This window comes from Aeromonas sobria, assembly GCF_006243315.1.
Classification (GTDB): Bacteria; Pseudomonadota; Gammaproteobacteria; order Enterobacterales; family Aeromonadaceae; genus Aeromonas; species Aeromonas sobria_A.
In genome coordinates, this window is record NZ_NKWE01000021.1 from 57,672 (window position 1) to 115,342 (window position 57,671).

Annotated in this window: 51 protein-coding genes (2 of these 51 cut by a window edge); 36 read left to right on the forward strand and 15 right to left on the reverse strand. The window is 57.1% G+C overall.

Going from position 1 to position 57,671, the window contains the following annotated elements:
* The 10 genes from zorD to arsC (CF137_RS06350) all read left to right on the forward strand — a co-directional run.
* On the forward strand, positions 1 to 2,055 hold the 3' portion of the coding sequence (gene zorD / locus CF137_RS06305) for a type I Zorya anti-phage system protein ZorD (protein WP_204787361.1). 1,185 nt of this gene lie to the left of the window's left edge; only the last 2,055 of its 3,240 coding nucleotides appear in the window; its start codon lies beyond the left edge, outside the window; the stop codon is at positions 2,053 to 2,055.
* A gap of 660 nt (positions 2,056 to 2,715) precedes the next feature.
* Complete coding sequence (gene hxsD, locus CF137_RS06310; protein WP_124929157.1) at positions 2,716 to 3,003, forward strand: His-Xaa-Ser system protein HxsD; 288 nt, start codon at positions 2,716 to 2,718, stop codon at positions 3,001 to 3,003.
* Positions 2,996 to 4,441 carry a His-Xaa-Ser system radical SAM maturase HxsB gene (hxsB, locus tag CF137_RS06315; RefSeq protein ID WP_139718410.1) on the forward strand — a complete coding sequence of 482 codons (1,446 nt, stop codon included), beginning with the start codon at positions 2,996 to 2,998 and terminating at the stop codon, positions 4,439 to 4,441. The genes hxsD and hxsB overlap by 8 nt, the downstream gene beginning before the upstream one ends.
* Before the next feature lie 5 nt (positions 4,442 to 4,446).
* Complete coding sequence (hxsC, locus tag CF137_RS06320) at positions 4,447 to 5,652, forward strand: His-Xaa-Ser system radical SAM maturase HxsC (protein WP_139718411.1); 1,206 nt, start codon at positions 4,447 to 4,449, stop codon at positions 5,650 to 5,652.
* Positions 5,649 to 6,236, forward strand: a complete 588-nt coding sequence (gene hxsA, locus CF137_RS06325) for a His-Xaa-Ser repeat protein HxsA (protein ID WP_139718412.1) — start codon at positions 5,649 to 5,651, stop codon at positions 6,234 to 6,236. Before hxsC ends, hxsA begins: the two co-directional genes overlap by 4 nt.
* Positions 6,237 to 6,535: 299 nt before the next feature.
* A complete protein-coding gene (locus CF137_RS06330; RefSeq protein WP_101317545.1) occupies positions 6,536 to 6,904 on the forward strand; it encodes an ArsR/SmtB family transcription factor in 369 nt (122 codons plus the stop codon).
* A gap of 4 nt (positions 6,905 to 6,908) precedes the next feature.
* Positions 6,909 to 7,280, forward strand: a complete 372-nt coding sequence (gene arsD, locus CF137_RS06335) for an arsenite efflux transporter metallochaperone ArsD (protein ID WP_139718413.1) — start codon at positions 6,909 to 6,911, stop codon at positions 7,278 to 7,280.
* 74 nt (positions 7,281 to 7,354) lie between these two features.
* Positions 7,355 to 9,175 (forward strand): arsenical pump-driving ATPase, encoded by a 1,821-nt coding sequence (gene arsA, locus CF137_RS06340; protein ID WP_139718414.1) that lies wholly within the window; start codon positions 7,355 to 7,357, stop codon positions 9,173 to 9,175.
* A gap of 96 nt (positions 9,176 to 9,271) precedes the next feature.
* Positions 9,272 to 10,342: an ACR3 family arsenite efflux transporter gene (arsB, locus tag CF137_RS06345; RefSeq protein WP_162515870.1), complete on the forward strand. Its 1,071-nt coding sequence runs from the start codon at positions 9,272 to 9,274 to the stop codon at positions 10,340 to 10,342.
* A gap of 2 nt (positions 10,343 to 10,344) precedes the next feature.
* Complete coding sequence (gene arsC / locus CF137_RS06350; protein ID WP_139718415.1) at positions 10,345 to 10,776, forward strand: glutaredoxin-dependent arsenate reductase; 432 nt, start codon at positions 10,345 to 10,347, stop codon at positions 10,774 to 10,776.
* Positions 10,777 to 10,886: 110 nt separating this feature from the next.
* Here the strand turns inward: arsC (CF137_RS06350) and CF137_RS06355 are convergent, their stop codons facing one another.
* Positions 10,887 to 12,269, reverse strand: coding sequence for an amino acid permease (locus CF137_RS06355; protein WP_101317537.1), 1,383 nt, complete (start codon positions 12,267 to 12,269; stop codon positions 10,887 to 10,889).
* A 434-nt stretch (positions 12,270 to 12,703) separates the two neighbouring features.
* Between CF137_RS06355 and CF137_RS06360 the strand changes: the two genes are divergently transcribed.
* Positions 12,704 to 12,976, forward strand: coding sequence for a hypothetical protein (locus CF137_RS06360; protein WP_240038520.1), 273 nt, complete (start codon positions 12,704 to 12,706; stop codon positions 12,974 to 12,976).
* Positions 12,977 to 13,212: 236 nt separating this feature from the next.
* Here CF137_RS06360 and ppsR read toward each other — a convergent pair whose 3' ends face one another.
* Positions 13,213 to 14,025, reverse strand: coding sequence for a posphoenolpyruvate synthetase regulatory kinase/phosphorylase PpsR (ppsR, locus tag CF137_RS06365; protein ID WP_139718416.1), 813 nt, complete (start codon positions 14,023 to 14,025; stop codon positions 13,213 to 13,215).
* A gap of 347 nt (positions 14,026 to 14,372) precedes the next feature.
* Between ppsR and ppsA the strand changes: the two genes are divergently transcribed.
* Both ppsA and CF137_RS06375 read left to right on the forward strand, forming a co-directional pair.
* Complete coding sequence (ppsA, locus tag CF137_RS06370) at positions 14,373 to 16,757, forward strand: phosphoenolpyruvate synthase (protein WP_139718417.1); 2,385 nt, start codon at positions 14,373 to 14,375, stop codon at positions 16,755 to 16,757.
* Positions 16,758 to 17,059: 302 nt separating this feature from the next.
* Positions 17,060 to 18,037, forward strand: a complete 978-nt coding sequence (locus tag CF137_RS06375; protein ID WP_139718490.1) for an AraC family transcriptional regulator — start codon at positions 17,060 to 17,062, stop codon at positions 18,035 to 18,037.
* 88 nt (positions 18,038 to 18,125) lie between these two features.
* On the opposite strand, the gene CF137_RS06380 is transcribed toward CF137_RS06375, so the two are convergent.
* The 3 genes from CF137_RS06380 to asp all read right to left on the reverse strand — a co-directional run bounded on the left by CF137_RS06380 (position 18,126) and on the right by asp (position 23,270).
* On the reverse strand, positions 18,126 to 20,498 hold the full coding sequence (locus CF137_RS06380) for a beta-glucosidase (RefSeq protein ID WP_139718418.1): 2,373 nt from the start codon (positions 20,496 to 20,498) through the stop codon (positions 18,126 to 18,128).
* 420 nt (positions 20,499 to 20,918) lie between these two features.
* Positions 20,919 to 21,377, reverse strand: coding sequence for a serine protease chaperone (locus tag CF137_RS06385; protein ID WP_139718419.1), 459 nt, complete (start codon positions 21,375 to 21,377; stop codon positions 20,919 to 20,921).
* An 18-nt stretch (positions 21,378 to 21,395) separates the two neighbouring features.
* Positions 21,396 to 23,270, reverse strand: coding sequence for a serine protease Asp (gene asp, locus CF137_RS06390; RefSeq protein ID WP_139718420.1), 1,875 nt, complete (start codon positions 23,268 to 23,270; stop codon positions 21,396 to 21,398).
* Positions 23,271 to 23,874: 604 nt separating this feature from the next.
* Between asp and CF137_RS06395 the strand changes: the two genes are divergently transcribed.
* Entirely contained in the window at positions 23,875 to 24,660 is a 786-nt protein-coding gene (locus CF137_RS06395) for a MetQ/NlpA family ABC transporter substrate-binding protein (protein ID WP_139718491.1), read from the forward strand.
* 84 nt (positions 24,661 to 24,744) lie between these two features.
* On the opposite strand, the gene CF137_RS06400 is transcribed toward CF137_RS06395, so the two are convergent.
* Together CF137_RS06400 and CF137_RS06405 are read right to left on the reverse strand one after the other, a co-directional pair.
* A complete protein-coding gene (locus tag CF137_RS06400) occupies positions 24,745 to 26,595 on the reverse strand; it encodes a DUF3413 domain-containing protein (RefSeq protein WP_139718421.1) in 1,851 nt (616 codons plus the stop codon).
* Between the two features lie 47 nt (positions 26,596 to 26,642).
* The gene (locus CF137_RS06405) at positions 26,643 to 26,870 is read right to left on the reverse strand and encodes a YejL family protein (RefSeq protein WP_101325071.1); all 228 of its coding nucleotides are present in this window, start codon (positions 26,868 to 26,870) and stop codon (positions 26,643 to 26,645) included.
* A gap of 73 nt (positions 26,871 to 26,943) precedes the next feature.
* On the opposite strand from CF137_RS06405, the gene yejK reads away from it, so the two are divergent.
* From yejK to CF137_RS06430, 5 genes are all read left to right on the forward strand, one after another.
* On the forward strand, positions 26,944 to 27,993 hold the full coding sequence (gene yejK, locus CF137_RS06410; RefSeq protein WP_162515871.1) for a nucleoid-associated protein YejK: 1,050 nt from the start codon (positions 26,944 to 26,946) through the stop codon (positions 27,991 to 27,993).
* A gap of 407 nt (positions 27,994 to 28,400) precedes the next feature.
* Positions 28,401 to 29,582, forward strand: coding sequence for a maltose/maltodextrin ABC transporter substrate-binding protein MalE (gene malE / locus CF137_RS06415; protein WP_042022285.1), 1,182 nt, complete (start codon positions 28,401 to 28,403; stop codon positions 29,580 to 29,582).
* A 75-nt stretch (positions 29,583 to 29,657) separates the two neighbouring features.
* Positions 29,658 to 31,310: a maltose ABC transporter permease MalF gene (malF, locus tag CF137_RS06420; protein WP_101325069.1), complete on the forward strand. Its 1,653-nt coding sequence runs from the start codon at positions 29,658 to 29,660 to the stop codon at positions 31,308 to 31,310.
* 12 nt (positions 31,311 to 31,322) lie between these two features.
* Positions 31,323 to 32,213, forward strand: coding sequence for a maltose ABC transporter permease MalG (gene malG / locus CF137_RS06425; RefSeq protein WP_101325068.1), 891 nt, complete (start codon positions 31,323 to 31,325; stop codon positions 32,211 to 32,213).
* Positions 32,214 to 32,433: 220 nt separating this feature from the next.
* The gene (locus tag CF137_RS06430) at positions 32,434 to 33,570 is read left to right on the forward strand and encodes an ABC transporter ATP-binding protein (RefSeq protein WP_101325067.1); all 1,137 of its coding nucleotides are present in this window, start codon (positions 32,434 to 32,436) and stop codon (positions 33,568 to 33,570) included.
* Between the two features lie 110 nt (positions 33,571 to 33,680).
* On the opposite strand, the gene ppk2 is transcribed toward CF137_RS06430, so the two are convergent.
* On the reverse strand, positions 33,681 to 34,496 hold the full coding sequence (gene ppk2 / locus CF137_RS06435) for a polyphosphate kinase 2 (RefSeq protein ID WP_101325066.1): 816 nt from the start codon (positions 34,494 to 34,496) through the stop codon (positions 33,681 to 33,683).
* Between the two features lie 259 nt (positions 34,497 to 34,755).
* On the opposite strand from ppk2, the gene CF137_RS06440 reads away from it, so the two are divergent.
* Complete coding sequence (locus CF137_RS06440; protein WP_139718423.1) at positions 34,756 to 35,556, forward strand: alpha/beta fold hydrolase; 801 nt, start codon at positions 34,756 to 34,758, stop codon at positions 35,554 to 35,556.
* 106 nt (positions 35,557 to 35,662) lie between these two features.
* Here the strand turns inward: CF137_RS06440 and CF137_RS06445 are convergent, their stop codons facing one another.
* From CF137_RS06445 to CF137_RS06455, 3 genes are read right to left on the reverse strand one after another with little or no spacing between them, the layout of a single operon-like run.
* Positions 35,663 to 36,469 (reverse strand): MipA/OmpV family protein, encoded by an 807-nt coding sequence (locus CF137_RS06445; RefSeq protein WP_139718424.1) that lies wholly within the window; start codon positions 36,467 to 36,469, stop codon positions 35,663 to 35,665.
* A 44-nt stretch (positions 36,470 to 36,513) separates the two neighbouring features.
* On the reverse strand, positions 36,514 to 37,584 hold the full coding sequence (locus CF137_RS06450; RefSeq protein ID WP_139692894.1) for an AI-2E family transporter: 1,071 nt from the start codon (positions 37,582 to 37,584) through the stop codon (positions 36,514 to 36,516).
* A gap of 25 nt (positions 37,585 to 37,609) precedes the next feature.
* Positions 37,610 to 37,843: a sulfurtransferase TusA family protein gene (locus CF137_RS06455; RefSeq protein ID WP_101346956.1), complete on the reverse strand. Its 234-nt coding sequence runs from the start codon at positions 37,841 to 37,843 to the stop codon at positions 37,610 to 37,612.
* Between the two features lie 121 nt (positions 37,844 to 37,964).
* On the opposite strand from CF137_RS06455, the gene bepA reads away from it, so the two are divergent.
* The gene (bepA, locus tag CF137_RS06460) at positions 37,965 to 39,419 is read left to right on the forward strand and encodes a beta-barrel assembly-enhancing protease (RefSeq protein WP_366622647.1); all 1,455 of its coding nucleotides are present in this window, start codon (positions 37,965 to 37,967) and stop codon (positions 39,417 to 39,419) included.
* Between the two features lie 110 nt (positions 39,420 to 39,529).
* Here the strand turns inward: bepA and CF137_RS06465 are convergent, their stop codons facing one another.
* Positions 39,530 to 40,012, reverse strand: coding sequence for a TlpA family protein disulfide reductase (locus CF137_RS06465; protein ID WP_139718425.1), 483 nt, complete (start codon positions 40,010 to 40,012; stop codon positions 39,530 to 39,532).
* Between the two features lie 60 nt (positions 40,013 to 40,072).
* Between CF137_RS06465 and arsC (CF137_RS06470) the strand changes: the two genes are divergently transcribed.
* Positions 40,073 to 40,423, forward strand: coding sequence for an arsenate reductase (glutaredoxin) (arsC, locus tag CF137_RS06470; RefSeq protein WP_139718426.1), 351 nt, complete (start codon positions 40,073 to 40,075; stop codon positions 40,421 to 40,423).
* Positions 40,420 to 40,803, forward strand: coding sequence for a DUF2069 domain-containing protein (locus CF137_RS06475; protein ID WP_139692888.1), 384 nt, complete (start codon positions 40,420 to 40,422; stop codon positions 40,801 to 40,803). The genes arsC (CF137_RS06470) and CF137_RS06475 overlap by 4 nt, the downstream gene beginning before the upstream one ends.
* A gap of 56 nt (positions 40,804 to 40,859) precedes the next feature.
* Here the strand turns inward: CF137_RS06475 and CF137_RS06480 are convergent, their stop codons facing one another.
* Positions 40,860 to 41,468: an acyl carrier protein phosphodiesterase gene (locus CF137_RS06480; protein WP_139692886.1), complete on the reverse strand. Its 609-nt coding sequence runs from the start codon at positions 41,466 to 41,468 to the stop codon at positions 40,860 to 40,862.
* Positions 41,469 to 41,523: 55 nt separating this feature from the next.
* Complete coding sequence (locus CF137_RS06485) at positions 41,524 to 42,426, reverse strand: LysO family transporter (protein WP_139718427.1); 903 nt, start codon at positions 42,424 to 42,426, stop codon at positions 41,524 to 41,526.
* Positions 42,427 to 42,958: 532 nt separating this feature from the next.
* Here CF137_RS06485 and CF137_RS06490 point away from each other — a divergent pair.
* The 13 genes from CF137_RS06490 (at position 42,959) to dcuC (ending at position 57,213) form a co-directional block, all read left to right on the forward strand.
* Positions 42,959 to 43,729, forward strand: a complete 771-nt coding sequence (locus CF137_RS06490) for an ABC transporter ATP-binding protein (protein WP_139718428.1) — start codon at positions 42,959 to 42,961, stop codon at positions 43,727 to 43,729.
* Positions 43,730 to 43,778: 49 nt separating this feature from the next.
* Positions 43,779 to 44,552, forward strand: a complete 774-nt coding sequence (locus CF137_RS06495) for an ABC transporter substrate-binding protein (protein WP_042022320.1) — start codon at positions 43,779 to 43,781, stop codon at positions 44,550 to 44,552.
* 186 nt (positions 44,553 to 44,738) lie between these two features.
* Entirely contained in the window at positions 44,739 to 45,479 is a 741-nt protein-coding gene (locus CF137_RS06500) for an ABC transporter permease (RefSeq protein WP_042022322.1), read from the forward strand.
* Between the two features lie 93 nt (positions 45,480 to 45,572).
* Entirely contained in the window at positions 45,573 to 46,265 is a 693-nt protein-coding gene (locus CF137_RS06505) for an ABC transporter permease (protein ID WP_042022324.1), read from the forward strand.
* Positions 46,266 to 46,440: 175 nt separating this feature from the next.
* Positions 46,441 to 47,100 (forward strand): TIGR01621 family pseudouridine synthase, encoded by a 660-nt coding sequence (locus CF137_RS06510; protein WP_139718429.1) that lies wholly within the window; start codon positions 46,441 to 46,443, stop codon positions 47,098 to 47,100.
* A 26-nt stretch (positions 47,101 to 47,126) separates the two neighbouring features.
* Positions 47,127 to 47,795, forward strand: coding sequence for an HAD family hydrolase (locus CF137_RS06515; protein ID WP_139718430.1), 669 nt, complete (start codon positions 47,127 to 47,129; stop codon positions 47,793 to 47,795).
* A gap of 223 nt (positions 47,796 to 48,018) precedes the next feature.
* Complete coding sequence (gene hppD, locus CF137_RS06520) at positions 48,019 to 49,170, forward strand: 4-hydroxyphenylpyruvate dioxygenase (RefSeq protein ID WP_139718431.1); 1,152 nt, start codon at positions 48,019 to 48,021, stop codon at positions 49,168 to 49,170.
* Complete coding sequence (locus tag CF137_RS06525; RefSeq protein WP_139718432.1) at positions 49,163 to 50,314, forward strand: homogentisate 1,2-dioxygenase; 1,152 nt, start codon at positions 49,163 to 49,165, stop codon at positions 50,312 to 50,314. The genes hppD and CF137_RS06525 overlap by 8 nt, the downstream gene beginning before the upstream one ends.
* Positions 50,315 to 50,324: 10 nt before the next feature.
* Positions 50,325 to 51,320, forward strand: coding sequence for a fumarylacetoacetate hydrolase family protein (locus CF137_RS06530; protein ID WP_139718433.1), 996 nt, complete (start codon positions 50,325 to 50,327; stop codon positions 51,318 to 51,320).
* Positions 51,321 to 51,458: 138 nt separating this feature from the next.
* A complete protein-coding gene (gene maiA / locus CF137_RS06535; protein ID WP_162515872.1) occupies positions 51,459 to 52,094 on the forward strand; it encodes a maleylacetoacetate isomerase in 636 nt (211 codons plus the stop codon).
* A 562-nt stretch (positions 52,095 to 52,656) separates the two neighbouring features.
* A complete protein-coding gene (locus CF137_RS06540) occupies positions 52,657 to 54,153 on the forward strand; it encodes a C69 family dipeptidase (RefSeq protein ID WP_139718435.1) in 1,497 nt (498 codons plus the stop codon).
* Between the two features lie 438 nt (positions 54,154 to 54,591).
* Entirely contained in the window at positions 54,592 to 55,830 is a 1,239-nt protein-coding gene (gene pepT / locus CF137_RS06545; RefSeq protein ID WP_139718436.1) for a peptidase T, read from the forward strand.
* Between the two features lie 9 nt (positions 55,831 to 55,839).
* Positions 55,840 to 57,213, forward strand: coding sequence for a C4-dicarboxylate transporter DcuC (gene dcuC, locus CF137_RS06550; protein ID WP_139718437.1), 1,374 nt, complete (start codon positions 55,840 to 55,842; stop codon positions 57,211 to 57,213).
* A 90-nt stretch (positions 57,214 to 57,303) separates the two neighbouring features.
* Here the strand turns inward: dcuC and CF137_RS06555 are convergent, their stop codons facing one another.
* Positions 57,304 to 57,671 carry the 3' portion of an acyloxyacyl hydrolase gene (locus tag CF137_RS06555; RefSeq protein ID WP_139718438.1) on the reverse strand. It continues 157 nt past the right edge of the window, so the window shows 368 of its 525 coding nt (coding positions 158-525); the start codon falls outside the window, past its right edge; the stop codon is at positions 57,304 to 57,306.

Sequence of the window (57,671 nt, forward strand, 5' to 3'; positions counted from 1 at the left end):
GACGAGCAGCAATTGTTGGAAATCGAAAAGTTGCTAGATCGCTGGCAACGAGAGGTGTCCGGAGAGTTGTTCGATTCTTTGTTTGAACTCTCTCGCTATGGTGATCGCATTATCGGTCTCGGCGAGGTAGTGCCAGTATCATCTCCTTTCCTGACCCGAACAACCGGTCAGGATTGGCTTTCGAGCGAATCGAATGGAATTGAGGAGTCAGTGGGTGACGTTGTCGCACAGATCAATTTTGACGATGCAGCGGCGCTGGATGAGTTATCAAAGCGTATTGACGAAGCGTTTGCAGAGGGAGCAGGGCATCTTTGTTTGCCAGGATCTGAGCAACCCGTGCCATTGCGCTTGGCTGAGCAGATACAAAAGGAATGGCGAAAGCAGGTCCGGAGCGAAGAGCCAACAGTTCAAGAATCCATGAGGAAAAACAGCATTGGTTTGCTGGTGGAAGAAAATATCGACGAGGTGGGTTATGCCAAGTGGCGACAAGATGCGATTCAACAGGCGCATCTTTCCTCCCCGTTCTTACCGGAGAGGCTTAAGCCAGAAATCTCGCTGCGTGAGCACCAATTACACGGTGTGGCATGGTTACAGCATCTGTTCGAGCTGTCACCAGAACATGTATCTGGTTGCCTCTTAGCTGATGACATGGGTTTAGGAAAAACGATCCAATTGCTTACCTTTGTGGTTGATTATCTGGAACGTCAACCAAGTGGTGATCCTGTACTTATCGTAGCCCCGGTTTCGTTATTGGATAACTGGGAAGCAGAATTGCGAAAATTCTTCTATGCCGATGACATTGCAGTCATGCGGCTCTACGGTGATGCTCTATCTGAGGCAAAGTTTCGCAGCTATGAAATCCCAGAATCATTGCGTCAGCAGGGTGTAACAAATCTGCTGCGTCCCGGTTGGTTACAGGAGGCTCGTATCGTGTTAACAACATACGAGACGCTGCGTTCCCAAGAGATCTCCTTGGGTCGTCAGTCATGGGCCATGGTGATCTGTGATGAAGCCCAAAAAATCAAAAATCCGGCCGCTATGGTGACTAGGGCTATTAAAGCCATGAAGTCCAGGTTTCGCATTGCTTGTACTGGTACTCCAGTAGAAAACACCTTGATCGATCTCTGGAGCCTGTTTGATTTTGTCCAGCCAGGTTTGCTTGGGGCCTTAAACCAGTTTGGTCGTGAATACCAAAAACCAATTGAAGAGGGGGAGTGCAAGGATCTAGAAGCTCTGGCTCGATTACGTTCCTTGATTGAACCCCAGACCTTGCGGCGGACCAAGCAGGATGTGGCTAAGGATTTGCCTTCCAAGATAGAAGATCGCACTTGCCGCAATCTGACCATGGTTAGTCGGCAGCGTTCTCTCTATAACCAGCAGATTGGTGAATATCGACAGCGACAATTGGTGCAGGAGGCCGCAGGGAGTAAAGAGAGTTTCATCCTTCCTGTGTTGCATAAACTCAAGCTGGTCTGTGCCCACCCCTATTGTGTGGAGCCTGACCTTTGGTTACGTGAACATTCCCCTAAGATGAGGTGGCTGCTAGAACAACTAGATAACATCCGTCGCAGCGGGGATAAGGTTATCATCTTCACCGAACTACGGGATGTTCAGCGTGAAGTACAGCACGCGGTTAAGGTCCGTTTCGATATATCCCCAACAATCATTAATGGGGACACCAGTACAAGTAGCGATAGCCTGAATAGTCGCCAACGTCTGATTGATCGTTTCCAGGCAGTGTCAGGCTTTAATGTGATTATTCTTTCCACCGTGGCGGTGGGGTTTGGTGTCAATGTGCAGGGAGCAAACCATGTGATCCATTTTACCCGGTGCTGGAATCCGGCCAAAGAAGATCAGGCGACCGACCGAGCATACCGTATAGGTCAGACCAAGGATGTATTTGTCTATTATCCAACCATTCGTGATGCTGACATTCAGACCTTTGAGGCAACGCTCGATGATTTACTGGACCAGCGTAGATCGTTAGCGAGCGATATGTTGCAGGGGAAAAATGACTTACAACTGTCGGAGTTTGATGATGTGCTTAACAAATGATGTCATTACAAGGGGATCAGCTAGGCTGACTTCCCGTGGCGTCATATACCTACAGCCACACCTTTCAACACCAGCATGTAGCCTCTCTGCTAACTGCGGACAAATGACAAGCGTCTGCCTGCCACTACTCATAAGAGGTAATTAGCTGTTTTGTAATTTAGTTACATGGTCACTATCATGGCAAACAGAGCTTGGTTTCCAACTTAAATGTCCTGCTTGTTCGTTGAGCAGGCGGAGGATCGCTATTGAGTTTCCAACTTAAATGTCATTTGTGGTGTCGCTAAGTTACTGAATCGCTTGATCTGCTAGTTTCCAACTTAAATGGTCATGATCATGCGCTGATCACGGCCATTCAAGTTGGAAACTTAAAATGCCCTGCAATCGCAGGGTATTTTTCTTTTGTATTGCTGAGCGATGTTGTGAGTGATTTGGCATATCTGCGTATTTGTCTAGATAGAAAATAAACTTGGGAGGGATAACGACTCAATATGCAATGCTTTATGTGTGATGCTGGGCCATAGGAAAAACATCTAAATATTGAGCTATCGCAAGTAATGGTCAGATATTTCCAAGTGAACCCCAAGTTTTCAGTTAACTCTCCTCTAGCTGTGGTATAAAAATATAGCATTTGCCCTCATCGTATATTTCTTGAGCGTTATCATGAATCTAGTTATTGATCCCATTTTTAGTAAAGATGCATTGTTGCGGACTTGTTATGGTTTTGCGGGTGATTTTCACTTCGATATTAAAATGAATGATGGAATGTATTCTATTACTATTTCTAAATTAGATGCCACACCGGTATCACGCAGTTTTGAGGCTGAATTTAAAAATGCGCTAGTTGATCATGAGCTACGGGTGGTGATTGAGGAAAAAACAAAAGTAGTGAAAGATGCTTTAGTTTGTGCTGCGCTGCGCGAGGCATGGAGTGTGCAGTCCGATGAATAATAAAATTAAAAATAAAGAGGACTTCACGGACAATAATTATTCACTACTGCCGTTCAATTTTGAGCGGCTGAATAATGATGATACATTAATCGTCAATATGGTGGGCGAATATTCCTTTGTTAAATATTCCGAGTTACAAGATTTAGTTGCAGGTAAGTTACCAACTGATACTGCGCTTTATAATGAGTTAAAAAGAAAAAGCTTCTTATCAGGCTCAGAAGACTCTTATGCGCTACGATGCTTATCCGCTAAATACAGGCAGCGCAAATCCTTTTTGAGCGGTGGGCCTGGTCTGCATATATTTGTGGTGACGCTGAGATGTGCGAATTCCTGCGAGTATTGTCAAGCGAGCAGGAAATCGATTATCTCATCACAATATGATATGTCACAAGAGACGGCTAGACATGCGGTAGATCGGGTGTTTGAATCACCTAACCAACATATCACCATTGAATTTCAGGGTGGTGAGCCTCTGCTGGCTTTCGATTTAATTAAAAGTGTTGTTGATTACACTCACGAGAAAAACCATTTTCATGGCAAGAGCATTGTATTTGTGATTGCGACTAGCCTTCAATGTATCACAGACGAGATGCTTGATTTCATCAAGATTAATGAAATACAGATATCTACATCATTAGATGGTCCAGAATGGCTGCACAATAAAAATCGGCCATCTACTTGTGGTAATAGTTATCAAAGTACCCTTGCGGGTATTCGGAAAGTGAGAGACGCCATTGGTGATGATGCTATTGCTGCTATGACTACAATCACCAAAGATAGCCTGCCATTTCACGAAGAAATTGTTGATGAGTATGTGAAGCATGGCTTTCATTCCATCTTCTTGCGCCCACTTAATATGTATGGCTTTGCCGTCAAAAAGGAAAGTAAAGTCAGCTATACATCAATTGAGTATTTTGAATTTTATAAAAACAGTCTGAAATATATCATCGATATCAATAAATCTGGCTACTATCTCGATGAAGTCACCGCTTCTTTGGCATTGAATAATATGCTAACTGGGCGTGCGGTAGGTTATGTTGATCTGCGCTCTCCCTGTGGAGATGGTACTGGGGTGCTGGTCTATCACTACAACGGCTACGTTTACCCCTCAGATGAAGCCAGAATGCTCTATGACATGGGTGACAATAAGTTCTGTCTGGGCTCGGTAGATACCCCCTATGTTGAGCTGATTTCATCTGATGTGATGGCTGGGATTTTGCTGAGCGGGGTTGCTGAATCTCTGCCAGCCTGTGCCTATTGCGCCTACCTTCCCTACTGCGGATCCAACCCCATTCAAAACTATTCCCGTACAGGGGATATGTGTGGGCACAGGGCCAAGAATGACTTTTGCAATAAGCAAAAGCCATTGTATCGCCATCTGTTCAGCCTCCTTGAGGAAAACAAGGGCGTATTCACCTCATGGATCACAAAAGGGTAAGTACGATGAGCTTCAAGCTGAAATTAAAAGCTGAAATTCACAATCCCTCTATCATTCGTCGCCCATTGCGGGTGACGACGATTGAGAGTTACGTTGCTAATGGGCGATCACCGGAGGATCTTTGTCTGATCTACCCAGACAGGCAAGATCGAGCAGAGGCCCTGCTCTCTATTAATTGGGGGGCGGTTGTCATTTATGATCAAGCAACACCGCCCTTTGAAGGTCAAATTATCCAGGTCACCGAGACAGCCGATCCCCTTGAGGATGGTGATATTATTGTGACCTTAAATAATGCTGTTTACATTGTCTACAAACAGTGCAGTGACTCCAACACTTTATTTCTGACCGAGCGGTGCGATAACTTCTGCATAATGTGCTCACAACCGCCAAAAGACATCGATGACTCTTGGCGGATAAATGATGCTCTGGGCATCATTAATTTGCTTGATGATGATCCGCGCACATTGGGGGTAAGTGGTGGTGAGCCAACCATCCTTAGCGCTGATTTTTTAAACATTCTTAGCCATTGTCACGAGAAACTGCCTCAAACCCAGCTCCATATTTTGACCAATGGCAAAAAACTGAGTGACAGAAATTTCATCAATAACATTCAGCAGATTGGGCACCAGCGAGTACTGTGGGGTATCCCATTGTATGGTTCGACAGCTCTCGAGCACGATTATCATGTGCAGTCTCGTGGTGCATTCAACCAGACCATCAATGGTCTCTATCACCTTGAAACAATCGGGCAACATATTGAACTGCGCATTGTTTTAACCATGGATGTGCTCAATAATATTGAAGCATTATGTGAATTTATTTCCAGGAACTTATCATTCGTCTCATTTGTTGCGTTTATGGGAGTTGAATTAACAGGTTTTGCCAAGCGAAATTATGCACAAGTTTATTCTTCAATTACTGAGCATATACCTGCATTGGTATCGGGAGTTAATATCCTGAAATTAAATAGAATACAGGCATTGATTTATAATATTCCACAATGTCATCTTCCGCTGAGCTTGCGAGATATTGCAGTACAAAGCATTTCTGACTGGAAAAATGAGTTTCCTAATGGTTGTGATAGTTGCGCGTCAAAAGCTATCTGCTGTGGCTTTTTTGAGTCGAACCTTTATCATAAATCCGGTGTTTTAATTAAAGCGTTAAATAGCATTAATGATGAATCTTATATTGAGGTAAAAGAGCAACTATGAAAAAACTCATGTCCACTTTGCAACGATGGGGAGTATTTGGTCTGAGTGTTTTGGGTGGACATGGCGCTACAGCCAGCCCTGCACACCTTTCCGATGAAGCATTGAGTCAATTGAATTTGGACAACTTGCCAAATATGGAATCGTCGCTGAACTTGAATGTGAACAACCTCTATGCAGCGCATAGATCACATCGCTCACACAGTTCACATCGCTCGCATTCAAGTCATCGTTCTCACTATTCTGGCTATGGTACTTCGACCTATAGCGCCCCTGTGACTACGCCCTCAATCTCTACGGGCAGTAGCACCAGTAGCCTCAATAGCACCACTAAAGAAAGTCTGTACCCCACCACAGGTTCTTCTACGGTAAAACGTCCTACTGCAAATGACAGTGCAATGATGGAGTTGATCATGCGAGTACAAGTCGCGCTGTTCGCCAAAGGCTATGATGTGGGCATTATTGATGGCAAGTTGGGCCCCAAAACCCGTACTCAGATTAAACGTTATCAGCGTGACCATGGGTTAAGTCCCACAGGTACAATGACAACTGAGTTGCTTGGAAGTTTGGGTATTCAAATTCAGTAAATGGTTGGGGAAGTTTTTCTTCCAATGGCCGGGTCACGCTCAATCCCCACTTGGTCAAAGCAACCATAGTGAACATCTTATCGGCTGGTACTATGTCCTGCTTGCTGGTGGTGTATTGCTTTGTGTTTCAAATTTAAATGGTCGTGATCACGCGGGTCGTACTGACCCACATAGAGACAAAGGGCCTTGCATTCGCAAGGCCCTTTGTCTTGTCTGCGGCAGGAGGAGGGTGGCGGTGGTTTGATCATTTCAATAGTTCTTGTATAGTTGTAGCCATGAAGTGAGATGAAGAGGTCCCCATGAATAAAGATACAGCCACTAAAGTGTTCGAGTCTCTTGCATCCGGTATCCGTCTCGACGTCTGGCGGCTGCTGGTCAAGGCCGGGTTGGAAGGCAGGGTTGCGGGCCAGCTGGCCAGTGAACTGGATATCGCCCCGAACACACTGTCATTTCATCTGAAAGCCATGCTGCATGCTGATCTGTTGTCGGTGGCGCAAGAAGGTCGTTTTTTACGTTACCGGGCCAACATTCCCCTGATGCTGGATCTTATCGGCTACCTCACGGAAGAGTGCTGCGCCGGGCATCCCGAAGCGTGCGGGATGATGCGTGCCGCGTCGAGCTGTTCGCCCCATGTATTGCCCGAGCAATCTTGCTGCAATAAGGAGTAATGCCATGTCTGTTATCCAGATTTTTGATCCGGCACTGTGCTGTGCCAGCGGTGTCTGCGGTACCGAGGTAGAGCAGCGGTTGGTGAACTTTGCGGCCGATGTGGCATGGGCCAAGGGGCAGGGGGTGGCCATCGAGCGCTTCAATCTGGCGCAGCAGCCGATGGTGTTTGCCGAGACCCCAGCTGTCAGCGCCTTCTTGATGCATGCAGGGGAGGCGGGGTTGCCGCTGGTGCTGGTGGATGGTCAGGTGGTGCTCACCGGCCGTTATCCCGGCCGCAGTGAGCTGGCCCGTTATGCTGGTTTGCCCGCGCCGCAAGTGGCCATCAAAGGGATCGCCAAGAGCGGCGGCTGTTGCGGCAGCAGTGGTTGCTGCTAACCCCTGAGTGTTGCTGACCACATCCCTGCCGCCTGCGCGGTGAATTGCCTTGTTTTGCCTGATTGGAGTCGCTTATGTCCTCGTCTTTGAGTAACGCGTTGCTGAGCTATTCGTTTGTGACTGATGCACCGCCGTTTCTCTTTTTCACCGGCAAGGGGGGCGTGGGTAAAACCTCGCTGGCCTGCGCCTGTGCGGTCGCCTTGTGTGACAGTGGCAAACGGGTGCTGCTGGTCAGCACGGATCCGGCTTCAAACGTCGGTCAGGTATTTGACACAACCATCGGCAACACGATCACCGCCATCGCGGCCGTCAGCGGATTGTCTGCACTGGAGATAGATCCGCAAGCGGCGGCGCAAGCCTATCGGGAACGGATCGTCGGCCCGGTGCGTGGCAAGTTGCCCGAGAGTGTGGTGCGCAGCATTGAAGAGCAGCTCTCCGGCGCCTGCACCACAGAGATTGCCGCCTTTGACGAGTTCACCGCCTTGCTGACTGACCGCCTGCTGGTGGATCAGTATGACCATATCGTATTTGACACGGCCCCCACCGGTCACACCATCCGTCTGCTGCAACTACCGGGGGCATGGAGTGAGTTCCTGGAGCAAGGCAAGGGTGATGCCTCTTGTCTGGGGCCATTGGCCGGGCTGGAAAAACAGCGTAGTCAATACGCCGAGGCGGTCGCAGCCTTGTCGGATGGGTTGAAAACCCGGCTTATTCTGGTGGCCCGGGCACAAGCCTCCACCTTGCGGGAAGTGGCGCGCACCCATGATGAATTGGCGACCATTGGTCTTGCCAATCAGCAGTTGGTGATCAATGGCATCTTCCCCCAAAGCGAGCTGTCGGATGACCCCCTAGCGACTGCCGTCTGGCAACGGGAGCAGCAGGCGCTGGCACAGATGCCCGCGCTGCTGGCACGCTTGCCACAAGAGAGAATACCGCTGCTGGCGACCAATCTGGTGGGCGTAGAGAGCCTGCGTCAGTTACTGGGCGCAGTGTCTGCCGCTGGCGTTGATGGTGCTGATGCGGTCGAACGCACCACCGCCGAGCAGTCCCCGCAGCACCCCGGGTTGCAGCAACTGGTCGACGAACTGGCCAGCGATGGCCACGGCCTCATCATGCTGATGGGCAAGGGCGGGGTGGGGAAAACGACTATGGCGGCGGCCGTGGCGGTGGAGCTCGCCAGTCGCGGGCTGCCAGTGCATCTCACTACCTCAGATCCCGCTGCCCATCTGGGGGAGACCCTGGCCGGGGCCTTGCCCAGTCTGGAGGTCAGCCGCATCGATCCCCACGCCGAGACCGAGCGGTACCGTGCCCAGGTGCTGGCCACCAAGGGGGCGAGTCTCGATGCCCAGGGCCGCGCCCTGTTGGAAGAGGACCTGCGTTCCCCCTGCACCGAAGAGATCGCCGTGTTTCAGGCTTTCTCGCGGATCATTCGCGAGGCTGGCAAGCGCTTCGTGGTGATGGACACGGCGCCGACCGGCCATACCCTGCTGTTGCTTGATGCGACCGGCGCCTATCACCGGGAGATTGCTCGCCAGATGGGCAACAAAGGCCTGCACTTCACTACCCCCATGATGCAGTTGCAAGACCCGAAGCAGACCAAGGTGATGATCGTCACCCTGCCAGAGCCGACTCCGGTACAGGAGGCGGCCAACTTGCAAGCGGAACTGCGCCGTGCCGGTATCGAGCCCTGGGCCTGGGTGGTGAATCACCTGCTTTCCCCTGCCAGCGTCACCTCGCCACTGTTGGCCCAGCGCGCCTGTTGCCAGCAGCCCCATATCGCCGCGGTCAAAGAGTGCCATGCGAAACGTTATGCGGTGGTGCCCTTGCAGGCCGACGAGCCGGTGGGAGTGGCAGCATTGCAAGGGTTATGTCACCCGATCCATCAGGAGGCATGAGATAGCGCCCCACCATATTCCATGGAAGGCACCATCAAGCGCGGCCTCTGTTCGCGTTGAGCCTTTCATCCCACTCAATACTTTTGGAGTCTTTTGATGAGTACCAACGATTGCTGCGATCTGCCCGTCAGCAAAAAAATGAGTTTTCTCGACCGTAATCTCACCCTCTGGATCTTTGTCGCCATGGCCATCGGGGTGGGGATTGGCTATCTGTTCCCGCAAGTGGCCCAGTGGAACGAGGCGATGTCGGTCGGCAGCACCAATGTGCCGCTGGCCATCGGTCTGATCCTGATGATGTATCCGCCGCTGGCCAAAGTGAATTACGCCACCATGGGCACAATGACCCGCGACCGGCAGGCGATTACTCTCTCCTTGGTGATGAACTGGCTGGTCGGCCCCATCCTGATGTTTGTGATTGCCCTGCTGTTTTTGCATGACCACCCGGACTACATGGTGGGCCTGATCCTGATAGGTTTAGCGCGCTGCATCGCCATGGTGCTGGTGTGGAACGACCTTGGCGGTGGCAACAAGGAGTACGGTGCCGGTCTGGTGGCGCTCAATAGCGGATTTCAGATCCTCACCTACAGCTTTATGGCCTGGTTGTTTATTACCGTCCTGCCGCCCCTGTTCGGTTTGCAGGGGTTTGCAGTGGATATCACCATGCTGGATATCGCCCAAAGCGTGCTGATCTATCTGGGGATTCCCTTCTTGGCTGGCTTTTTGAGCCGTCACTATCTGGTCAAGGCCAAGGGGGAGCAGTGGTACACCGAGCGCTTTATTCCGGCGATTTCCCCCATCACGCTGATCGCCCTGCTGGCCACTATCGTGCTGATGTTCAGCCTCAAGGGGGAGATGATCGTCGAACTGCCGATGGATGTGGTGCGGGTCGCCATTCCGCTGGTGGTCTATTTTGTGCTGATGTTTTTCACCAGCTTTCTGGTCGGCAAGAAGCTCGGGATCCCCTATGACAAGAATGCGTCTATCGCGTTTACTGCCACCGGTAATAATTTCGAGCTGGCCATTGCGGTCTCTATCGCGGTATTTGGCCTGAACTCGGATCAAGCATTCGCCGGGGTGATAGGCCCGCTGGTGGAGGTACCGGTGCTGATCGCCCTGGTCAACGTAGCCCTTAGAATGAAACGCAACTATCTCAACGCAGAGGCTTAATCATGAATGACACCCGGATCACCATTTACCACAACCCGGGGTGCGGCACCTCGCGCAATACTCTGGCGCTCATCCGCAACGCCGGTGTTGAGCCGACCGTCATCCACTATCTGGAGACGCCGCCAAGCCGCGCGACACTGATCGCGCTGATTGCGGCCATGGGAATGCCGGTACGGGATCTGCTGCGCAAGAATGTGCCGCCTTTTGAGGAACTTGGGCTGGCTGAGGAGCGCTTCAGCGACGATGAACTTGTCGATGCCATGCTGGCGCATCCCATTTTGATCAACCGCCCCATAGTGGTGACGCCCCTTGGCACCAAACTGTGTCGTCCATCCGAAGTGGTGCTGGATATTCTGCCAAGCCCTCAGCAAGGTGCCTTCAGCAAGGAGGATGGGGAGCCGGTAGTGGATGCACAAGGAAAACGGATCAAGTGATCTGCACAACCGTGTGATTTATGAGTGATGGCAAGAGCAGCTGAAGTTGCCAGATAAAAAACGCCGATCATCAGATCGGCGTTTTGCATTAGTGTCGTCAGCTGCGGGCATTAACCCAGATTGGCGGCGACCTTGCTTTGGGCTTGTCCTTTGCGCTTGATGACAAAGCCAATACCCAGTACCACCAGCCAGGCGGGGATCAGCTCGACCGAGATCCGAAAATCGGGGGTCATATACATGATCACCAGGATGCCAGCCATGAAGGCGAGGCAGAGGTAGTTGCCGAAGGGATACCAGAACGCCTTGAACTTGGGCTGAACGCCCTCTGCGATCTTGGCCTTGCGGAACTTCAGGTGCGCGAGGCTGATCATCGCCCAGTTGATCACCAGTGCGGAGACCACCAGCGCCATCAGCAGGCCGAACGCCTTGCCCGGCATCAGGTAGTTGATCAGCACGCAGAGCAGGGTAGCGATGGCCGAGACCGAGAGGGCGACCAGCGGCACGCCGCTCTTGTTGGTCTTGAGCAGGGCTTTCGGGCCGTTGCCTTGCTTGGCCAGCCCGAACAGCATCCGGCTGTTGCAGTAGACGCAGCTGTTGTAGACCGACAGTGCAGCCGTCAGCACCACAATGTTGAGCACGGTGGCGACCAGATTGCTGTCCAGTGCGTGGAAGATCATCACGAACGGGCTGCCGCCTTCCACCACTTTACCCCAGGGGTAGAGGGACATCAGGATCGCCAGGGCGCCGATGTAGAAGATGAGGATGCGGTAGATCACCTGATTGGTGGCCTTGGGAATGCTCTTCTCGGGGTTGTCCGCTTCCGCGGCGGTAATGCCCACCAGCTCCAGACCGCCGAAGGAGAACATGATCACCGCCATCGCCATCACCAGACCGCTGATGCCGTTGGGGAAGAAGCCCCCTTGTGCCCACAGGTTGGTGACGCTCGCCTCGGGGCCGCCGGTGCCAGAGATGAGCAGATAGCCGCCAAAGCCAATCATGCCGATGATGGCGACCACCTTGATGATGGCGAACCAGAACTCCATCTCGCCAAACGCTTTGACGTTGGAGAGGTTGATGGCGTTGATCAGCACGAAGAAGACCGCAGCCGACATCCAGGTCGGGATCTCGGGCCACCAGTACTGGACATAGATGCCCACCGCGGTCAGCTCGGCCATGCTCACCAGCACGTAGAGCACCCAGTAGTTCCAGCCGGACGCAAAACCGGCAAACTCGCCCCAGTATTTGTAGGCAAAGTGGCTGAATGAACCGGCTACCGGCTCTTCCACCACCATTTCACCGAGCTGGCGCATGATCAGGAAGGCGATAAAGCCGCCGATGGCGTAACCCAGCAATACCGAGGGGCCTGCCATCTTGATGGTTTGGGCAATGCCCAGAAAGAGGCCGGTGCCGATGGCGCCGCCCAAAGCAATCAACTGAATGTGGCGGTTTTTAAGGCCGCGCTTCAGCTCCTCACCGTCTTGTTTCAAATCCATGGGTCTGTCCTTACGTCTCTGTTGTCGCTTGCCGGTATTGGGCTCATCCTGAGCAGGCCGCAGTGCGTAGCCAAAACCTGACAAAATCTGTATTTATTTCGTTACGCTATGCCGTTTTCAATTTTTAGTATTGGCTGGCAACCGAAGCAGAATAGTGATAATCCGCCATGAATGCACCTGTTTTCCATGTTGAATGGTCGTATTTTGTACCAATGGCAGCGTTTTTATGATCTGGAGAGTCTTGTTGGTAGTTTTTGGTTGATGTTTGTGCAATCGAATTCGATTTTATTGACATATCACCAGATGGGTGGGCTTTTGTGGTGCTGAGCCATAAATGGATGCAAATGATGCCAGGCAAGCGAGAGTGCAGGAAAGAGTGCAGGAAAGAGTGCAGGGAAGAGTGCGGGGAGTTGGAGTACCGAGAGAGTGAAAGCGTGCTGCAACAAGGGGTGGCCCGGGGAGTGCTGGTGGCGCTCTGGCTAGGGATTGCCGCCAGTCCGCTGTTGTTGCTGGTGGCCGCGACCATGCTGCTGGGCTGGCTGTTGCTCGGTGATCAGGGGTTGCTGCACTACTGGCCGCCGCTGTTGCTGGTTGGCGGGGTGACGGGGGCTGTTGCTGGCAGCTGGCTGGCGGAGCGGGTTCGTCTGCGCCACGGCTTGCTGGCCTTCTATGCCAGATTGATGAACAACCCTGAGCTCAATCGTTAGTTAACTCTGGCTGTGCGCAGAGCAGAGCGGAACAGAACGGCGGTTAATGGGCGGCAGGCGCGCAACGGCAGGTTGGAACAGGTTGGCAAGCAGAGGGATAAGCATTTGTGGTGCTTATCCCTTTTTCATCCACGCTTTTCACTGTCATCTATCCAAACCACAGCTCACAGTGCCTGACTTTTACAGTGTACGTGTGATTTTTATCTGCTGTGGATGCCGGTAGCTGTCAAGCTGGCTTAACAGAGCTGGCGGCGCAGACCGGTCGCCTCGAGGACTTTGGCGCTGATCTCCTCCACCGAGTGGGAGCTGGTATCGAGGAAGCGGATCGCCTCCTGGCGAAACAGCCGCTCCACGCAGGCCAGCTCCTGCTCGCACTGCTCGATGGAGGAGTAGCGGCTGTTGGCGCGGCGCTGGTTGCGGATCTCGTGCAGCCGCTGCGGCGCTATGGTGAGGCCAAACAGCTTGTGACGGTTGGCCTTGAGCGGGGCGGGCAGCTCCAGCATGCCCATATCCTGTTCGATAAAGGGGTAGTTGGCGGCGCGAATGCCGAACTGCAGCGCCAGATAGAGGCTGGTGGGGGTCTTGCCGCAGCGGGAGACTCCGATCAGGATGATGTCCGCCTCATCGTACTCCCTGGTGGTGATGCCATCGTCGTTGGCCAGTGCGAAGTTGACTGCTTCGATGCGATCGTCATAGAGCTTGCGGTTCTCCATACCGTGGGTGCGGTGGAGGCGGGGCTCGGCTTTTACCCCCAACTCCTGCTCCAGCGGGCTGACGAAGGTGTTGAGAAAGTCGTGGCCGCCCGCTTCCGATTTGAGCACCTCTTCCCGTACCAGCGGGTCGACGATGGTGTGAAACAGGATGGGGCGCACCCCGGTCTGGCGGAACTGCTCGTCGATCCGCATCCGTACCTGACGGGCCTTCTCCAGTGTCTCCACAAAGGGGATAGTGATCTGCTCGAAGGCCAGCGGAAACTGGCTCAGTACCGCGTGGCCGAACACTTCGGCGGTGATGGCGGTGCCGTCTGAAACATAAAATACGGTGTGCACGTAGGGCTCCTGTGATACCGCGGGTGGGGTCGCATGGGGTAAAGGGTGAGAAGTATCTCCCGAAACCATACCAGTTTTGTCAACCGGTCTGCTGTGCCCAAGTTGTGAAGTGGCTTGCAAACCTGAATCGTTATCTTTTTGTGTCGCCATTGTAGAATGTTCCGGTCATTCGACCATCCCCAACGCTTGCTCGGGGATTTTTTTGAAAACCAGTAGAAAACGTTTTCATGGTCGTTGGCAACAAAAGAAACAGACAATAACGCACCTGACTTACCCATAACCTCATCGATTAAATCGGGCGCACGAGGTGCTATGGCATCGGTGCCCACCAACCTGGAGACATCCAAGTGCAACAGTACGTGCTCTGGTACGAACAACTCGGAATGCAGGACGTAGAACGAGTTGGCGGCAAGAACGCATCCCTTGGCGAGATGATCAGCAACCTCTCTGGCGCCGGCGTATCCGTGCCGGGGGGCTTTGCTACCACCGCCTTTGCGTTTAACGAGTTTCTGGAGTCAAGCGGCCTCAACGGCAAGGTCCACCATCTGCTCGACAATCTGGACGTGGACGATATCGCCGCCCTCAACCGGGCCGGTCAGCAGATCCGCGACTGGGTGGTGGACGCCCCGTTCCAGTCGGCGCTGGAGCAGGCCATTCAGGTGGCCTATGACAAGCTGAGTGGGGGCTTGGGTGATGGCATGAGTGCGTCTTTTGCGGTGCGATCCTCCGCCACCGCCGAGGATATGCCGGACGCCTCCTTTGCCGGTCAGCAGGAGACCTTCCTCAACGTACGTGGCATCGATGCCGTCATGACGGCGGTCAAGCATGTGTTTGCTTCTCTGTTCAACGATCGCGCCATCTCCTATCGGGTGCATCAGGGCTATGACCACAAGGGCGTGGCGCTCTCGGCCGGGGTGCAGCGGATGGTGCGCTCGGATCTTGCCGCCTCCGGCGTGATGTTTACCCTGGATACCGAGTCCGGCTTCAACGACGTGGTCTTTATCACTGGCAGTCAGGGGCTGGGGGAGATGGTGGTGCAGGGGGCCGTCAACCCGGACGAGTTCTATGTGCACAAGCCGACCCTCAAGGGCGGCCGCCCGGCGGTGGTGCGCAAGACCCTCGGCTCCAAGTTAATCAAGATGACCTACTCGGACGATGCCGGTCATGGCCGTCAGGTGAAGATTGTCGATACCGATGAGGCCGAGCGCAGCCGCTTCTGCATCAGCGATGAGGAGGTGATGGCGCTGGCGAAACAGGCCCTCATCATCGAGCAACACTACGGCCGCCCGATGGATATCGAATGGGCCAAAGATGGTCAGGATGGCCAGCTCTATATCGTGCAAGCGCGCCCGGAAACGGTGCGCAGCCGGCAGGAGGCCAACACCCTCGAACGTTTTGCACTCAAACAAGCGGGCAAGGTGCTGATCGAGGGGCGGGCCATCGGCCACAAGATTGGCGCCGGTCCGGCGCGGGTTATCTCCTCCATCAGCCAGATGGACGAGGTGCAGCCCGGCGATGTGCTGGTGACCGACATGACGGATCCGGATTGGGAGCCCATCATGAAGCGGGCCTCCGCCATCGTCACCAACCGTGGCGGCCGCACCTGTCACGCCGCCATCATCGCCCGCGAGCTGGGCATTCCGGCGGTGGTGGGCTGTGGCAACGCCACCGACCATATCCAGCCGGGCCAGCGGATCACCGCTTCCTGTGCAGAAGGGGATACCGGTTTTATCTATGACGGCGAGCTGGACTTTGACGTGGCGGTGACCGAGGTGGGCAACATGCCGCGCCTGCCCATCAAGATCATGATGAACGTCGGCAACCCGGACCGGGCCTTCGACTTTGCCCAGTTGCCCAATGCCGGGGTGGGGTTGGCACGCCTCGAATTCATCATCAACCGGATGATCGGGGTGCACCCCAAGGCGCTGCTGGAGTTTGACCAGCAGACGCCAGAGCTGCAGGCCACCATCGCTAAGATGATCGCCGGTTACGACAGCCCGCGGGAGTTCTACGTGGCCAAGCTGACCGAGGGGATCGCCACCCTAGGGGCGGCGTTCTGGCCGGAGCGGGTGATCGTGCGGATGTCGGACTTCAAGTCCAACGAGTACGCCAATTTGGTGGGCGGTCGTGGCTACGAGCCTCACGAGGAGAACCCGATGATCGGTTTTCGTGGCGCATCACGCTACATCGCCGGCAGCTTCCGTCCCTGCTTTGCCCTCGAGTGCGAGGCGATAAAAAGGGTGCGCGATGTGATGGGGCTGACTAACGTCGAGGTGATGATCCCCTTTGTGCGCACCGTGGGCGAGGTGGAGCAGGTGATCGACATTCTGGCCGAGAACGGTCTGCGCCGTGGCGAGCGGGGGCTCAAGGTGATCATGATGTGCGAGATCCCGAGCAACGCACTGCTGGCGGACAAGTTCCTCGAGCACGTGGACGGCTTCTCTATCGGTTCCAATGACATGACCCAGCTGACCCTTGGGCTGGACAGGGATTCCGGGCTGATTGCCCACCTGTTCGACGAGCGCGACGAGGCGGTCAAGGCGCTGCTGTCGATGGCCATTCAGGCTGCCCGCAAGGCGGGCAAGTACGTGGGGATCTGCGGCCAAGGCCCATCCGATCATCCGGACTTCGCCGCCTGGCTGGTGGAGCAGGGGATTGATTCGGTGTCGCTGAACCCGGATACCGTGGTCGATACCTGGCTCTATCTGGCGGAGCAGCACAAAGCGAGTTAAACCTAGCTGCACAGCCACCCATCAACATGGCGCCCGCGGGCGCCATTTTTTTGGCCTAACCTGACGCCACGGGTCCAATAGAGTGGTGCTGGTGGGTCAAATAGGCGCGCTGGCGCGTGGTTTTACACTCCGTTACATCGGTTTGCTTTGCAATCGCCCCATAATGGCTCCGCCATCCGGTTGTATAGGGTGGCAGGCCCGTTACCAGTACCGGGCCGGGGAGATCCCACGCAGTTTCCTGTCAGCACGGAGTTCAGGGTAGGCAGATGTCACAGAGCGTATCAAACCAGGTGATCAGAGGCATGCTGGGGGCCTGCCAGCAGCAGGGGGGCGATCCCGATGCCATTCTGATGGCGGGCGGACTCACGTCGTTCGACATCGAGCGGGAGCAGGGCAGGATCCCGGCCCACAGCCACTACCGGATGCTGCAACTGATGCAGCCCTATCTGGGGAGTTTTCACGAGACCATCCTCTCCTACGACATTGGTCAGCTCTACCAGCACTATCCGCCCCTCATCAGCCTGTGCCTGAACCAGCCATCGCCGCGGGCGGCGCTCGAGGTGTTGCTGGCCTATCGCCCCATTATCGGCAGTTGTGATCAACTGCGGGTTCGGCGGGGGGAGCAGGTCAGCCAATACCAATATGTCAATCAGGGGCCCGCCAGTCTGGGGGCGAGTCAGGCCATCCCCAACTTCATCATCCTCTACCGGATCCTGCGGGTCTATCTGGCGGATGTCCGGGTCTCGGTGGGGTTCACGGGGCGACCACCGCAGCGCCATCAGCTGCTGGACCACTTCTTCGGGACCCGCTGCCAGTGGGAGCAGGGGGAGAATACCCTGACCATTGACAACACCCGGCTCGATTGCCCCAGCCACTGCTACAACGAGCCCCTTGGCCGTCTGCAACTGGCCCAGCTGGCGCAGATCTGCGCCGACATCGCCGAACGGGCCCCCTTTGCCTATCTGGTGGGGGAGCGGATCCGCCACAAGATTCGAGAAGGAGGGCTGGAGAGTGACGAGAGCCTGCTCAAGGAGGTGTGCGCGGCCATGAATGTCAGCCGCTGGACGTTGAATCGCAAATTGCAGGGAGAGGGGAGCAGTTTCTCCACCCTGCTCAGGAAGGGGAGGATGAGCGAAGCCTGCCGACTGTTGGAAGAGGGGGATCACCCCCTGCAGAACATCAGCGATCGGGTTGGTTTCTCGTCTCAGAGCGCCTTCAACCGCTTCTTCAAGGCCAACACCAGGATGACGCCACTGGCCTACCGCAACGCCCGCCAATAAAAGTGCGGGACCGGCACAAGTCCGGTCCCGTCCTGAGTAAAGGCCGGGATAGGCACCCTGTGGCGTCTCCCGGCGGCGAGTGCCCGCTTTAGCGGGCGATGGTTGTGACGGTGGCGGGATCCACTCCTGCCGGCAGAGCCAGCGCCCCCGGTGTGGTGTTGCTCACCACTATCTCCTTGCTCACTGTGAAGCTGACTGGCGTGCTGGCGGAGATATTCGATGAGGGGCTGATGTAGGCACGGTAGCTGCCCGGCTCCACAATCCACTGGTTGCTGGTTTGATCGAAGCTGGCAAGGATGCTGGCCGGAATGGTGAAGCTCAGTTGTTCCGAGCTACCCGGTGCCAGTTTTTGGGTTTTGGCAAAGGCTTTGAGTTCGATAGCCGGTTTTTTCAGTTTCACTTCCGGTGCACTGATATAGACCTGGGCGGCCTCCTTGCCTGACACCGCTCCCGTATTGGTGACGGTTGCTGTGAGCTTCAGGCTGCCGGTTGCACCATTTGCCAGCGTATTTTCGACAATTGTCGGATTGGTGTAGCGGAAGCTGGTAAAGGAGAGACCGAAACCAAACGGGTAGGATACGGCCTGATTAAAGGTGTTGTAGTAGCGATAGCCAACGTAGATCCCTTCGTTGTAATAGATAGTGTCTGGTTTGCCGTCTCCGTTGGTATCGATACCCGGGAACGAGCCGGAAGAGGGAACGTTGTGGTAGCTTTGTGGGAAGCTCTGGGTCAGTTTGCCGCTTGGGTTAACAGCGCCCGCGAGGATATCTGCAACGGCATGGCCTGTCTCTTGCCCTGCCATATAGGCCAGCAGGATAGCGTCTACCTTATTGCTCCATTGCGCGGTATCAATCACTCCGTTGACGTTAAGTACCACGGTGACTTTCTTGTTTTGTTGGTGGAACGCATTGCTCACGGCATTGATGAGAGCCATCTCGTTATCACTGAGCAGGTAGTCCCCTTTGCTATTGGTGCGATCGGCCCCTTCCCCCGCTTGGCGGCCAATAGTGATGACGGCGACATCCTGTTCTTTCGCTGCGTTGGCGATCAACGTGGTCAGTTCGGGAGTGACGTTGGCCTCGTCGCAGGTGTAGTGGCCTTTGGCGCCAAATTGCCCCTCGTGATAGACCTTGTTGGTCTCGTAAAAATTGCTGTAGTAGCTCTGCAGCGTCTCGTTGACCGGGAAGCGTGCGGCTAGCCCCTGAGCGATGTTGGTGGTATTGGCGGCGTTGACATCGCCACTGCCAGTCCCGCCTTTATAGGTGTTGATCTGGTTGATACCAAAGCTGGCGACGTTGCTGGATGCTGCAATGGGCAGTGCCGAGGCTTCGTTGCGCAGCAATACCATGCTTTCAGCGCCCGCTTGGCGAGCCAGCTGAGCGTGAGCTTTCAGATCCGGGTTATTGGTGATGGGGTGTTGGCTATAAGAGGGGCTTTTCATCACCTGGGTCAGAATATGGGTGGCGGCTTCATTGATTTTGGCTTCTGAAAGCTGGCCCTGATTTACAGCTTGCAACAGCTGCTCTTTGACATTGCCAGGTTCGATCAGATCTTGCCCTGCCAGCACCTGTTTGTAGGCGCTGTTGGTCACGTCACCGGCAAACCAGTCAGACATGACGAGTCCCTTGAAGTCCCACTCATCCCGCAGCACCTTGGTCACGGCATCCTCGCGCTCATTCACATAGGTGCCGTTCACTTTGTTGTAGGAGGTCATGATGGCTCTGGGCTGTGCCTCATCCACCGCGATCTGGAAACCACGCAGATAAATTTCGCGGAAGGTTCTTGGTTCCCCTATATCGTTGATCTGCTCTCGATTGCTCTCCGAGTTGTTACCAAAGAAGTGTTTGATGGTGGTCCCCACCCCGTTGCTCTCGACACCACTCACCATGGCTGCGCCCATCTTGCCGGTCAGCAATGGATCTTCCGAATAGTATTCGAAGTTGCGGCCATTGAGCGGGTTGCGCTGAATGTTCATGCCTGGTGCCAGCAAGATGTCGACGCCGTACTGTTTGACCTCATCTCCCATGGCTTGACCCACCGCATTGACCAGCTGGGTATCCCAGCTGGAGGCGAGCAAAGAACCGATAGGCCAGGCAGTGGCATAGTAGGTCGCTTTGTCGTTATCACGGTTGGCGTTAATGCGAAGGCCCGCTGGGCCATCAGCCAGTTTCAGGGCTGGAATGTCGATGCCGTCGGCGCTGCGGGATACGCCATTGATATAACCGGCCACGCCAGCGACATCCTGCTTGATGTTAATCGGGCGCGATTCGTTAGGGCCTGACAGCAGATCCAGTTTTTCGCTCAGCGTCAGTCTGGCCACCATGGCTTCGGCCTGGCCGCGATAATAGGCATCATCCTTGACTTGCGTGATGTGGGGATTGGTCGTGCAACCCGCCAAGATACCGGTAAGGGCCAGGCTGACGCCAAGTGAAACCGCTTTTAGTTTTGTGGTGATAGGCATGTAACTCTCTTTGTAACTGTCTGAAAAGAATGAGGTGATATCTGCTCCGTGCAGTCGGTTTTATGACCTGATTGCGCCATCTCTGCTGGCGGCTGCCATTGGATATCGCAGGGAGGCAGGACACCCATGGGCAGGCATTCGGCTCGCAGGCAGGTTAGCAAGCCCTGTGATGGTTGCCTTGTCCCGGGGGAGCGAGAAATGTGCCGGTGGGAGCAAGGATGCCGAGTTGTGAGCAAGGTCGCATCGGGAGAAGGTGCCAAACCAAGGGTGCAGAAAGTGGCAAGAGGGGAAAGATAGAGGGGCGGTTGGGGGTAACTCAGTGGCCTGATGGCGAACGGGCATGGCCGCGCCCATCACGCGAGGGGGCCGCAGGCCCCCTCGAAGATTAACTGAGGCGCCCGGGCAATGGCCCGGGGCGGCTCACTTGGGCTGCTGTTCGGCCCCCGACAGCTCGATCTGCACCTTTACCCCTTCGCTCTTGAGCTGGGTGGCGATGGCGTTGAGATCGGTACCCGGTTTGGCCTCCAGCAGGGCGATACCGCCGCTGCTCTGTTTGAAACTCAGGCCGTGGCGGCTTGCCAGTGCGGTGGCGCTGGCATCGTCAGCCTCCACCAGCAGGGTGCCGCTGACGGTGAGCTCCGGGCTGGCGGCCCCTTGCATCAGCACGTCACCGCGGCGCAGGGTCTGCTGCGGGGCCTTGCTGTCAAGACTGCGGGCGACCCGCTTCTTGCTGCCGTTGTCGGGAATGAGGTAGGTCTGGCCGTTCACCTCTATGGTGCTGTACTGCTTGCCATCCATGGTGACGGACTCCTCGGCGCAGAGCTGTCCCGAGAGGGGTGCCAGCAGGGTTGCCAGCAGCAAGGTAACAGGTTTGTTCATGGTAATACTCCTAGCGTGTTAGCTGCGGTTGGCATCGTGACCCAGGATCCGCAGGGACCATGAGATCAGCTTGCCCGGTTGGCGATTGTTGCGCTCGGTCAGGGTAGTGCGCTCCTTGGTCTCGCGATTGAGCAAGGAGACCTGACGGCTACCGTTGGCGACGTCGGTTACCTCCAGTCGCCACTCGCCCTCGGCAGCTTCACCGTAGAACTTGTGGGAGAGCATGCGCATGTCCCGCAGCCCTTTGGTGCGCACATATCCCAGTTTTTGCTGATCAAGGGATTGACCGACCAGGCTGTTGAAGGGGTTCAGCAGTATGCTGCGGGTGCCCGCGGGGGAGACCAGCTCGATCAGCAGGTCGGGCAGGCGCTGATGATCCAGACTCACCATCACCTGAACCGCTTCCACCGTCAATGGTGTCGCGATGCGGGTGGTGGAACGGGTCGGGCTGTTGCCCACATCCGCAATGGCGGCGGTACTGCCGGTGACGCTGCTCTTTTGCCAGGGCAGTTGCACCAGCGGCGGTAGCGGCTGGTGGCTGGCTGCCAGCGCAAGGGCCTTGTTGACATCGATCAGACCAAAGCCGTAAGTGGGGCTAAACCACATGCCGGCGGCATTGCGCTCCCACCCTTCCAGTCCGGTCACGTCGCGCACCTTGCCGGTGCTGCTGGTGTAGCTGACCATCACCGGCTGATGTTTGGCATCGACCCGGGTCGCGCTGCGCGCCAGCAGATCCCGCAGATCCCGCACCGGCAGATCCGGGTAGGCGGACATCAGCAGCGCCATGGCGCCGGAGGTGCTGGGGGTCGCGGAAGAGGTGCCGTTCATCACGCCGTTGTAGTCGCAGCTGGCATCCAGTTGCGGATTGCCGTGCAGCCGGTTGGTGCGGGGATCATTGGTGCGGTTGTAGCCCATGTCGCAGCCGGGCAGATCCGTGGTCACCATCGCCGGAGAGTCGGTACCATATTCGCCGCCGGTGGCGCTCAGGAAGACGTTGCTGCCGACGCTGGAGTAGGAGGATCTGACCCCGTCTGCGTTGAGGGCGCTCACCACCAGGTTCCAGAAGTTGCTATTGGAGGGGTCGAGGTTGCTGTTCTCAAACGGCAATTTGGGGCCGTTGCCGGTGCGGTTCAGGATATAATCACCTGCCGCTATTCTGTTGAAGCCGTTACCCGCCGCCTTGATATAGGCCGCGCCCTGTACCTTGAGGGTCTGCTGTTCGAACAGGCGATCAAGCTGGGATTGATCGAGAGCGTTGGCGGGGCGGGGATCCACCACACTCATGCCGTAGCTCTGGTTGAACACCCGGTTGTCGCGGCTGGCATCGCTGTCGCCAAGGGCGTAGAGCCAATCCTTCTGTAACTGCCGGCTGTTGTCATCCAGCAGGTTGAACCCTTGCAGCTGGGCTCGCGGGGCGATCCCTTTGGTGCCGATGACGTTATCCACCGCCGCAATAATGCCGGAGACCGAGGTGCCGTGCGCCGTATCCGGTTCGGTCGGGGTCGGATCATCGCTGCCGGTCACCACGTTTTTCGAGCCCGGGCGCACGTTGTCCGCCAGATCCGGGTGGGCGATGGCCAAGCCATCATCGACGACCGCGACGTTGACTCCCTGTCCCAATATCCCAGCGCGATGAGCCCACCAGAGGTTGAGATCATTGCCCGCTACCCCGCCACGGGCACTGAACCCATCCTGCCCGCTGTTGCGCAGATACCACTGCTGATCCTGCAGCGGATTGGCACCTGGCAGACAGCGTTCGGTGCTGTTGCGTCCGATATCCACGCCACTCTCCTTGCCGGTGAGCGGCGCACAACCTTCATTTGCCTGAACGAGCGCACTGGGCAGGGTCGACAGCAGTGCTGTGATCGCCAGTGCTAACGATGTTTGCTTCATTATTTTTTAAACTCCATCTTGGATCGCACCATCCTGGGTGCGATGGAAATCTATACACGGGCGATTGAGATTCAAAAAGAGCCTTTTTCAAAAACATCTACGAGCTTCAAAGAAATCCGATTCTGTTTGTGATAGGTATTCCAATGGCGCTGTTTATGTGTTCTATTGAGAATGGATCTCATTTTTTTTACTGATATTTTTGTCTGTAACTCCCCCTTTCGTTACTCTCCTTCTCAGCATCCATCTCGATACGGGGTAATCCCGAGGGCGCGTCGTGTGCTCTTTAAAGTGAACGGCATGGTTGTATGTGTAGGCGGGAGTGGAGGTATGCGTGGGGGAGTCAGAGCAAGGGCGATGAGGTGGGGTTTGTGCCACCGCTTTATTGCTTGGCGGTGGTGGATGGGTCTGTTATGGTAATTGAATTAGCCATTTAGATGGCTAGATTGCCGTGGTGTGAGGCGGGGCTTTGAGACCAACCCCGCCGCAGGCCCAGATCTTGATGCGTACCTGACAGGGAGTCCTTATGCCGTTTCGTTCCTTCTTATCTTCTCCTTTGACTGCTTCCTTGCGTGCCACTGCTGGCGCCAGCACCTTTATTGCAGCGATGGCGGTCGGGAGCCTCTCTTTTTCCGCAATTGCTGCCGATGCCCCCTTGCCGACCAAACAGGAGATAGTGATTGGCACCACGGTGGGAGATTTTGCCGACATGGTGACTGACTCCATCAAGCCGCAGCTGGAGGCCAAGGGGTACAAGGTCAAGCTGGTGGAGTTCACCGACTATGTGACCCCCAATATTGCTCTGGCTGACGGATCACTGGATGTGAACTGCTTCCAGCACAAACCTTATCTGGAGAGTTTTGCCAAAGACCGCGGCTTGTCGCTGGTACCCATTACCCAGGTGCCAACCGGCCCGATGGGGCTCTACTCCGGCAAGCTGGTGGCGCTCGACCAGGTGAAAGAGGGGAGTTCGGTGGCCATCCCCAACGATCCCAGCAATCAGGCGCGGGCGCTGCTGATGCTGCAGGATCTCGGTTGGCTCACCCTCAAGGAGGGGATCAATCCGCTCAAGGCGAGCGAGTTTGATGTGGTGAACAACCCGCATAATCTCAAGCTGGTGCTGCTGGAGGCCGCGCAACTGCCCCGTTCGCGGGAGGATGTGGATTTCTCGGTGATCAACGGTAATTTTGCCGCCTCTAGCGGCATCCCGTTTAGCGAAGGGCTGTTTCTGGAGCGCAGCTATGACTTCATCAACTGGGTGGTGGTGAAAAGCGCGGATGCGGATCAGCAGTTCGCCAAAGATGTGGCGGCAGCCTACAACTCCCCTGCGTTTAAAGCCTATGCTGCAACCCGTTTCGCCGGGTACAAGTATCCCCAAGGGTGGGGGAGTTAACTCACCTCCCGCAGCAGATGGTTGATTTATATAACGTAAAACGCCCCCGAATTCGGGGGCGTTTTTATAGGGGAGTGGCTCTGATCAGGGGTGGCGATAGAAGCGATTGAGCTCGTTCATTACCTGGATCATGGCGCCCATATCGGGGGTACCGTGCTTGATCGGGCGGTAACTGTTGCGCTCCAGCAGCTCGAAGTCACCCTGCTTGTTGAAGTGGGTAATGGTGTCGCCCTGATAGATGGCAAAGTCGTTCTGATCGCCCGCCAGCCGCCAGGGGCGTGGCGTGCTATCAAACAGATTGCGACCAATGCTGTAATCCCGAGCCTGATTGCGTACCCCCAGCATCCCTTGCATCAGGGTCGGGGCCAGATCAAGATGGCTACTGGGCTGATCAAGGACCTGGCTGTCACGGCCTGGCCAGGCGAGCACCAGTGGCACCTGCACCTGATAGGGTGAGTAGTTGCTGCCGGCGCCCCAGCTGTTGCTGCGGGTGTCGTTGAACTCCTGACCATGGTTGGCGGTGATCACGACGATGGTGTTGCTATCCATCCCCTGCGACTGCAATTTGGTCAGCATCTGTTCAAGCAACTGGTCGGTATAGAAGACCGAGTTTTTGTAGCGGTTCTCCAGTTTTTGCAGGTTCTCCGCCCGATAGGCGGTCGCCGGATTGAAGTTGGCGAGCTCCGGCTGGAATGGCCCTTTCATCGAGGCAGGTAACTGATAATCACCCGGGCTCGAGAGATAGACCAGCGAGAACCAGGGGCGCTCCGCTGTGCGTTTTTCTAGCCACAACTGCCAGTCGCTCAGCAGTTGGCCATCGTCGATTTGCTCGGAGACAAACACCTGTTTGCGCAGGCCCGCCAGAATGCTCTTGCGATACTTCTGGGCATCTTCCATCGCGCCAAACAGCCCGAACTGGTAATCCTGGCGCAGCATCTCGTCGAACAGCACCGGCGGACGCTTGTCGCTGCTGATGTCCTTGTAATAGTGACCCGGCAACCCGTAGAACAGGCTGAACATCCCCATCAGATCGTCGTTGCCACCACTCAAGTGATTGCGAAACGTGATGTGCTGATCGGCATAACGCTGCAAATTGGGCATGTTGATGTTGTTGAGCATGTCAAAGCGCAGGGAGTCGAGTACCACGATCAACAGATTATTGTGGCTAGCGGGCGCATTGACGTTTAGCGGGCGTAGCGGATAGATCATCCGGCTGTCGCTACTTTCGTGCTGGGATGCAGCTTGTTTTTGGTACTGATCCAGATCCAGCCAACCATGTTTGGCCAGGAAGGAGCGGGCCGTCATCGGGTAGGAGAGGGGGAAGTTGGCTCTCTGCATGGTGATGGGCTGATAGAGGGTGGCATCCGCCCAGCTGTTGACCACGTGGGTCAGAATAAAGCAGACCAGCAGGGCCAGCCCTACCTGATTGCCGTACTGGCGGCGCTTGCGCTTGTTGATCTTGCGCCAGACATAGGCCGACAGCAGCAGTTGCAGCAGGAAGATGGTGGGCACGGCGACGAAGATGATGCTCCAGATTGAGCCCTCCTCGGTTTGTGCCTGATCCAGCAGCAACTGCCATACCTGACTGTTGAGGTGGAACTTGAACAGCCGGAATACCTGGGTGTCGATCAGCAGCAACACCAGCGCCAGGGTGGCGATGATGGCCGAGATGAACCGCAACGATTTTTCCTTGGGCAGCACGAAGCTGAGCGGGAAGATCGTCAACAGGTAGGTGACAAAACTCAGGAACGAGAAGTGGCCAATCCAGCTTACAACGAGATAGATCACGCCAAGCGTGGTCGATGGCCAGCTGATGGCACCCAGATAACGGGTGGCGATGAGCATGGCCAAGATAATGTTGAAGAAGGAGAACCAATGCCCCCAGGTGATCAGGCGAGAGACATTATCACGATAGGGGTTACCGGTTTCGACCATAGTGATCCATCTGCGTTGAGAAACGTCAAATCAACAGAGTCGGGGACTCAGTGTGCGTCGTGGCGATTATCGACCGATGCGGTCAGGGCCTGGACAAATTTTTCAGTGATGGCGTGGCGCTGAGCCGGGGCCATACCGTTGATGATATTGGTGGTCAGGTTGCCAAGCACCATCAGGCTGAGATCCACCGGTGCTTTATGTTTTTCCAGCACGGTGATCAGGTCGTTCATCAGGGCGTCAAACTGCTCGTTCTTGTACTTTGATACGATGGGCATAATCTTCAGTTCATCTCGGTTCAAAGCGCCTTATAATACTTCACCCTTTCGGCTAACACTATGGCTTTGTGACATGAGTCTCGATATCGACAAGATCATTCTTCACTCCTTGCGCCAGGGCGGCGATGGTCAACCCCACGCCGACACTCGCAGTCAGACCCTCCCTGCTGATGAGGCAGTACAGGGGCTGATGGCGGAACTGCATCGTATCTACAACGGCAAGGGGGGCAAGGGCTTTGGCTTCTTTGCTGACCCCGAAACGGCCGTCGCCGAGCTGGCTGACGGTGAAGAGGCTGCCAAGCAGCCTTCACCTGCATTTCGTATCGCCCTTGAGCAACTGCTGGCCGAACAGACGGAATTTGTCCCTTTTTCGATCACTGTGACCCAGATGCTGGTGAAGCAGCTGGTGGAACACGCCCTCGATGAGCAAGGGGTGCTGCTGTTTGCCAAATACAACTACGTCGGGGTCGATTATTTGCTGATTGCCCTGCTGGAGGGCAAGGAGAGCGTCACCGTCAGCGAAGCGCTGGAATTGCGCCATATCCAGTATCTGGATATCGGCAAACTCAATCTGGTGGCCCGCATTGATTTGACTGAATGGAAAACCCAAGCCGATTCACGCCGCTATATCACCTTCAGCAAGGGGCGTATCGGTCGTAAACTGGGCGACTTTTTTATGGATCTGCTCGGTGCCCGTGAGGGCATGGATGCCAAGGTGCAAAATAAAGGCTTGCTGCAGGCGGTGGAAGATTATTGCGACAGTCAGCAGCTCGAAGCGACCGAGCGCAACGATTACAAAAAACAGGTCTTCAAATATTGCACCGAACAGGCCAGTGCCGGTGAAGAGATCGAAATCAAGGAGCTATCTGCCGAATTGCCCGGCGATGGCGACCTCGATTTTTACAGCTTTATCGGTCAGGAGTATCAGCTGGAAGATCGCTTCCCGGCCGATCGTTCTACCCTGCGCGGTCTGACCAAGTTTGTCGGCTCCGGCGGCGGCCTGACCCTGAGCTTTGAACAGAAACTGTTGAACAGCCGGATCTTTTACGATCCCCAGACCGACACCCTGACCATCAAGGGTGTACCGCCCAATCTCAAGGATCAGCTGCTGCGCCAGTCGTAGTGGGGCCTGTAGTGTGATCAAGTCGTCATTTCTTGCAAAAAGAGACTCCGCCCCGGCGGGGTCTCTTTTTTTATTGCGCCGCGGCAGACCTCGAAACTGGCGCGGTACTTTGTTAACAAATCAAACAAAATAAATCACCTGAAAGGGTTTTCATTGAAGTGAAAACCCTTTCATTGCGGTAATAAATTTTCATTTTGGTAATTATATTTCCTTGCTTGTACTGAAATAAGCCAATAATTGGGGCTAATTACCCATTTTAAGAAAATGTTTTCAGAACTTTCTGGAAGGAAATACGTAATTGCATTTCAAAAATGCGAGTTGCGTCATGTGAGCCGTTTGCCGCTTGGGATAATATCCATCTCGCACACAATGCTCTTACAGCGCGGAACTAATACAAGGAAAGGCTCATGAAAAAGAAATTGCTGTCATCCCTGATCGGTCTGGCCACTCTTGGCGTCGCTTGCTCTGCTACTGCGGCCATCGATGAAGGCCAGCTGACCATCTGGATCAACGGTGACAAGGGATACAACGGTCTGGCCGAAGTGGGCAAAAAATTTGAAGCAGAAACCGGCATCAAGGTAACTGTGGCTCACCCGGATCAGGTTGAAGTGAAATTCCAGCAAGCCGCTGCCACTGGCAACGGTCCGGACATCTTCTTCTGGGCTCACGACCGTTACGGTGAGTGGGTCAAAGCCGGTTTGCTGGTTCCGGTTAGTCCGAATGCCGAGACCAAAGGTAAATTTGAACAGCTGGCATGGGATGCCATGACTGTTGATGGCAAAACCTATGGCTACCCGGTTGCCATGGAAGCGGTCAGCCTGATTTATAACAAGGATCTGCTGCCCGAGCCGCCGAAAACCTTCGAAGAGATCGCCAAAATTGACGAGACTCTGAAGAAAAACGGCAAGCGCGCCATCATGTGGGCTTATGACACTCCGTACTTCAGCTATCCGCTGGTGGCTGCCAACGGTGGTTACGCCTTCAAGAAAACCGCGACCGGTTATGACGTCAAAGATACCGGCGTGAACAACGCGGGTGCCAAGATGGGCGTGGGCTATATCTCCGAGATGATCAAGTCAGGTCACCTGGAAAAAGGCATCGACTACGGTGTGATGGACGCCAAGTTCAACAAGGGCGAAGTGGCCATGATGATCAACGGTCCCTGGGCCTGGAGCAACCTGGACAAGAGCGGCATCAAGTACGGCGTAGCGCCGCTGCCGACCCTGAATGGCAAGCCTGCCAAAGCCTTCGTTGGCGTACTGGGTGCCACCATCAACGCCGCCAGCCCGAACAAGGATCTGGCCATCGAGTTCCTGGAAAACTACCTGCTGACCGATGCCGGTCTGGCACCGGTTAACGCCGACAAGCCGCTGGGCGCCGTTGCGCTGAAATCGTTCCAGAAAACCCTGGAATCCGATGCGAACATCAAGGCCACCATGCAAAACGCCCAGGCCGGTGAGCCGATGCCGTCCGTTCCCGAAATGAGCCGTTTCTGGTCTTCCTTCGAAACTGCCCTCAAGAACGTGACCTCCGGTCGTCAGGGTGTTGACGAAGCACTGGATACCGCTGCCAAGCGTATCGTTCAGTAAGCACGCACTACCCGGGAGGCCGCAATGGCCTCCCACTCTCTCAAATTTCTCTTGGCGTTATAAAGGTTAATTGGCATGGAAGTAGTACCTTCTGTTGAGTCCTATGCCGGTCCGAAGGATAAGCACACCTGGCTTAAGTGGACCATAGCGGCCCTGGTCGCCATCCTCAACGGCTACGCTGCCGTGATGATGTACGCCAGTGGCGAGTGGGTATTCGCGCTGCTGGATCTGGTGGTGGTATCCGTCGGTCTGTATGTCTTCATGAACAAGAAGACCTATGCCCATCGCTACATCTTTCCGGGTGTTGCGGGCATGGTTGTATTTATCATCTTTCCTCTCGCCTACACGATTGGTATCGCCTTCACCAACTATTCGGGGGCCAACTTGCTCTCCGTGGAGCAGGCGCGAGATTACCATCTGAAGAAAAGCTACAAGGTGGCGGGCGGTGAATTCGATTTTACCCTGCTGGGTGGCGACAATGGCCAGTTCCAGCTGCTGCTGACCCAGGATGATCACTCCTTTATCAGCCAACCTGTTTCCCTGATGACCAACAAGGCCCGTGAGCTGGCGTCCCGCGAGGGCCGGGTGCAGAACACCCAACAAGTGGTCGAACTGCAGCCCTTCACTGGCGAAGCCGCCAGCAAGGCCGCGCCGATCCGCGCCATTGTTGAGCATCGTACCCACCTGAGTGACCTGGATCTGGTGCTACCGGATGGCGGCACTCATCTTACCCTGAGCAGCCTGCGCAAGTTTGCCGCCCAGAAGCAGCAGTACACCCGTCTGATGGATGGCGCTGTGCTCAAGTCTGGTGTGGTGATCAAAGACAGCAACCTGCTGCGTGATACCCAGAATGGCGAGCTGATGCTGCCTAACGGTGAGACCGGCTTCTATCAGTACATCGACGAACAGGGTGAGTTTGTCGGCAAGGGCGTTGCACCTGGCTTTGTGGTGAGCGTGGGCTGGAAGAACTTCGCGCGCATCGTCAACGATCCGGGCATCCAGTCGCCGTTCCTGCAGATCTTTATCTGGACCGTGATCTTCTCCAGCTGCTCTGTGGCGCTGACACTGGCTATCGGCATGGTGTTGGCCAGTCTGGTGCAGTGGGAATCCCTCAAGGGGCGCGGTTTTTATCGGGTCATGCTGATCCTGCCCTATGCGATTCCGGCGTTTATCTCCATTCTGGTGTTCAAGGGGTTGTTCAACCAGAACTTCGGTGAGATCAACATGTTCCTGGAGGCGGCGTTTGGCATCAAGCCGGACTGGTATACCAACCCCTTCCTCGCCAAGGTGATGATCCTGATCGTCAATACCTGGCTCGGCTATCCCTACATGTTGATCCTCTGCATGGGCTTGCTCAAAGCCATTCCGGAAGATCTCTATGAAGCGTCCGCCATGGACGGTGCCGGTCCGGTGCAGAACTTCTTCAAGATCACAGTGCCGCTGTTGATGAAGCCGCTGACGCCGCTGCTGATTGCCTCGTTCGCCTTCAACTTCAACAACTTCGTGCTTATCCAGTTGTTGACCAACGGCGCACCGGACATCATAGGTGCCACCACCCCGGCCGGTACCACCGACCTGCTGGTGAGCTACACCTACCGGATTGCGTTCCAGGGATCGGGCGGTCAGGACTACGGTCTGGCCAGTGCCATCGCTACTGCCATCTTCCTCATCGTCGGTGCGCTGGCGCTGCTCAACCTGAAATTGTCCAAAGCCGACAAGCAACTGTAAGGAGGCGTCAATATGGCAATCGTACAACCCAAATCAGTCAAATACCGGGTGTGGGCAACCCACCTGGTCATGTGGTGCTTCCTGGCGCTGATCATCTTCCCGTTGATCATGGTTATCGCCATTTCACTGCGCAGTGGTAACTTCTCGGTCGGGGAGATCATCCCCACCAATCCGACCCTGGATCACTGGCGCCTTGCCTTGGGCATGACGGTCACCAACGCCGATGGCAGTCTGACGCCGCCGCCGTTCCCGGTGCTGACCTGGCTGTGGAACTCCATCAAGATCGCCGGCATCACGGCCCTGATGATAGTAGTGCTCTCCACCACCTGTGCCTACGCCTTTGCCCGCCTGCGTTTTCGTGGCAAATCCACCATCTTGCAAGGGATGTTGATTTTCCAGATGTTCCCGGCGGTACTGGCGCTGGTGGCCATCTACGCGCTCTTTAACAAGATTGGTGACTACATCCCCTGGCTGGGTCTCAACACCCATGGGGGCTTGATCCTGGCGTACATGGGCGGTATTGCCCTGCACGTCTGGACCATCAAGGGCTACTTCGAGACCATCGACTCCTCTTTGGAGGAGGCGGCAGCCATCGACGGCGCCACCCCATGGCAGGCATTCCGGCTGATCCTGCTGCCCCTGTCAGTACCCATACTGGCGGTGGTGTTCATTCTGGCCTTTATCGGCACCATCACCGAGGTGCCCATGGCCTCCATCCTGCTGCAGGATGTGAACAATCTGACCCTGGCGGTCGGGGCCCAGCAGTACCTCTATCCGCAGAACTATCTGTGGGGTGATTTTGCTGCGGCAGCCGTGCTCTCCGGCTTCCCCATCACAGTGGTGTTCCTGATGGCGCAACGCTGGTTGGTCGGTGGTCTCACCGCCGGCGGGGTGAAAGGTTAGGTGGTGCCACGCAGCCAGCACCAAGGTGTTCCTGATGGTCTATCACAGGGCTGGCTGGTCGGTGGTCTCACTGCCGGCGGGGTGAAAGGCTAAATGGGCGTGCCGTGAGCGATTGGCTCGCTGCATCCTGCGGGTGAGATATAAAAGTTAAGGTTTATGGCCGGGGGAGCTGACTCCCCCCGCTATCACGATTTGCAAAGATTCAAGAGCGGAGCTCGTCATGGCTGAAGTAGTACTCAACAACGTTCGCAAAAATTACGATCCGGCTGTTCACAAGGACACCCTGCGCAACATCAACCTCTCTATCAAGGAAGGGGAGTTCATCGTCTTCGTCGGCCCGTCCGGTTGCGGTAAATCCACCCTGCTGCGGATGATCGCCGGTCTGGAAGACATCACCAGTGGTGAGCTGACCATCGGCGGTCGTTACATGAACGACGTGCCGCCGGTAGAGCGCAACGTCGGCATGGTGTTCCAGTCCTACGCCCTCTATCCCCATATGAACATCTACGAGAACATGGCCTTTGGCCTCAAGCTCAAGAAGATGGACAAGGAGAACATCCACAAGCGGGTGATGCGTGCCGCCGAGATCCTCGGTCTCGAGCCGCTGCTGGATCGCAAGCCCAAGGCGCTCTCCGGTGGTCAGCGTCAGCGGGTCGCCATCGGTCGCAGCATAGTGCAGCAGCCGCAGGTGTTCCTGTTTGACGAACCGCTCTCCAACCTGGATGCCGCCCTGCGGGTCAAGATGCGGATCGAGATCGCCAAGCTGCACAAAGAGCTCAACTCCACCATCATCTACGTGACCCACGATCAGGTGGAAGCGATGACCCTGGCGGACAAGATAGTGGTACTCAGCCCGCTTAAAGCCGATGCGACCACTAACCTGGAGCAGTTCGGTTCACCGCTGGATCTCTACCACAACCCGGACAACAAGTTCGTGGCGGGCTTTATCGGCTCACCCAAGATGAACTTCCTGACCGGCGAGTTGCTGGAGATTGGCGAGCAGGAGTGCGTGGTCAAGCTGACCTCTGGCGATACCGTGCGTGCCCGGGTCGATGCCCGCAGCGGCGCGGTGGGTGACAAGGTTGAGCTGGGGATCCGTCCCGAGCATCTGTTCCCGCTTGATCACCCCCATGCGCACAGCAAGGTGAGCGGCATCGTGCAGGTGGCCGAACACCTTGGCGCCGAGTCTTTTGTCTATATGGATGTGGATGGTCACGACTTCACCGTCAAGGCCACCTCGGATGTGGATGTGGTCACCGGCCAGACCTATAGCGTGGGTATTCCGGCAGAGGCCTGCTACCTGTTCGATGCCAAGGAGCAGGCGTTCCCCCGTACCGCCAAATATATCCGTACCTGATGGTTTTGTTGTGCTGGTTTTCCTGGTATTCAATGCCTTTTTGCCGGTCGTCAGACCGGCTTTTTATTGTCTGATATTCAGTGCCTGCCGAGCGGTAAAACCGGCAGGGTTCAGGCCTCGAGCTCGGCAGTAATATCGGGCACAAAGGTCTGGCTGGTTAGCGGCGGTCGCTCGTAGCCTTCGGTATGGATGGGGGGTAGCTTGATGGGCTCATAGTGGAGCGCCTGATAGGGCACCTTGCCGAGCAGGTGGGCGATGCAGTTGAGGCGGGAACGGCGTTTGTCGTCCGCCTCCACCACAAACCAGGGGCAATCCTCGGTGTCGGTGTAGGTGAACATGTCATCTTTGGCACGGGAGTACTCGACCCAGCGCGAGCGGGATTGCAAGTCCATCGGGCTGAACTTCCAGCGTTTGATCGGGGTATTAATGCGTTCCTTGAAGCGCTTCTCCTGCTCCTCATCACTGACCGAGAACCAGTATTTGATCAGGGTAATGCCGGAGCGGATCAGCATCCGCTCGAACTCGGGGCAGGCGCGCAGAAACTCGCGATATTCCGCGTCACTGCAAAATCCCATCACCCGCTCGACCCCGGCCCGGTTGTACCAGGATCGATCAAACAGCACCATCTCGCCAGCGGCAGGCAACTGGGCCGCATAGCGCTGAAAATACCACTGGGAACGCTCCCGATCCGACGGCGCGGGCAGCGCACTGATCCGGCAGACCCGGGGGTTGAGGGGCTCGGTGATCGCCTTGATGACCCCCCCTTTACCTGCGGCATCCCGTCCTTCGAACAGCACCACCACTTTTAGCCCTTCTTGCTTGACCCACTCCTGCAGCTTGACCAGCTCCTCCTGCAGATGGGCGAGGTGGTGCTCGTAACACTTCTTGTCCAGACGCGGCCGCTTCTTGCTCTTCTCCTTCGTCATGCGCTTCTCCTTTTGGCATCCTTTCATGGGTGACTTCTTTGAGTCACTTCCAGCTTGCACCAGGGAGGCGCCACTGCCAAGGGGGACGTGATACACTGCCGCCCCATCAACAGCTGGCAACAGAAACAGAAGAAAAGATGAGGCAATGATGGCGATTTATCCTGCCGCCTCATCAGCCGCTGGCAATAGAAAAACATGACGCCATTTATGGCAATTTGCACTGCCGTCTCATCATCAGCAGCTGGCAACAGGAGATAACATGAAGCATTTTATGGAGATAGCGGGCCGCCAGATGGCCTATCTGGATGAAGGGCAGGGCCCGGTGCTGCTGTTTGGCCACAGTTACCTGTGGGACAGCGCCATGTGGGCGCCGCAAGTTGAGGCGCTCAAGGGCAGCTATCGCTGCATCGTCCCCGAGCTGTGGGGCCACGGTGATTCCGATGTGCTTCCGGACGGTGCTTGCACCCTGGCAACGTTGGCGCGCGATCACCTGGCGCTGCTCGATGCCCTCGGCATTGAGGAGTGCGTGCTGGTGGGCCTCTCCATCGGCGGCATGTGGGGCGTGGAGCTGGCCAGAATGGCGCCAAACCGCATCAAGGGTCTGGTGCTGATGGACAGCTTTGTCGGCCTCGAGCCCCAGATCACCTGCGAACGCTACCTCGCTATGCTGGCGATGATCGAGCAGCAAGGCACAGTGCCGGCCCCCATCATCGAACAGGTGGCCCCGATCTTCTTTGCCAACCAGCCTGATGCCACCTTGCTGGCTGATTTCAAGGCGCGGCTGGCCGCCTGGCCTGCTGAGAAGATTGCCGCCATGGTGGCGGTGGGGCGCAGCTTTGTCACCCGCGAGGATCGCATCGAGTGGCTGGAGGAGATGACTATTCCTGCGCTGGTGATGACCGGCTGCGAGGACAAGGCCCGTCCGGTGCTGGAGGGTTATCTGATGGCCGAGGTGCTGGCTTGCCGGTTTAAAGAGATCCCGGCGGCCGGTCATATCTCGACCCTGGAAAATCCCGCCTTCGTCAATCAGGTGCTGGCTGAGTTTCTGGCTGCGCAGTAAGCCAGACGCAGGGGATGAAAAAGGGAGCCATTGGCTCCCTTTTTGCTCTTTTGCGTTTAGTGAGTAGGCCGGAACCTATCGGCACAGCTTGTTACCTGACAGGACGTTACCAGATATAGCCCAGCGCAAAACCGGCATAGAGCTCGCCATCGTGCTGGACGATGGGGCTGTTTTTGATGTCCTGATCATACAATTCATAGTTCATGGCAAACATGCCAATCCAGTTGGGGCTGAAGCGATAGCTGGTGATCAGCGCCGCCATCGGGGAGAGGGTGGTGCCGGTATCCCAAGCGGGTCGCTGGGCGGTCGCTTCGCTCCCGGAGATGCCGCCGAAGTAGTAGTTGGCCATCTTGTCGCTGCGCAGCATCAGCCCCATGCCCGGCATGATCAGCAGATTGTCGCGCAGGATCGGGAAATCGGCCCACAGCAGCAGCTCTTGTCCCTTGCTGCGGCCGGTGACGTCACTGTTGGCGCGGATGGTCAGCAGGGCGTAAGGGGTGACGATATTGCCGCCAATCCCCCCTTCCAGCTGCCACTTGCGCTGATCCATGCCGCTGAAGGCGGGAGAGTCTTCGGGATCCAGATTGCCAAAACGGACCCGGCCATAGCCATAGAGGGCGACCTTCTCATCCTTGTGGAAGTAGTAGCGGGCCCGATCCCCCAGAAACATAAAGTCGTCGCCGAAGTAGATAAAGCCGGGGATGGCGTAGATGGCGTTGTCCTGCGCCTCATAGCGGGCCTGGCCGCCGAGCACGGTGGCGCCCACCACCAGCCCTTGCGGCACCGGGCTGGTTGGGCTGTCACTGGCCAGCATATCGACCGAGCCGAGGTTGATCTCGGCCTGTGCCGGGGTCACGGTGGCGAGCAGCAGGGCCATAAGCCCGCCAAGGGTGATGTGGCGTGAAAGGGTCATGAGCGATCTCGTATCAGTAGTGAGTCAGTGGTTTGTATCGTCGATCATTTAACGGCATGGGCGCTATCTTCCCGCTTTGGCCAGGCGTTGATCACCGCCTTGACCAAAGTGGCGAGGGGAATGGCAAAGAAGACCCCCCAGAATCCCCACAAGCCGCCAAACACCAGTACCGCGATGATGATGGCCACCGGATGGAGGTTGACCGCTTCCGAGAAGAGCACCGGTACCAGCAGGTTGCCGTCGAGGGCCTGGATCACCAGATAGGCTACCATCAGCCAGGCAAACTCGGGGGTGAGCCCCCACTGGAACAGTGCCACCATGGCCACCGGCACTGTCACCACGGCGGCGCCGATATAGGGGATCAGCACCGAGAAGCCGACGGCCACTGCCAGCAGCACCGAGTAGCGCAGCCCCATCAGCGCAAAGGGGATATAAGTGGCAATCCCGACGATCAGGATCTCGATCACCTTGCCACGGATGTAGTTGATGATCTGGTTGTTCATCTCCACCCACACCCGGTTGACCAGGGTGCGGTTGCGCGGCAGGAAGCGACGCAGGCTGCCCATCAGTACCCGCTTGTCCTTGAGCATAAAGAAGACCATCAGCGGCACCAGAATGAGGTAGATCATGATGGCCACCACATTGACCAGCGAGCTGAGGGAGGCGCTCACCAGATGCTCGCCGCCACTGAGAATGCGTTGGCGGATATTGTCGATGACGGTCTCCACCAGACTGACATCAATCAGCTCGGGGTATTTGTCCGGCAGGGTACGCACATAATCCTGGGCGTGGGTCAGCATGGCCGGCGCCTCTTTGGCCAGATTGATCCCCTGACTGACCAGCGTCGGAATAAGACCAAGCAGGGAGGCTACCGCCACCGCAATAAAGAGCAGCAGAATGACGCTGGTGGCCAGGGTGCGCGACAACCCCGCTTTTTGCAGCCGGGCGACTGGCCACTCCAGCAGATAGGCCATCACCAGCGCCACCAGCAGGGGGGCCAATAAACCGCCAAACAGCCAGATGATGGCAAAGCAGAACACCAGCAACAGGAAAAGGGTAACGGCATCGGGATCGGAGAAACGGGTCTGATACCAATGCTTCAATACTTCTAACATGACTGCATCCTTACATCACTGGGGCTCAAGATGGCTGTTTTGCCCCGACAACCAACTGCAAAGAGAGGGTATTGTCCGATTGTTGCTGCAGCTCGACATGGTGGCCCTGACGCTGCAGATAGACCGGAATATCCTGCCGGGAGCCCGCATCGGCCAGCCGGATGGTGACGGTTTGACCGCTTTTGGCATCCTTTAACCAGAGCTTGAGCCGGATCAGCGGCTCGGGGCAGCGCCAGGGGGTCAGGTCGAGAACTTCCATGGGGACTCCATCAGGCAGGTGGCCGCTATTATGGCCGTGATAAGAGCGTGAAACAACGCTTGTAGCCCTTGATGGGCAAGGGTATTCTGCCGAAGCCCTTTCTGATGGAGATAGAGATAACGTGGCACGCTTTTCCCCCCTGATGGCATCGCTTCCCCTGCTGGCTTCCCTGATGGGTGCCACTTTTCATGCCGAGGCTAACAACCAGCTTCCCGATATCGGCACGGCCGGGGTCTCTGCCCTGCCTATCGAGCAGGAAGTGCGTTACGGCAACGCCTTTATGCGCTTTGCCCGGGCGGGCTTGCCGATCATCGATGATCCTGTGCTGAGCCAATACGTCGACGATCTGGGCCAGCGACTGCTGACCAACGCCGATGGGGTGCGTTTTCCGTTTACCTTTTTCCTGATCAACGATCCCACCATCAACGCGGCCGCCTTCCTCGGCGGGCGGGTCAAGGTGCACACCGGCCTGTTCCTCTACGCCGACAGCGAGAGCGAGCTGGCGTCGGTACTGGCGCACGAAATTACCCACGTGACCCAGCGCCACATTGCCCGCTACATGGAAGCGCAGGCGAGCAGCTCGGCGATAACCCTGGCCGGTCTGGTGGGCTCTATCGCACTGGCGGTGATCAACCCCACCGCCGGTATCGCCGCGCTGCAGACCACCCTCGGGTTGTCGATGCAGTCGGCCATCAACTACACCCGCGACAACGAATACGAAGCGGATCGCATCGGCATGAAGACTCTCTATGATGCCGGTTTCGACCCCATGGGGATGGCCAACTTCTTCCAGAAACTGGCTGCCGAGTACCGTTACGCCAGCAAGCCGCCGGAAATGCTGCTGACTCACCCGCTGCCGGAGACCCGGATCAGCGAGGCGCGCGCCCGTGCCGGCAGCTATGGCCGCCGTGACTTGCCGCCCAGCCTCGATTTCTGGCTGGCCAAGGTGCGCATTCAGGTGCGCTACGGCACCGATACGCCGCAGGGGCTGCTGAGCTACTTCGACACCCGGATCCAGAAGGGGGATTACCCGCTCAAGGATGCCGCTATTTATGGCAAGGCGTTGGCGTTGCTGCAGCTCAAGCGTACCGACGAAGCTGACACCTTGATGCAGGAGCTGGCTGCCCGTCATCCGGAAGATCTCTTTATCGTCGATGCCTTGACCGACATCGATCTGGCCAAGGGGCGCAGCGCTCAGGCCATCGCTCGCCTCGAGAAGTTCCGCAGCCGGATGCCAGACAACGAAGTAGTGGTGGTCAACCTCGGCAACGCCTACCTCGAGAGCGGTAACTACAAGAAGTCCATCGCTATCCTCGACCCCTATGCCCGTGCTAATGAAGAGAACAATTTGGCCTGGAACCTGCTGGCCGATGCCTATCGCAAGGCGGGCCGGATGACTGATCTGCATATGGCGCGGGCCGAGATGCTCGCGCTGCGCGGGGATTATCAGGCGGCCATCGACGAGCTGATCGTGGCGCGCGGCACCACCAGCGACCGGATGACTCTGGCTCGTCTGGAGGCACGGATCACCGAGCTGGAGCGGGCCAAGAAGGATCTCGACAGCCTCAAGGGCTAACGACCCCGGGCATTGGCCAAGCAAACAAGGGCGCACCACGATGCGCCCTTGTTGTTTATGGCGGTGACGTTGATGCTGGTGAGGTTGGATTAGGTTGATAGCGCGACGCGCTAGTGACTCACGCTGCTGGCGGCCGCTCTGAGCATCTCGATGTTCGACGGGTCCAGTTCACCGACCAGCGTCTGTTTGAGTTTGCCCTCACTGTCGAGCAGATAGCTGGTGGGCAGGGCGCCCGGGCGAGGGAAGGGGAGGCTGGCATCCGCATTGGCGATCAGCAGCGGCACCTTGATCTCATATCGGGTTGCCAGCTGGCCCAGCTCCGCCGGAGTGGTCGGATCGTAGTTGATGGCCACCACGGCGATCTGGCCCTGCGCCGCCAGCGCGTTGAGGCGCGGCATCTCCCGCAGGCAGGGAGCGCACCAGGGGGCGAAGTAGTTGACCAGCAGCGGCTTGCCGACAAAGTGGTGCAAGCTGACCGGTTGCCCTTTGGCATCGGTAAATTCGGCGGCGGGTGTGCAGGCGCCCAGCAGGCCAGCCACAATCAGCCAACAAATTCGTTTCAATTCCTTTCCACTGCCGCTTACCCTGACCATCACTTTCCCCTACAATAGCGCCGTTTCTAGTCCCATCTTGCGATTAATCAGGGAGTTACCATGAGCGAGACCCAAATCTACCACAATCCGCGCTGCTCCAAGAGTCGCGAAACCCTGGCCCTGCTGGAACAGCACGGGATCGCCCCTGATGTGGTGCTCTATCTGGAGCAGGCCCCGAGCGAAGATGAGATCCGCAACCTGCTCTCTCTGCTCGGTTTTAGCGATCCGCGCCAGCTGATGCGCACCAAGGAGGATCTCTACAAGGAGCTGGGATTGGCCGATGTCAGCGGTGATGATCTCATTCGCGCCATGCATCTGCATCCCAAGCTGATCGAGCGCCCCATCGTCATCAAGGATGGTCAGGCTCGCATTGGTCGCCCGCCTGAGCAGGTGCTGGAGATCCTCCCGTGAGTACCCGCTTCGCGCGTTGGCTGACTCTGGTCGGCTTCTTCGGTCTGCTGGGCTGGGTGCTGCTGTGGCACCTGTGGCTATCTCCCCACCCGGACCTCAATCCCTGGCTGCTGCCGGTGATCTGGACGGTGCCGCTGCTGTTCCCCCTCAAGGGCATTGTGCAGGGCAAACCTTACACCCACGCCTGGGGCAACTTCGTGTTGATGCCCTATTTCCTGCACGCCCTCACCCTTATTACCACGGATGAGGGGGAGCGCTGGTTGGCGGTGGTGGAGCTGCTGTTCACCACCCTCGCCTTTGTCGGCACCATCTACTACGCCCGACTGCGTGGCCGGGAACTTGGCCTCAGCATTCGCAAGAAGAAAGATGAAGCCAACTGATGGCAAACGCCCCGCAAGGGGCGTTTTTTATGGCGAAGAGGCGCAATCTGCAGGGATTACTCAGCTTCTTGTGCTGCGCGAAAAAGGGTCAGCTGCTGCTCGCTAAACGCCATCAGCGCGGGATAGAAGCGCAGAAACCCCGCTTCGCATGTTTGCCACTGCGGCTCATCGAGGGTAAGCAGTGCCTCTCCCAGTTGTACCGGGCGGCGTAGTCGGCGGCCGATGCCGTTAAGGGCTTGTCCCAGCCCCTCCCTGTGGCGGTAGGAGGCGATCCAGTTCTGCTCGGCCATCCGCGTGAGGGGCAGCGGCAGTCCGTCTGGCAGATGTTGGTGATCCGCCAATAGCTGGCCATAACTGTGTTGCAGGAAGCGGGGCAGGGGCTCGGTACTGAACAGTCCCCAGTGCTGGCTCAGCCAGTGGTCGTAGATCATATCCACCACTATGCCGCCAAAGCGGCGCCAGGGGGCCTCGAAGCTGGCAACGGCCGCCTTGTGCTCGGGGTGGCTGTCGGTGAAGCCGTCGATTTTGCGGTGCAGCCAGATCCCCTCATCGAAGTGGGCTGCAAGACCGGTGGGCAGCGGCCCCTTGACGAAATCCCCCAGCAGGTTGCCGGTGAGAGAGCTGCGGGTATGGGCCGCTAAATGGAGATGAGCCAGAAAATTCATGGTGGTTCTATTTCACGGTGGTGCTATTTCAGGTGGTTCTATGTATCGGCGGCGCTTAGATCGCCAGAAACCCGAGGATCAGGATGGGGCCGAGCAGGCTCAGGATAAAGCCGGAGACGATGGCCACTGGCACCACCTGAATGCCCCCTGATTTCTGGATGACCGGCAGGGTGAAGTCGAGGGCGGTGGCGCCGCCGTAACCGATGGCCGCCGAGGGGTGGCGACGCATCAACACCGGAATGATCAGGATGGCGATAAGCTCACGGCCCAGATCGTTGATAAAGGCGGCCGAGCCCAGCACAGGCCCCAGTTTGTCGGCCACCAGAATGCCCGACAGAGAGTACCAGCCGAAGCTGGAGCTCAAGGCCAGCCCGTGGCTCAGGGGCATGCCCAATAGCTGGGCGGCCAGCAGGCTGCCGATCCAGCTGCTGATGATGACGGTGAAGGCGATCTTCATCCCCCATGGATTGAGCAGGATCTGGCGCAGCCGCATGCCGGAGTTGCGCATCTGCACCCCGATCAGAAACAGCAGCAGCATCAGTGACCACTCGCTCCACTTGTCGATGGGCAGGGCGCGCAGATCCACCAGCAGCCCGAGCAGCACGCCGCCGAGCACCACAAAGCAGAGCTGCAGGGACTCCCACAACAGGTGCAGCTTGCTCGGCATCTTGGCATCGTTCGCCTCGTGGGTCGGCGGCGTGCGCTGGTCGAGCCACCAGAGAGCCAGCAGGTTGCAGACCGTGATCGCCGCCAGCATCACCCCGGCGACCTTGAAGATCACCGCCAGATTGCTGCCAAGGTTCTCTACATAGGCAAGCCCGAGCCCCATCAGAAACAGGATGAGGTAGACCATCTTGCCCAGACTCTGGTTGACCAGCTTGATCAGTCGGGCAGAGGAGAGGGGAACCAGATAGCCGATTGCCAGTGGCAACAGGATCAGCAACACATTGAGCAACATCGAGGCCTCGATCACAAAAACTGATAAAAATACCACCTTATCATTACTTATTGGCTCTGTGTCACATATCTCGCGCTTTCATGGCTGAAAACAGCCCTTTTTTGAGGGGATTGTTACTTTTTTGCCACAACCCGGCTGTTTGTTAAGGTTCTGTGCGAGCCCGAGTGAACCAATGAAATCAAGTTGATCCGGCTGGGGGGCTGATATTTCGCTCTGCAAGGGTGTGCATAAAGCCATTTTGGTGGCGGTTTGGCACACATCACGCTTTTATCTTGCCACTGAGATGATTGGGGTATAAAAATGCGGTATCGGAGCGGCTATTGAAACGGCTGTTTATGCAAACAAAGTGCTGAAAAATACGCAAAGAGCGAATAAAAATAGAGCGAATCCCCTGCAGACCCTCGTTCTGTATTGTTTTTTCACTATCCGGGTGATATTTTCGCTGAAGGTTGCCATCGGTTAACTTTTTGTTAAATAGACGATGGTTGAGGCACGCCCCTGCGGCGTCTAGGGACAGACAAGGTTGTAATGGATGAGCGACGTTGCCGCACTGGAAGTACGTGAACTGCACAAATATTTTGGCACCCACGAAGTGCTCAAGGGCATCGACATGACCGCCCACAAGGGGGATGTGATCTCCCTTATCGGCTCCTCCGGCTCGGGGAAGTCGACCTTTCTTCGCTGCATCAATCTGCTCGAAACCCCCTCATCCGGCACCGTCTCGCTCCATGGCGAGCTGATTGCCATGAAAACCAACCGGGCCGGTGAGCGGCAGCCACAAGACATGCGCCAGGTGGAGCGGATCCGCAGCCGGCTGGCCATGGTGTTTCAAAGTTTCAACCTCTGGTCACACATGACCATCATGCAAAACATCATCGAAGTGCCGATCCAGGTGCTCAAGGTGCCCCGTGCCGAGGCGATCGCCAGAGCCGAGCATCTGCTCAACCGGGTCGGGCTGTGGGAGCGGCGTGACTACTATCCCGGACACCTTTCCGGTGGTCAGCAGCAGCGGGCGGCTATTGCCCGTGCGCTGGCGGTGGAGCCCGAGGTGATGCTGTTTGATGAACCCACCTCGGCGCTGGATCCCGAGCTGGTAGGGGAGGTGCTCGGCCTGATGCGCGAGCTGGCCGAAGAGGGGCGCACTATGCTGGTGGTGACCCACGAGATGTCGTTTGCCCGTGATGTATCGAACAAGGTGATGTTTCTGCATCAGGGGCGAGTGGAAGAGGAGGGCAACCCCAAGGAGATTTTTGCCCATCCCAAGTCTGAACGGTTCAAGCAATTTATCTCCTCCATCTATTGATGGCGGGATGCCGACTTATCCAATCAACTGTTTTATCAAGGAGAGATACATGAACAAGCTGATGCTGGCCACTGCCGTAGTCACTGCCCTCGCGTCCGGTAGCCTGATGGCCAAGGAGTGGAAAGAGGTGCGGATCGGGGTTGAGGGTGCCTATCCCCCCTTCTCCTGGACCGAGCCCAGTGGCGAGGTGAAAGGCTTTGATATCGACATCGCCAACGCCCTGTGCGAAGAGATGAAGGTGAAGTGCACCCTGATCAAACAGGATTGGGACGGCATCATTCCGGCGCTGCTGTCGCGCAAGTTTGACGCCATCATTGCCACCATGGACATCACCGCCGAGCGCAAGAAGAAGGTGGACTTCTCCCAGAAGTACCAGCACATTCCGGCCCGTTTCGCTGCCAAGAAGGGCACTGACGTGCAGCTCGACAAAGCCTTTATGGAAGGCAAGTCCGTCGCGGTGCAGCGTGCGACCTCCATGGATACCTTTATTACCGACAACTTCCCCAACGCCAGCATCAAGCGTTACGGCACCGCCGATGAGGCTTATCTCGATCTGAAATCTGGCCGTGTTGACTATGTGCTGGCCGACTCTGCCGCCATCACCGACGGTCTGTTGAAGAAAGAGGGCGGTGAGGCCTTCGAATTCGTCGGCCCGAAACTGACCGATCCCAAGTGGTTTGGCGAGGGTGCCGGTATTGCGGTGCGCAAGGCTGACAAGGATCTGAAAGAGAAATTCAACGCCGCCATTCTGGCGCTGCGTGCCAACGGCAAGTACAAGGAAATCAACGACAAGTACTTCGAGTTCGACGTGTACGGCGAATAAAACCAGAGGACGTTTACGGCGAGTAAAGGCAGTGCCCTCTTCCTTTGGGAGAGGGCAGGGTGAGGGGACTTGTGACGTTTTGCTCAACGACAAGTAACAGGCCGATCGGCTCACCTCGCCAGTAGTCCTGGGGCCCGTGCTCTCTGTGTGGAGCAATGGGCCCTATTAATTGCAATGGAGCTGCCCATGTTTGATTTGAAAGGATACGAAGCCTCGCTGCTGGAGGGGGCCTGGGTCACGCTGGAAGTGGCGCTGGCCTCCCTGCTGCTGGCGTTGCTGCTGGGGATGCTGGGGGCGCTGGCCAAACTATCTCCCTACAAGTGGGCTCGGGCCATCGCCACCGGCTACACCACCATTATTCGCGGCATCCCCGATCTGGTGCTAATGATGCTGCTGTTCTTTGGCGGCCAGGTGCTGATCAACGGCATCTGCAGTTGGGTTAACGAGACTTACAACAGCTGGTTGCTGGAAAGTAATCCCAATCAGGAGTGGGTCTCCCTGCTCCCGGACTATATCGACATCAGCCCCTTTGTGGCCGGTGTCGCGACCATCGGCTTTATCTTCGGCGCCTACATGACCGAGACCTTTCGCGGCGCCATTCTGGCGGTGGACAAGGGCGAGCTGGAGGCTGCCCGTGCCTTTGGTATGCGGGCAACCCAGGTGTTTGTGCGGATCCTCTTCCCCCAGATGATGCGCCACGCCCTGCCGGGGTTTGGCAACAACTGGCTGGTGCTGCTGAAAACCACCGCGCTGGTCTCCATCATCGGCCTTGATGACATGGTGCGCAAAGCCTCACTGGCGGCGGGTTCGACCCAGCAACCCTTCACCTTCTACATGGCGGTGGCGCTGATCTTCCTGATCTTCACCGCAGTCTCCACCTCGGCGCTCAAGTGGGCCGAACGTCACTACGCCATCAAGACGAGGTAAGCCATGTCGTACTCAATGCGGGCATCCGTTTACTGTGATCGTCGCGGTGCCAGTGCCGAGCGTCACTACATCACGATGAAGACGAGGTAAGCCATGGATTTCTCAATCATTCTCCAAGAGTGGCCCACCTACTGGGAGGGGCTCTATACCACCGTCTGGCTGGTGGCGGTCTCGCTGATCCTTGGGCTGATGCTGGCGGTGCCCATGGGCATCCTGCGCAACAGTCGCAACTGGCTGATCAAAGGGCCGATCTGGGCCTATATCTACTTCTTTCGCGGCACCCCGCTGCTGGTGCAGCTCTTTATCATCTACTATGGCGCCGCCCAGTGGGAGTGGCTGAAGAACAGTGCTGCCTGGTCGCTGTTTGCGGAGGCGTGGTTCTGCGCCCTGCTGGCCTTTACCCTCAACACCGGTGCCTACACTGCCGAGATTGTGCGCGGGGCGGTACAGAATATGCCGCGCGGCCAGATTGAGGCCGCCAACGCCTTTGGCATGAGCCGCTGGCAGACTCTCACCCGGATCATTTTGCCCAACTCGTTTCGCCGGGCACTACCGGCTTACAGCAACGAGGTGATCTTTATGCTGCAAGGCTCGGCGGTGGCGGGCATCATCACCATCGTCGATTTGACCGGCGCGGCGCGGATCATCAACTCTCGCTACTACAGTCCGTTCGAGGCGTTTTTGACCGCCGGACTGCTCTATATGCTGCTCACCTTTGTCATCGTCTGGTTGTTCAAGAAGTGGGAAGCGCGCTGGCACGCTCACCTGCGCCCGCGCAATGTGTGAGGGTTGAGTTGCCAAGATGACCAAAAATGGCCCCACCTGTTGCAGGTGGGGCCATTTTCATCTTCATCGTCTGTCCGCCCGGTTTGCCAAATGACGGCCGAGCAGGGAGAATGCAGCACTCCCGAGCGCAGCCAGCCGTTGGCTGCGTGCCTTATCCCCCAGTTCCCGAGGTTTTATGTACCGGATATTGTTTGAGCATCCCGCTTTCCTGGTTATCGACAAGCAGCCCGGCATCGGCATGCATGACGAGAAGGGCGACGGTGAGGCGGTCAATCCGGGGCTGGTTAATCGCGTGAAGGCCGATACCGGGCTGACCCTCTATCCGGTGCACCGGCTTGACAAGATGACCTCCGGGCTGGTGCTGCTGGCCCGCACCACAGAGGCGAACCGCGAATTGAGCATGGCCTTTGCGGCCCGCGAGGTGAGCAAGCAGTATCTGGCGCTCTCTGATCGCAAACCGAAGAAGAAGCAGGGCTGGGTGAAAGGGGATATGCAAAAGGGGCGCGGCGGCAGCTGGCTGCTGGCGCGCACGCTGGATAACCCCGCCATCAGCTGGTTTGATTCGGTGTCGGTACGTGAGGGGCTGCGGCTCTATCGCATCAAGCCGCAGACCGGCAAGACCCACCAGATCCGGGTTGCCCTCAAAAGCATCGGCGCCCCCATTCTTGGGGACGAGCGCTATGGTGGCACAGCGGCCGAGCGCGGTTATCTGCACGCCTGGCGGCTCAGTTTCACCCTGGCGGGGGAGCCGTTCGACTTTGTCTGCCCGCCCGATGTGGGGAGCGAATTTGTCACCCCCGAGCTCACGGCAGCCATCGCTGCCCTTGCGCCCTGATGCTTATGCGCACTGAGCCTGACGCCATGATCCATTCATCGATAGCGCGTGAGCCTGACGGGCGCGCGCCGCGCTGGATCCTGGCCGACTTTGACGACACCCTGGCCCCCGGTGACAGCCACGCCGGTCTGCTGCGCTATATTCTGCGCCGCCGGATCTGGCCGCTGCTGTTGCTGCCGGTGATTGCGCTGGGTGGCTTGGTCTATCTGGTTCCCAGCCAGCGGCGCCGCGGTATCTCCCTTATCTGGTGGGCCATCACCCTTGGGCTCTCCCCTTTGGGTTGGCGCAAACTGGTGCGCGCCTATTGCCGCACCAGGCCGGGACTGTTTCGTCAGGCTCGCGAGCTGCTGCAAAGTGAGGGTGCGCGCTGCTGGGTGATCTCCGCTAGCCCCTGCGCGCTGGTGCGGGCCCAGCTCTATCAGCAACTGCCCGGCCAGTTGCCCCACCGGGTCATTGGCTCACAGATGCACTACCGTTTTGGCGGCCTGATGCCGCGCTTCTATTGCCACGGTCAGCACAAGCTGCTGCCGGAGATCTGCGCCCTCGATGCCGAGCTGGCCCTGAGCGACAGCCTGCACGATCTACCGTTGCTGGGGTTGGGGGAGCAAGCATGGTTGATCAATCCGACGCTAACGCGACTGCAAAAAGCCCGATCCCGCTTGCCCCAGCTGATGGTCAAGAACTGGCAACTGTAAGCCAAAGCTGACAGCTGCATGGGTCGTCACGGGTTGATCCGCAAGGTTGCGGCTTGAATGTCACAATCCATTTACATCTTTTGCTGCCAGCTGCGAAAAACTATCTGCAGCCCGCCTCTTCTCTTCCTGCTACTCCCTGCTTCTAATGAAACAAGTTGTTAACACTTGCCGCGCCAAGTCGCCCGGCAATTCGTTTTAATCTGCTTAGAGCAAGGAGCGCCCGATGAATGCCACCTCTTCCGCCACTCATACCATCAATTCGCTAGGCCTCAATCCATTAGGGACGGACGGCTTCGAGTTTGTCGAGTACACAGCCCCCGATGCCAAAGGGATTGCCGCTCTCAAGAGCCTGTTTGTTTCGCTCGGGTTTGCCGAGGTCGCCAAGCACAAACACAAGCAGTGCTGGCTCTATCGGCAGGGGGATATCAACTTCGTGGTCAATGCCGAGCCCCACTCCCAGGCGGAGCAGTTTGCCAGCCTGCACGGGCCGAGCGTTTGCGGCATGGCGTTTCGGGTGAGCGATGCGGGCAAGGCCCAGCAGTTCGCCATCGCCAAGGGGGCAAAGCCGTTCGTCGGCAAGATTGGCCCGATGGAGCTCAATATTCCCGCCATCTATGGTATCGGCGAGAGCACTCTCTCCTTTGTCGACCGCTACGGCGATAAGGGCTCCATCTATGACGTGGATTTTGTCTTCTACTCCGACTGGCAGGCTCGGATGGCGGAGGTGGATGCCGGTCTTATCGAGATCGATCACCTGACCCACAACGTCCATCGCGGCAACATGGATGTCTGGTCCAATTTCTATGAGCGGATCGGCAACTTCCGTGAAATTCGCTACTTCGATATCGAAGGCAAGCTGACCGGGCTGCATTCACGCGCCATGACCGCCCCCTGCGGCAAGATCCGCATCCCCATCAACGAGTCTGCGGATGACAAGTCCCAGATCGAGGAGTACCTGCGCCAGTACAAGGGGGAGGGGATCCAGCACATCGCCATGGCCTCCAGCGATATCTACCAGACCATCCGTACCCTGCGCAGCCGCGGCACCGGCTTTATGCCGACGCCGGACACCTACTACGAGCAGGTGAACAGCCGGGTCGAGGGGCATCAGGAGGATCTGGCGGCCCTCAAAGATCTGCGCATCCTCATCGATGGCTCCCCCACCAAGGATGGCATCCTGCTGCAGATCTTTACCGATACCGTGATTGGCCCAGTGTTCTTCGAGATCATCCAGCGCAAGGGCAACGAAGGGTTTGGCGAGGGCAATTTCAAGGCGCTGTTTGAATCGATCGAGCTGGACCAGATCCGCCGCGGCGTGCTGGATGGCGGTGAGGATGACAAGAGTGCACGCAAAGAGGGAGCGAACGATGCGTAACTGGATTAACTTCCCCCATCGGGAGGGGACCCACTCCCGTCAGGCCCATGCCGACCTGCCGGAACAGGCCATCTATGAGCGCGAACTGGGGCGCAGCGGCTTTTTCGGCCCGGCCACCCACATGCACCACAAGCATGCCCCCACCGACTGGAGCAACTGGGAGGGGCCGCTGCGGCCACGGCTGTTTGACCTCAATGCCCTGCAAGAGGAGGTGAGCTCGCTCTCCCCCTGGGTGGCTCCCGATATTCTCAGCAACCCCCACTGCCGCTATCGCATCTGGCGGCTCTCCGAGGCGATGCCGTTTCTGGTGCGCAACGCCGATGGCGACGAGCTGCTCTTTATCCACGAGGGGAGCGGCGAGTTCTTCTGCGACTACGGCCATCTGACTCTGCGGGACGGCGACTATGTGGTGATCCCCCGCGGCACCATGTGGCGCATTGAGCCCAGCGTGCCCCTGTTCATCCTGATGATCGAGGCGACCAACGACAGCTACCAGCTGCCGGACAAGGGGCTGGTGGGCAATCACGCCATCTTCGACCCGGCGGCGCTGGATGTGCCCGCCATCAACGAGTGCTTTTTGGCCCAACAGGATGAGAACCCCTGGTCGCTGCAAGTGAAACGCCACGATCAGGTGTCGGTCATCACCTGGCCCTTCAACCCGCTGGATGCACAAGGGTGGCACGGGGATTTGTGCGTGGTGCGCCTCAACTGGCGGGATATCCGCCCGCTGATGAGCCATCGCTACCATCTGCCGCCGTCGGCTCACTCCACCTTTGTCGCGAGCCGCTTCGTGATTTGTACCTTCGTGCCGCGCCCCATCGAAAGCGATCCCGGCGCCCTCAAGGTGCCCTTCTATCACAGCAATGACGATTACGACGAGGTGCTCTTTTACCACGCCGGGGACTTCTTCAGCCGGGACAACATCGAGCGGGGCATGGTCACCTTCCATCCCGCCGGTTTCACCCACGGCCCCCATCCCAAGGCGTTTGCGGCGGGGCAGGCCTATGCCAAGAAGTTCACCGACGAGGTGGCGGTGATGCTCGACACCCGCGATGCCCTCCATGTCGGCAGCCTGTGCGAAGGGATCGAGAACACCCGGTATGTCTCCAGCTGGCAGCGTCCCGACGCGGCTGCCAGCAAATAAGGAATCGCTTATGAAATTGGCAACATTGAACAGTGGCAAGCGCGATGGCGCTTTGGTGGTAGTGAGCCGGGATCTGACCCGGGCGGTGCGGGTGAGCGAGATTGCTCCGACCTTGCAGGCCGCCCTCGATGAGTGGGCCGAGATCGCCCCCAAGCTTGAGGCTGTCTATCAGCAGCTTAACGAGGGCCACGTTGGTGAGGCGTTCCCCTTTGACGAAGCCTCTTGCCTCTCACCGTTGCCGCGAGCCTACCAGTGGGCCGATGGCAGCGCCTACGTCAACCATGTGGAGTTGGTGCGCAAGGCGCGCGGCGCCGAGATGCCGGAGAGCTTCTGGCACGATCCGCTGATGTATCAGGGGGGCTCAGACAGCTTTTTGGCGCCCCGTGGCCCCATCGTGATGGGCTCGGAAGAGTGGGGGATCGATTTCGAGTCGGAGGTGGCCATCATTACCGACGACGTACCGATGGGGGTGAGCCCGCAGGGGGCCGCCAGCCACGTCAAATTGCTGATGCTGGTCAACGACGTGAGCCTGCGCAACCTGATCCCGGGTGAGCTGGCCAAGGGCTTTGGTTTCTTCCAGTCCAAGCCGTCCAGCGCCTTCTCGCCGCTGGCCATCACCCCGGACGAACTGGGGGATGACTGGCACGATGGCAAGGTGCTGCTGCCCCTGCGCACCTATCTGAACGGTGCCCTGTTCGGCGCACCGGATGCCGGAGTGGATATGACCTTCAGCTTTTTCGAGCTGATTGCCCACGCCGCCAAGACCCGTCCCCTTGGCGCTGGCTGCATCATCGGCTCGGGCACCGTCTCCAACTACGATCGCAGCGCCGGTTCATCCTGCATCGCCGAGCGCCGCATGTTGGAAATTCTTGATTGTGATCAAGCTACAACCTCCTATTTGCAGTTTGGTGATAGAGTGTCGATCGCGATGGAGGATCGCTCTGGCCAAAACCTGTTTGGCACCATCTTTCAACAAGTGGTGCCAGCGAACGGTCGGGGAGGTTGATGGCCAGCGCCGGTTGGCGGCAACGATATCCCGATTTTTCTGGATAACGACAAGCCCGCAACCGGTGCCGGATACACAAGGAGGCAGGTGGCGAGCACCTGTCGGGCTTCGGGCCCAGATAAAAAGCAGGGACAGATTATGTTGCAGTTGTTTGGCTATTGGCGTTCGTCGGCAAGTTTTCGGGTGCGGATCGTGTTGCAGCTCAAGGGGCTCACTTATGAGCAGCATCCAATCAATTTGCGACAGGGTGAGCAGCGCGAGAAGGACTATCGCCGAGTCAACCCGCAAGGGCTGGTGCCATTTCTGGTGGATGGCGATGTGCAGCTGGGTCAGTCGGTTGCCATCATGGAGTACCTCGACGAGACCTATCCCGCCTACTCCCTGATGCCCTCTGCCCCCGAGGCGCGGGCCCGGGTGCGCCAGATCGTCAACATGATCGCCTGCGATATCCACCCCCTCAACAATCTGCGGGTACTCAACTATCTGGAAGAGCAGGTCAGGGCCAGCAAAGCACAGGAAGCGGACTGGTATCGCCACTGGATTGACGAGACCTTCACCGCCCTTGAACAGCTGTTGATGACTACCGCCGGTGTCTACTGTGTCGGCAACGAAGTGACCCTGGCCGACTGCATGCTGGTGCCGCAGGTCTACAACGCCCGCCGCTACGACATGACGCTGGACGATTACCCCACCATCTGCCGCATTGTCGCCAACTGCGAGCAGTTGCAGGCCTTTATCAAGGCGGGCCCTGCCAGTCAGCCAGACGCGCAGTGACCGGCTGATATATCAACAGTAACGGGATGGATGAGCACGCCATCCCGCTTGCAGCAGGCTGCATAGCTGGCTGATAAGTCCGTCTCGACCCAGTGGATCAGCCTGCCTTCCCGGCGAGTTTCGTTGTTACCGCTCGTTCACATCATCTTTGCCAGCAGATGGCATCATCTTCTCCCGTTATCTCATTGTTGCCCTGCGCTGCAGGTCTATTTTGCTGCGGGTTTTCCCGGTTGTTCGCTGAGCTCTGGCGGGTTGGTGCGCGCTGTACGCTACGTTTCCTGTAAAATCTGGTTAGAAGCGCCGCATTTGTCACATTTACTGACATTTTGCATCGCATCCGCCCATTTAATAGGTGTTTTGAGTTGTTAATCACATTTGTGTCAGTTAATTAGGCCTAGTATCGCCACGCCCTGGGGAGATACGAACAGGTCGCAAATCAGGTGTTTGGGGGCGTGACAGCTCAACCGCGCTGCCTGCACCTCTCTTCATGCGTTATCCACTCTTTTTTGTCCCGTTCTGCCCACACGGGCACGTCACCGTTTATTGGTAACAAGGAGATATCATGCATTCCTTCAAAAAGTGCGTCGTCGCACTCTCCATCAACCTTGCCCTTTTCTCGTCGGCATTCGCCTGCACCACCTTGCTGGTTGGCAGTGAGGCCAGCGCCGATGGCTCCATGATGGTGGCCCGCAGCGCCGACAGCGATGCCCTGAAAGCCCAACATTTCGTGATCCATCCGGCCAAGCAGGGGCAGAGCGGCGTGCACAGCTCCAAGGCCCACAACGGCGCCAATGATTTCAGCTACCCCTTGCCGAAAAACTCCCTGCGCTATACCACAGTGCCGAACTGGAAGACCCAGCTGCACGGCGCCACCGGGTTCAATGAGAAGGGGGTAGGGGTGAGCGGCACCGAGTCGATTTTCGCCTCACCCGAAGCGCTCGCCGTCGACCCTTATGTCGAGGACAAGGGGATCACCGAGGATGACATTCCCGATGTGCTGCTCTCCCGGTCCACCTCCGCCCGCGAGGCGGTCGCGTTGCTTGGCAACATCATCGAGACTATCGGCGCGGGGGAGGGATTTGGCGTCGCCGTGGTGGATGATAACGAGCTCTGGTATCTGGAGACTGCCACCGGTCACCACTGGATGGCGCAGCGCCTGCCGAAAAATCACTATTTTGCCACCGGCAATCAGGGCCGCCTGCAGCAGTACGATCCGGCCAGTGCCGACATGATGGGCTCGAAAAATCTGATCGAGTTTGCCACCGAGAAGGGGCTCTACCATCCGCAAAAGGAGGGGGCATTCAACTTCTCGAAAGCCTATACCCGAGATGACGAGCGGGATCGCAACTATAACGATCCGCGAGTCTGGACCATCCAGCAGATGTTCAACCCCTCGCTCAAGCAGGCGGTGGATGCCGGTCGCCAGTTCCCGGTCACCTTGACCCCCGAGAAGAAGGTGACGCTGGAGGAGGTCAAGGCGGTGCTGCGCAATCACTATGACGGCACCGAGCACGATCCATACAGCAAGGGGTTGAACGGTCAGGAGCCGTGGCGCCCCATCAGCGTGTTCCGCACCTACGAAGCCCACGTGATGCAGGTACGCCCCTGGATGCCGCGCGAAGTGGGGGAGGTGACCTATGTGGGCCTCGGCATGGCGGATCTGACCGCCTTCGTTCCCTACTACAGCGGTCTGGAAGCCTATCCGGCCCACTATGCCATGGGCAGCGACAAGGCCGACAGCGACTCCATCTACTGGAAATATCGTAAACTGCAGACCCTGGTGATGACCGATTACCCCAAATTGGCACCCATGGTGAAGCAGGCGTACCAGAGCTGGGAGGCGAAGATCGCCAAAGAGCAGAAAGAGATGGAAGCCAACTACCTGAAAACGGTCAAAACCGACAAGGCCGCTGCCAACAGCATGCTCAACGACTTCAATCTGCGGGTGATGCAGGAGGCCGAAACGCTGACCGAAGATCTGACCAACCAGATCTTCACGGTGCGCACCCAGGATATTCAGGCCGATATCTTCTTCGCCAACAAGGCGAAGAAGGATTAACCGCGACGCACTCATGATGCAACAGGGGGCGGCGGTCGGTTTGAGCAGCCGCCGGGCTGATCGGCTCCCCTGCTCACGTTTCCTCTATCGATGCCGGAGCCTGTGCTCCGGCATTTTTTCTCTATGAGATCCCGCCAATGTGTCTGGCTTGGGCAGTGGATTGCGCTACCAAAAACGAAAGTGGATGCTTTCATTCAGGTTTTTATTTCGCCTTTCGGTATATCAGTCATGTGATCAACTACCCACTTTTGGCTATTTGGTGGGTTTTATGCATCTTTCCTGTGTTATTTGTCACTACCCGTCGCATCCGTTGCGCTGGGCATTATCTCTATCCAGCTCATTTTTCTCGTTAATCCAGATGGTTATCGCGATGTTGTGCGATAGGTCGTCGGATCTCATCACTGAATTACATGAGTCACTACTCACAGGGCTACCGCAATGCATATTGTCGACAGATTTTTGGGATACACCGCCATCAATACCACCACCAACCGTGAAGCGGGCGCCGCCGGGGTGATGCCCTCCTCCCCGGGCCAGCGAGTGCTGGCTGATAAGGTGGCGCAGGAGCTGATCGCCCTGGGGCTGACCGTGGCGGTGGCAGATAACGCCATCCTGACCGCCACTCTGCCCGCCAATGTGGCAGGGGATCTGCCCACAGTGGCGTTCTTTGCCCATCTCGATACCAGTGCCGAGCACACCGCCGATACCCATGCCCAGGTGGTGAGCTATGAAGGGGGGGATATCTGCCTCAATCCAGAGCTGCAGATCACCCTGCGCCAGAGCGAGTTCCCGGAGCTGGCCAATTACGCCGGTGATCAGATCATCGTCACCGATGGCACCAGCCTGCTGGGGGCCGATGACAAGGCGGCCATCGCCGCCATCGTCAATGCAGTGGCCTACCTGCAGGCGCACCCTGAGATCCCCCACGGCACCATCAAAATTGGTCTGGTGCCTGATGAGGAGCAGGGGCTGCGGGGTGCCAAGGCGTTTGATACCGAGCGCTTTGGCGCTGACTTTGCCTACACCCTCGACTGCTGCGGTATTGGCGAGCTGGTCTATGAGAACTGGAATGCGGGGGATGCGGAGTTTGTCTTTCACGGTGCCTCGGCTCACCCCATGTCGGCCAAGGGCAAGCTGAAGAACTCCCTGCTGATGGCCCACAAGTTCATCGCCATGCTGCCGGGGGGCGAAGCGCCGGAATATACCGAGGGGCGCGAGGGTTACTACTGGGTCAAGCAGATGCAGGGCAACAGCGCCAACACAGTGCTCAAGCTGGATGTGCGCGACTTCACTCAAGAAGGTTATCAACAGCGAATGGCCCTGCTTGATACCCTCGGCAAGAGCTGTCAGGCCCTCTGGGGCGAGCAGAGCGTGAGTTACAGTTTGAGCGATCGCTACAGCAATGTATTCAACAGCTTGCAGGGGGAGAACCGCTATCCCATTGAGCTGGCGCTGGCCGCTTACGAGACGCTGGGGATCACCGCCAAGCCCATCCCGATGCGCGGTGGTTATGACGGCGCCGTGCTCTCCCAGAAGGGGTTGCCCTGTCCGAACCTCTTCACCGGTGCCCACAACTTCCACTCTATCTACGAGTACCTGCCGGTCAAATCTCTGGAAGCGGCCAGTGCCGTGGTGATCGAGATAGTCAAGCTCACCCACGCCCGTTTCAGCCGCTAAGGAGTCGTCATGTTTCAGGTAGTTATTGCAGTACTGGTCATAGTGCTGGTGGCCAGATTGATCCTGAAGGGCTATCGGGCCGAGCCGGTGCTGTTTGCCGCCGGTCTGGTGCTGATGGTGGCAAGCCAGTTGGCAGGGTGGGGCAGTGTGTTGCCCAAAGGGGTCGAGAGCACCGGGGTTGCCCTGTTTGATCCCTTTGAGGTGATGCGGGATCTGTTCAGCTCGCGGGCGGCGGATCTGGGCCTGATGATCATGGCGCTGATGGGCTTTGCCCATTACATGGATCATATCGGGGCCAATGATGCGGTGGTGCGCATCGCCATCCGTCCGCTGCGCAAGCTGCGCTCTCCCTATGTGTTGCTCTTTTTCTCCTATCTGCTGGCCAGCGCGCTGCAACTGGCGATCCCCTCGGCCACCGGTCTGGCGGTGTTGTTGATGGCGACCCTCTTCCCCATCATGGTGGGGCTGGGGCTCTCTGCGGCCTCGTCGGCCGGGGTGATTGCCACTTCTCTCGGGGTTGCCTATACCCCAACCGCCATCGATGCCATTCGGGCGACCGAGGCAGTGGGCATGGGTCACAACGTGATCGAGTATGTCTATACCTATCAGGGCCCTGCCGCGCTGGCGACCGTGCTGGTGGTGGGCTTGATGCACATCGTCTGGCAGCGTCGCTGCGATCGGCTCGATGGGCATCAGCATCAGGGCGCCGCTATAGTCGATGACAAGGCACAAGAGGCGGGGGGTCCCGGTTTTTATGCCATCTTGCCGATGCTGCCGATCATCATGGCGGTGGGGTTCTCTTCCCTGTTTGTGGATCACATCAAGTTGAACGTCATCACCATAGTGATGATCTCGATGTTTATCAGCATGGTGGTGGAGGCGGCCAGAACCCGCGACATGAAGGAAGTGTGCGGCGGTTTTAGCCACTTTCTCAACGGCATGGGGTCAGCGTTCAGCAACGTGGTGGGACTGCTGGTGGCCGCGGGGATCTTCGCCCACGGAATCAAGGTGCTAGGGGTAATCGATATCATGATTGTTGGCGCCGAGCATGTGGGGTTGCCCGCGTTCGCCATGGCGATCTTGTTTGCGCTGGTGACCCTGGCAGCGGCGATCATCATGGGCTCCGGCAACGCCCCCTTCCTCGCTTTTGTCGAGCTGATCCCGCAGATTGCGGCCAGCATGGGGGTCAATACTGCCGCCATGATCCTGCCAATGCAGCAGGCCTCCCATATGGGGCGGGCCATGTCGCCGGTGTCAGGGGTGATCATCGCCGTCGCCAGCGGCGCCAAGCTGACGCCGTTTGCGGTGATCAAGCGAACCTCGGTGCCGCTGATGGTGGGCTTCGTCTTCCATACCCTGATCGTGGGGATCTTCTATCTGTAACGATGGATAGTGTGCAGATGACAAAAAGCCTTCACGAGAGTGAAGGCTTTTTTATGTCTAACGGTTTCGATAAGGGTTGAGCCCGCTTGGCTAAAAACGGTATTCGATATGGAGGGTATGGCTGTCGAGCCCCGGGTTCTTGTCATACATATAGGCGTTGGACATGTGTTCGTATTGATAGCCGATCAGCCAATTCTTGGTGATAGCGTAACCGAGGCCGATACCCAGTGTGAACTGGAAGGGGCCGCCGTAATCCTTGTAGCCGTGGCCGCGAGTACCAAATTGATGCTGATCGAGCCAGACCATTTCGCCGGGGAGCCAGGTCACCCAGTTACCCCATTGGCATTCGATACGTCCCCCGCCACCCAGTCTGGCGGTCTCTTCCTCTTCTACCTTGAGCATGCCGCCACGCACCCCCAGCCCAAATTGGCAGCCTGATTCTCCCCAACGCCAAAACA

Coding starts and splice junctions, on each gene's coding strand:
- CF137_RS06385 (WP_139718419.1), bottom strand. CDS start 21,377: ATGAACAAACCTGTTACCTTGCTGCTGGCAACCCTGCTGGCACCCCTC.
- ppk2 (WP_101325066.1), bottom strand. CDS start 34,496: ATGACGAAGGAGAAGAGCAAGAAGCGGCCGCGTCTGGACAAGAAGTGT.
- maiA (WP_162515872.1), top strand. CDS start 51,459: ATGTTGCAGTTGTTTGGCTATTGGCGTTCGTCGGCAAGTTTTCGGGTG.
- CF137_RS06530 (WP_139718433.1), top strand. CDS start 50,325: ATGAAATTGGCAACATTGAACAGTGGCAAGCGCGATGGCGCTTTGGTG.
- hxsC (WP_139718411.1), top strand. CDS start 4,447: ATGAGCTTCAAGCTGAAATTAAAAGCTGAAATTCACAATCCCTCTATC.
- CF137_RS06405 (WP_101325071.1), bottom strand. CDS start 26,870: ATGCCCATCGTATCAAAGTACAAGAACGAGCAGTTTGACGCCCTGATG.
- arsD (WP_139718413.1), top strand. CDS start 6,909: ATGTCTGTTATCCAGATTTTTGATCCGGCACTGTGCTGTGCCAGCGGT.
- arsC (WP_139718415.1), top strand. CDS start 10,345: ATGAATGACACCCGGATCACCATTTACCACAACCCGGGGTGCGGCACC.
- CF137_RS06505 (WP_042022324.1), top strand. CDS start 45,573: ATGGATTTCTCAATCATTCTCCAAGAGTGGCCCACCTACTGGGAGGGG.
- CF137_RS06500 (WP_042022322.1), top strand. CDS start 44,739: ATGTTTGATTTGAAAGGATACGAAGCCTCGCTGCTGGAGGGGGCCTGG.
- CF137_RS06540 (WP_139718435.1), top strand. CDS start 52,657: ATGCATTCCTTCAAAAAGTGCGTCGTCGCACTCTCCATCAACCTTGCC.
- CF137_RS06495 (WP_042022320.1), top strand. CDS start 43,779: ATGAACAAGCTGATGCTGGCCACTGCCGTAGTCACTGCCCTCGCGTCC.
- CF137_RS06480 (WP_139692886.1), bottom strand. CDS start 41,468: ATGAATTTTCTGGCTCATCTCCATTTAGCGGCCCATACCCGCAGCTCT.
- CF137_RS06395 (WP_139718491.1), top strand. CDS start 23,875: ATGGCGGTCGGGAGCCTCTCTTTTTCCGCAATTGCTGCCGATGCCCCC.
- CF137_RS06450 (WP_139692894.1), bottom strand. CDS start 37,584: ATGTTAGAAGTATTGAAGCATTGGTATCAGACCCGTTTCTCCGATCCC.
- CF137_RS06525 (WP_139718432.1), top strand. CDS start 49,163: ATGCGTAACTGGATTAACTTCCCCCATCGGGAGGGGACCCACTCCCGT.
- hxsA (WP_139718412.1), top strand. CDS start 5,649: ATGAAAAAACTCATGTCCACTTTGCAACGATGGGGAGTATTTGGTCTG.
- CF137_RS06490 (WP_139718428.1), top strand. CDS start 42,959: ATGAGCGACGTTGCCGCACTGGAAGTACGTGAACTGCACAAATATTTT.
- CF137_RS06330 (WP_101317545.1), top strand. CDS start 6,536: ATGAATAAAGATACAGCCACTAAAGTGTTCGAGTCTCTTGCATCCGGT.
- dcuC (WP_139718437.1), top strand. CDS start 55,840: ATGTTTCAGGTAGTTATTGCAGTACTGGTCATAGTGCTGGTGGCCAGA.
- CF137_RS06430 (WP_101325067.1), top strand. CDS start 32,434: ATGGCTGAAGTAGTACTCAACAACGTTCGCAAAAATTACGATCCGGCT.
- CF137_RS06440 (WP_139718423.1), top strand. CDS start 34,756: ATGAAGCATTTTATGGAGATAGCGGGCCGCCAGATGGCCTATCTGGAT.
- pepT (WP_139718436.1), top strand. CDS start 54,592: ATGCATATTGTCGACAGATTTTTGGGATACACCGCCATCAATACCACC.
- hxsD (WP_124929157.1), top strand. CDS start 2,716: ATGAATCTAGTTATTGATCCCATTTTTAGTAAAGATGCATTGTTGCGG.
- CF137_RS06380 (WP_139718418.1), bottom strand. CDS start 20,498: ATGCCTATCACCACAAAACTAAAAGCGGTTTCACTTGGCGTCAGCCTG.
- arsA (WP_139718414.1), top strand. CDS start 7,355: ATGTCCTCGTCTTTGAGTAACGCGTTGCTGAGCTATTCGTTTGTGACT.
- CF137_RS06445 (WP_139718424.1), bottom strand. CDS start 36,469: ATGACCCTTTCACGCCACATCACCCTTGGCGGGCTTATGGCCCTGCTG.
- CF137_RS06485 (WP_139718427.1), bottom strand. CDS start 42,426: ATGTTGCTCAATGTGTTGCTGATCCTGTTGCCACTGGCAATCGGCTAT.
- CF137_RS06375 (WP_139718490.1), top strand. CDS start 17,060: ATGCTGGGGGCCTGCCAGCAGCAGGGGGGCGATCCCGATGCCATTCTG.
- CF137_RS06400 (WP_139718421.1), bottom strand. CDS start 26,595: ATGGTCGAAACCGGTAACCCCTATCGTGATAATGTCTCTCGCCTGATC.
- malF (WP_101325069.1), top strand. CDS start 29,658: ATGGAAGTAGTACCTTCTGTTGAGTCCTATGCCGGTCCGAAGGATAAG.
- hppD (WP_139718431.1), top strand. CDS start 48,019: ATGAATGCCACCTCTTCCGCCACTCATACCATCAATTCGCTAGGCCTC.
- CF137_RS06355 (WP_101317537.1), bottom strand. CDS start 12,269: ATGGATTTGAAACAAGACGGTGAGGAGCTGAAGCGCGGCCTTAAAAAC.
- CF137_RS06515 (WP_139718430.1), top strand. CDS start 47,127: ATGATCCATTCATCGATAGCGCGTGAGCCTGACGGGCGCGCGCCGCGC.
- CF137_RS06465 (WP_139718425.1), bottom strand. CDS start 40,012: ATGGTCAGGGTAAGCGGCAGTGGAAAGGAATTGAAACGAATTTGTTGG.
- asp (WP_139718420.1), bottom strand. CDS start 23,270: ATGAAGCAAACATCGTTAGCACTGGCGATCACAGCACTGCTGTCGACC.
- yejK (WP_162515871.1), top strand. CDS start 26,944: ATGAGTCTCGATATCGACAAGATCATTCTTCACTCCTTGCGCCAGGGC.
- CF137_RS06455 (WP_101346956.1), bottom strand. CDS start 37,843: ATGGAAGTTCTCGACCTGACCCCCTGGCGCTGCCCCGAGCCGCTGATC.
- CF137_RS06510 (WP_139718429.1), top strand. CDS start 46,441: ATGTACCGGATATTGTTTGAGCATCCCGCTTTCCTGGTTATCGACAAG.
- arsC (WP_139718426.1), top strand. CDS start 40,073: ATGAGCGAGACCCAAATCTACCACAATCCGCGCTGCTCCAAGAGTCGC.
- malG (WP_101325068.1), top strand. CDS start 31,323: ATGGCAATCGTACAACCCAAATCAGTCAAATACCGGGTGTGGGCAACC.
- malE (WP_042022285.1), top strand. CDS start 28,401: ATGAAAAAGAAATTGCTGTCATCCCTGATCGGTCTGGCCACTCTTGGC.
- arsB (WP_162515870.1), top strand. CDS start 9,272: ATGAGTACCAACGATTGCTGCGATCTGCCCGTCAGCAAAAAAATGAGT.
- hxsB (WP_139718410.1), top strand. CDS start 2,996: ATGAATAATAAAATTAAAAATAAAGAGGACTTCACGGACAATAATTAT.